Source organism: Algoriphagus vanfongensis DSM 17529 (assembly GCF_000429465.1).
Lineage (GTDB): Bacteria > Bacteroidota > Bacteroidia > Cytophagales > Cyclobacteriaceae > Algoriphagus > Algoriphagus vanfongensis.
The window spans coordinates 1-57,671 of record NZ_AUBX01000015.1; the positions used below are offsets into that span (position 1 = coordinate 1).

30 protein-coding genes are annotated in these 57,671 nt (G+C 44.5%); 16 read left to right on the forward strand and 14 right to left on the reverse strand.

Features of this window, described 5'->3' with window-relative positions; genetic code table 11:
- The coding region (locus G460_RS23185; protein ID WP_026955829.1) for a DUF7507 domain-containing protein at positions 1-22,752 on the reverse strand (22,752 nt) is incomplete at its 3' end.
- Positions 22,753-23,337: 585 nt separating this feature from the next.
- A complete protein-coding gene (locus tag G460_RS0113345; RefSeq protein WP_026955830.1) occupies positions 23,338-23,907 on the reverse strand; it encodes an outer membrane beta-barrel protein in 570 nt (189 codons plus the stop codon).
- Between the two features lie 290 nt (positions 23,908-24,197).
- On the opposite strand from G460_RS0113345, the gene G460_RS0113350 reads away from it, so the two are divergent.
- Entirely contained in the window at positions 24,198-26,633 is a 2,436-nt protein-coding gene (locus G460_RS0113350; protein WP_026955831.1) for a S9 family peptidase, read from the forward strand.
- 263 nt (positions 26,634-26,896) lie between these two features.
- Here the strand turns inward: G460_RS0113350 and G460_RS0113355 are convergent, their stop codons facing one another.
- Entirely contained in the window at positions 26,897-27,679 is a 783-nt protein-coding gene (locus G460_RS0113355; protein WP_026955832.1) for an undecaprenyl-diphosphate phosphatase, read from the reverse strand.
- Between the two features lie 275 nt (positions 27,680-27,954).
- Here G460_RS0113355 and G460_RS0113360 point away from each other — a divergent pair, with 275 nt between their 5' ends.
- Entirely contained in the window at positions 27,955-29,841 is a 1,887-nt protein-coding gene (locus tag G460_RS0113360; RefSeq protein ID WP_026955833.1) for a mucoidy inhibitor MuiA family protein, read from the forward strand.
- A 9-nt stretch (positions 29,842-29,850) separates the two neighbouring features.
- Positions 29,851-30,561, forward strand: coding sequence for a DUF4328 domain-containing protein (locus G460_RS0113365; protein WP_026955834.1), 711 nt, complete (start codon positions 29,851-29,853; stop codon positions 30,559-30,561).
- 64 nt (positions 30,562-30,625) lie between these two features.
- Here G460_RS0113365 and G460_RS0113370 read toward each other — a convergent pair whose 3' ends face one another.
- From G460_RS0113370 to G460_RS22680, 3 genes are read right to left on the reverse strand one after another with little or no spacing between them, the layout of a single operon-like run.
- Positions 30,626-31,147 carry a lipocalin/fatty acid-binding family protein gene (locus tag G460_RS0113370; protein ID WP_026955835.1) on the reverse strand — a complete coding sequence of 174 codons (522 nt, stop codon included), beginning with the start codon at positions 31,145-31,147 and terminating at the stop codon, positions 30,626-30,628.
- A 43-nt stretch (positions 31,148-31,190) separates the two neighbouring features.
- Positions 31,191-31,478, reverse strand: a complete 288-nt coding sequence (locus G460_RS0113375) for a winged helix-turn-helix domain-containing protein (RefSeq protein WP_026955836.1) — start codon at positions 31,476-31,478, stop codon at positions 31,191-31,193.
- Positions 31,465-32,040: a hypothetical protein gene (locus G460_RS22680; protein ID WP_026955837.1), complete on the reverse strand. Its 576-nt coding sequence runs from the start codon at positions 32,038-32,040 to the stop codon at positions 31,465-31,467. Before G460_RS22680 ends, G460_RS0113375 begins: the two co-directional genes overlap by 14 nt.
- A 114-nt stretch (positions 32,041-32,154) precedes the next feature.
- Between G460_RS22680 and G460_RS0113385 the strand changes: the two genes are divergently transcribed.
- Together G460_RS0113385 and G460_RS21870 are read left to right on the forward strand one after the other, a co-directional pair.
- Positions 32,155-32,790, forward strand: coding sequence for an energy transducer TonB (locus G460_RS0113385; protein ID WP_026955838.1), 636 nt, complete (start codon positions 32,155-32,157; stop codon positions 32,788-32,790).
- 152 nt (positions 32,791-32,942) lie between these two features.
- The gene (locus G460_RS21870; RefSeq protein WP_084421317.1) at positions 32,943-34,433 is read left to right on the forward strand and encodes a BCCT family transporter; all 1,491 of its coding nucleotides are present in this window, start codon (positions 32,943-32,945) and stop codon (positions 34,431-34,433) included.
- Positions 34,434-34,478: 45 nt separating this feature from the next.
- On the opposite strand, the gene betA is transcribed toward G460_RS21870, so the two are convergent.
- The 5 genes from betA to G460_RS0113415 form a co-directional block, all read right to left on the reverse strand.
- Entirely contained in the window at positions 34,479-36,134 is a 1,656-nt protein-coding gene (gene betA / locus G460_RS0113395) for a choline dehydrogenase (protein ID WP_026955839.1), read from the reverse strand.
- A gap of 60 nt (positions 36,135-36,194) precedes the next feature.
- Positions 36,195-37,445, reverse strand: a complete 1,251-nt coding sequence (locus G460_RS0113400) for an alkaline phosphatase family protein (protein ID WP_026955840.1) — start codon at positions 37,443-37,445, stop codon at positions 36,195-36,197.
- A gap of 70 nt (positions 37,446-37,515) precedes the next feature.
- Positions 37,516-39,306 carry a RagB/SusD family nutrient uptake outer membrane protein gene (locus G460_RS0113405; protein WP_026955841.1) on the reverse strand — a complete coding sequence of 597 codons (1,791 nt, stop codon included), beginning with the start codon at positions 39,304-39,306 and terminating at the stop codon, positions 37,516-37,518.
- Between the two features lie 17 nt (positions 39,307-39,323).
- Entirely contained in the window at positions 39,324-42,557 is a 3,234-nt protein-coding gene (locus G460_RS0113410) for a SusC/RagA family TonB-linked outer membrane protein (RefSeq protein WP_035464447.1), read from the reverse strand.
- A gap of 362 nt (positions 42,558-42,919) precedes the next feature.
- The gene (locus G460_RS0113415) at positions 42,920-43,816 is read right to left on the reverse strand and encodes a metallophosphoesterase family protein (protein ID WP_026955843.1); all 897 of its coding nucleotides are present in this window, start codon (positions 43,814-43,816) and stop codon (positions 42,920-42,922) included.
- A gap of 121 nt (positions 43,817-43,937) precedes the next feature.
- Here G460_RS0113415 and G460_RS0113420 point away from each other — a divergent pair, with 121 nt between their 5' ends.
- The 5 genes from G460_RS0113420 to G460_RS0113440 all read left to right on the forward strand — a co-directional run bounded on the left by G460_RS0113420 (position 43,938) and on the right by G460_RS0113440 (position 46,712).
- Positions 43,938-44,522 (forward strand): TetR family transcriptional regulator, encoded by a 585-nt coding sequence (locus G460_RS0113420; protein WP_026955844.1) that lies wholly within the window; start codon positions 43,938-43,940, stop codon positions 44,520-44,522.
- 93 nt (positions 44,523-44,615) lie between these two features.
- Entirely contained in the window at positions 44,616-45,068 is a 453-nt protein-coding gene (locus G460_RS0113425) for a hypothetical protein (protein WP_026955845.1), read from the forward strand.
- On the forward strand, positions 45,065-45,433 hold the full coding sequence (locus G460_RS0113430; RefSeq protein ID WP_026955846.1) for a VOC family protein: 369 nt from the start codon (positions 45,065-45,067) through the stop codon (positions 45,431-45,433). Before G460_RS0113425 ends, G460_RS0113430 begins: the two co-directional genes overlap by 4 nt.
- Positions 45,434-45,535: 102 nt before the next feature.
- On the forward strand, positions 45,536-46,144 hold the full coding sequence (locus G460_RS0113435; protein WP_026955847.1) for a hypothetical protein: 609 nt from the start codon (positions 45,536-45,538) through the stop codon (positions 46,142-46,144).
- Positions 46,145-46,244: 100 nt separating this feature from the next.
- Positions 46,245-46,712 (forward strand): copper resistance protein NlpE, encoded by a 468-nt coding sequence (locus G460_RS0113440; protein WP_026955848.1) that lies wholly within the window; start codon positions 46,245-46,247, stop codon positions 46,710-46,712.
- On the opposite strand, the gene G460_RS0113445 is transcribed toward G460_RS0113440, so the two are convergent.
- On the reverse strand, positions 46,713-47,645 hold the full coding sequence (locus G460_RS0113445; protein WP_026955849.1) for a hydrogen peroxide-inducible genes activator: 933 nt from the start codon (positions 47,643-47,645) through the stop codon (positions 46,713-46,715).
- A 178-nt stretch (positions 47,646-47,823) separates the two neighbouring features.
- On the opposite strand from G460_RS0113445, the gene G460_RS0113450 reads away from it, so the two are divergent.
- The 4 genes from G460_RS0113450 to G460_RS0113465 all read left to right on the forward strand — a co-directional run bounded on the left by G460_RS0113450 (position 47,824) and on the right by G460_RS0113465 (position 51,403).
- Positions 47,824-49,125 carry a Gfo/Idh/MocA family protein gene (locus tag G460_RS0113450; RefSeq protein ID WP_026955850.1) on the forward strand — a complete coding sequence of 434 codons (1,302 nt, stop codon included), beginning with the start codon at positions 47,824-47,826 and terminating at the stop codon, positions 49,123-49,125.
- Positions 49,106-50,332, forward strand: a complete 1,227-nt coding sequence (locus tag G460_RS0113455; RefSeq protein ID WP_084421318.1) for a redoxin domain-containing protein — start codon at positions 49,106-49,108, stop codon at positions 50,330-50,332. The genes G460_RS0113450 and G460_RS0113455 overlap by 20 nt, the downstream gene beginning before the upstream one ends.
- 64 nt (positions 50,333-50,396) lie before the next feature.
- Positions 50,397-50,843, forward strand: a complete 447-nt coding sequence (locus G460_RS21875; protein WP_051316047.1) for a MarR family winged helix-turn-helix transcriptional regulator — start codon at positions 50,397-50,399, stop codon at positions 50,841-50,843.
- Positions 50,844-50,854: 11 nt separating this feature from the next.
- Positions 50,855-51,403 carry a DUF7010 family protein gene (locus G460_RS0113465; protein ID WP_026955852.1) on the forward strand — a complete coding sequence of 183 codons (549 nt, stop codon included), beginning with the start codon at positions 50,855-50,857 and terminating at the stop codon, positions 51,401-51,403.
- On the opposite strand, the gene G460_RS0113470 is transcribed toward G460_RS0113465, so the two are convergent.
- Positions 51,396-52,373, reverse strand: a complete 978-nt coding sequence (locus G460_RS0113470; protein ID WP_026955853.1) for an NADPH:quinone oxidoreductase family protein — start codon at positions 52,371-52,373, stop codon at positions 51,396-51,398. The genes G460_RS0113465 and G460_RS0113470 overlap by 8 nt on opposite strands.
- A 99-nt stretch (positions 52,374-52,472) precedes the next feature.
- Between G460_RS0113470 and G460_RS0113475 the strand changes: the two genes are divergently transcribed.
- Together G460_RS0113475 and G460_RS0113480 are read left to right on the forward strand one after the other, a co-directional pair.
- Positions 52,473-53,864 (forward strand): dipeptidase, encoded by a 1,392-nt coding sequence (locus G460_RS0113475; protein ID WP_026955854.1) that lies wholly within the window; start codon positions 52,473-52,475, stop codon positions 53,862-53,864.
- 172 nt (positions 53,865-54,036) lie between these two features.
- A complete protein-coding gene (locus G460_RS0113480; RefSeq protein ID WP_026955855.1) occupies positions 54,037-56,199 on the forward strand; it encodes a protein-disulfide reductase DsbD family protein in 2,163 nt (720 codons plus the stop codon).
- Positions 56,200-56,213: 14 nt separating this feature from the next.
- Here the strand turns inward: G460_RS0113480 and G460_RS0113485 are convergent, their stop codons facing one another.
- Positions 56,214-57,485, reverse strand: coding sequence for an outer membrane beta-barrel protein (locus G460_RS0113485; RefSeq protein ID WP_026955856.1), 1,272 nt, complete (start codon positions 57,483-57,485; stop codon positions 56,214-56,216).
- Positions 57,486-57,671 lie beyond the last annotated feature (186 nt).

Below are 57,671 nucleotides of genomic sequence, written 5' to 3' on the forward strand. Positions count from 1 at the left end.
GACTTCTCCATTATCCACATCTTGTTGTGTCACGGTATAAGTCGTCGTCACTGTGGCTGTTTCATCAGGTGCCAAAGTGCCTACGTTCTCTGTCAGGCCAGTAAGCGGATCTTCAACTGTAACATCGGTCAAAGTTTCGTTTCCGGTGTTCGTCACCACAATGCTGTATGGAATCACATCTCCTGCTTCGGCATACGTTGCTACTTCAGCAACTTTGTCAACACTTAGGCTCGGAGCATCTATGCCCGGTACGATCACTGTATCTGTACCGCCTGTCTCGCCTCCGTCCGGATCAGTGCCTGTCGCCGTCGCAATGTTGGTGACTTCTCCATTGTCCACATCTTGTTGCGTCACGGTATAAGTCGTCGTCACTGTAGCTGTTTCATCAGGTGCCAAAGTGCCTACGTTCTCTGTCAGGCCAGTAAGCGGATCTTCAACTGTAACATCCGTGAGTGTTACGTTTCCGGTGTTTGTCACCACAATACTGTATGGAATCACGTCTCCTGCTTCGGCATACGTTGCTACTTCAGCGACTTTGTCAACTGATAATGCAGGGCTATAAATTGCATTTACCTGAACCTCATCCTCATCATCCACAGTATTTTCTATTGGGTCTGTCCCAATAACAGTGGCACTATTTACAATATTTCCATTATCTAGGTCTGCTTGCGTTACAGTATAGCTAGTGGAGGTAGTAAGAGTTTGATTTGGAGCCAGTGTACCAAAGTTTTCAGTATATCCCGTCAAAGGATCTTCCACCGTCACATCTGTGAGAGTCACATTGCCAGTATTGGTCACTACCAAGGTATATGGGATTACTTCGCCTACCTCTTCGTAAGTAGTGGCGCTAGTTGATTTTTCTATTGTGATATCAGGATTCTGAATAGCTTCTACTGTCGTTCCGTCTTCGCCATCAGTCTGTCCGCCATCTGGATCCGTACCGGTAGCAGAAGCCAAATTCGTAATGCTGCCATTGTCAAGATCGGCCTGAGTGACTGTATAATCAGTCGTCACGGTCAGACTTTCGCCCGGCTCCAGTGTTCCTTCATTGTTGGAGAAGCCGGTCAGATCATCATCCACGGTGACATTGCTGAGCGTCACATTACCTGTGTTGGTCACTACGATGGTGTATGGAATCACTTCGCCCACTTCGACATATTCTGTAGCATCGGTCGTTTTCACAACTGCCAATCCCGGCTCCTTAGTACCCTCTACCAATGCATCGTCCATATCTGTCACGGTGCGGTTGATCGGAGTTCTTCCGGTCGCTGTCACTGTGTTCACTACCTCGCCACTATCCACATCATCCTGAGTCACGGTGTAGTAAGTCGTATAAGTCTGAGATTCGCCCGGCGCCAAGGATGCTATGTCTTCTTCCATGTCGGTCAATGGATCTTCAACTGTCACATCCGTCAGAGTCACGTTGCCGCTATTGGTCACCACGATGCTGTAGCTCAGCACATCGCCTTCTGTATTGAAGTCTGTATCATTAGCTGTTTTCTCCACATTGATCTCTCCGCTTCTTCTGCCAAGCACCACTGCTAGGTCATTGTCGCGCAGCGTCAATCCTGCAGGTGTCTTCCCTTCTGCTGTTGCATTGTTGAGGATTCTTCCTGAATCCATCTGCTCCTGCGTCACGGTCAGAACAGTCGTTCTGTCCAAGCTTTGGCCCGGCTCCAAGGTAGGAATCACGGCATCCAATCCTGTCAATGGATCCACCACATGCACTTCAGTCAAAGTGACATTTCCGGTATTGGTCAAGGTTAGGGTATACGTGATCTCATCTCCTGCTTCATCATACAGATTCGGAGACGCAGTCTTAGTGATCTCCAGTCCTGCAGACCTTCTGGCCACCACGATCGCATCATCTGTATCACTTACTTCTGCTTCGTCTATATCATGTGCCGTGACAGAAGCAATGTTTCTGAAGAAGCCGTTGTCGACATCATCCTGGGTCACATCTCTGCTCAGAGAATAGGTAGCTGACTCACCTACCGACAGGGTGGCCAATGTGATAGGTGCATCTATCACCTGAGGATCTGTGATCTCCACATCATATAGTTCCAGATTGCCCACATTGCTCACGATGATTTCGTAAGTGATCGTCTCACCCGCCTGATCATAGGTCAGTGGTGTAGCCGTTTTCTGGATCTCAATGCCTGGTTCGCCGTCGGCAAAGACTCGTACATCGTCGTCGTCTTCCACGATGGAATTGTCCGGTGCCATACCTTCCACCATGACTGTATTCAGTACACTTCCGTTTTCCAGATCCTGCTGAACAATCTCATAAGAAGTGGTATAGGTCAGTGATTCACCCGGTGCCATCGTGCCGATATTTTCAGAATAGCCAGTCAATGGATCTTCCAAGGCCACTCCAGTCAGCGTCACATTGCCGGTATTGGTCACGACCAAAGTAAAATCAATCAAGTCTCCAGCCTCATCGTAGATTCTTGGCGAAGCTGTTTTTCTCACTTCTATCGCTCCCGCCTGCAGTGCAAGTACTGTCACGTCGTCTTCTGCACTGACCGTCTCTTCTTCCGGAGTAAGCCCTTCTACAGTAGCTGTGTTATCTACTTCTCCTGCATCAATATGAGTCTGATCGATCGTAAAGCTTTCTGTCAGAGTTATTACTTCGGAAGGTGCCAGTGAACCGACATTTTCAGCCAAACCGGTCAATGGATCCTGAACGATCACCTCATCCAAAGTCACGTTGCCGGTATTGGTCACTACCAAGGTATAGGTGATGACATCTCCCGGTGTATCATAGCCTGTCACATCAGAAGACTTATCGATGTCAATCTCGCCTCTTTGATCTGCGGTAAGCATCACTTCATCCTCATCGACTACTTCATCGCTATTAGGATCAAGTCCGGTTGCCGTCGCGGTATTGCTCAGGCTACCTGCATCCACATCAGCTTGTGTCACCGTATAGCTGGTCGTGATAGTGGCTGCTTCATTTGGTGCCAATGTGCCTGTGCCCACAGTCTCATCGAGTCCAGTCAATGGATCCTCAATAGTCACGTCAGTCAAAGTCACATTCCCCGTGTTGGTCACTACCAAAGTATAGTTGATCACAGCTCCCGCTTCATCATAGGTGCTTTGATCCGCAGTTTTCACCAATGCTATTGCTGGATTTTGTGTGGCAACTACATCGGTACCGTCTCCACCGTCTGTTTCTCCACCATCCGGATCCGTGCCCGTCGCTGTCGCATAGTTGCTGATCGTACCATTGTCCACATCTTCCTGGGTCACCGTATAGGTCGTGATGATCGTGGCGCTTTCACCCGGTGCCAAGGTGCCCACATCCTCCATTAGGTCTGTCAATGGATCTTCTACCGTCACATCGGTCAGGGTCACATTACCTGTGTTGGTCACCACTATTCCATACTTGATCTCTTCACCTTCTTCCGTGTAGGTAGTCGCATTGGTAGCTTTTATCACTTCCAAAGAAGGATTTTTAATGCCATCCACTTCCGCTCCGTCTCCTCCGTCTGTAGGATCGCCGTCAGGGTCAGTACCTGTCGCTGTCGCATAGTTGCTAATGGAGCCATTGTCAACATCAGCCTGTGTCACAGTATAATAGGTGGTCACAGTATAGGTATCACCAGGAGCCATGATCCCAAAGTTTCTGGTCAAACCGGTCAGATCATCCATGCCGTTCAAATTGGTCAAGGTGACATTCCCTGAATTGGTCAGGATAATGGTGTATGGAATTACGTCCCCTGCTTCATCGTACTCATCCACGTTGGCTTCCTTGGTCACTGTCAGACCTGGGGTCTGCGTACCAGGCGTAACCGTACTGTCTGTGCCGTCGGTCTCTCCTCCGTCTGGATCAGTGCCTGTCGCTGTCGCGATGTTGGTAACTTCTCCATCATCCACATCCGCCTGAGTCACAGTATAAGTCGTCGTCACTGTGGCGGTCTCTCCCGGTGCCAAAGTGCCTACATTCTCAGTCAGACCTGTAAGCGGATCTTCAACCGTCACATCTGTGAGAGTCACATTGCCAGTATTGGTCACTACCAAGGTGTATGCGAGTACATCTCCTGCTTCTACATAAGTTATCGAAGTCGTTGTTTTCTCAATGGTCAAAGAAGGATTTTTGATACCATCTATTATCAATTCATCGTCATCTTCTACTTCACCTCCATCAGGGGTTTGGCCGGTCACCGAAGCGACGTTTTCTAAGGAGCCCCTATCGACATCCGCTTGTGTCACAGTATAGCTTACTGATATAGTTGCGGTTTCAGCTGGTGCCAAGGTTCCGAAATCCCTACTTGAACCAGTTTTCGGATCGACTACGACTACATCATCGAGCGAGACATTTCCATCGTTAGTCACTACCACCATGTACTCGATTACATCTCCTGCTTCGTCGAAGGTGTCTACATCTGCAGATTTTTCAAGTACAATGGATGGCTCTTGAATTGCTTCGATTTGTACTGTATCGATATCTACCAGATTCACATTTTGAGGAGTTGTACCTCTAGTGCCGGCTATATTTTCATAGAAACCATTATCAAGATCCTCTTGGGTTATCACATGAGAAGTGGTATAGCTTACTGTTTGAGAAGGAGCCATAGTAGGCACTACCTCATCCAATCCGGTATATGGATCCTTCACAATTACATTGGTCAAGGTCACATTGCCAGTGTTGGTCACTGTGATGGTGTAATTGGCAGTCTGCCCCACCTCATCGTATGTGCTGATATCCGATTCTTTTTCTATGTCTATTTCACCATTCAGTATGGCGGTCACTTCCTCATCATCCATGGCCTCCACGGTTCTATCAGCTGGAGTGATTCCTGTTACCGTGGCTATATTTTCAAAAGCCGCTGCGTCTACATCCGCTTGGGTAATGGTGTAAGTGGTGGTTAGAGTTGCGCTTTCTCCAGGTGCCAATGCACCCACATTTTCATTGAGCGAGGTCTGAGCATCTACCACTGTCACATCCGTCAGGGTCACATTACCAGTATTGGTCACTACGAGGGTATATGGGATCACATCGTCAGCTGCATCGTAGGTGGAGACATCCGCAGTTTTTTGGATATCTATCGAACCATTTCTCAAGGCTACGACAATTGCACCATCGGTGACATTCAAGTCTCTTCCTTTTGGAGTGATAGCTGTAGCTGTGGCGATATTTCTTACAAAACCAGCATCTACATCAGCTTGCTCGATTGCGTAGACCTCGGTGAATGTTTTGCTGGCACCCGGAGCCAAGTCACCCACGGCCACATCCATTCCAGTAAGTGGATCAGAAACCTCCACATTATTCAAGGTGACATTTCCTCTGTTGCGAATGACAATGGTATAAGTGATCTCGTCACCTGCTTCTCTATACAATCTCGGACTTGGTGTTTTATCGATACTCAATAGTCCAGCTGTCAAAGCAGTTACTTTTTCTTCATCTTGATCAGTGACTACTTTATCATTGGATGCAGTACCTTCCACAGTCGCCACATTCGAAATACTTCCATTATCCACATCCGCCTGAGTGACAGTGTAAGTGGTATTACGGATTGCGATTCCTTCTGGAGCCAGTGTACCCACATTTTCGGAATAACCTGTAAGCTCATCAGTAATGATGACATCGTCTATAGTGAGATTACCCACATTAGTCACTGTCAAGGTATAAGTGATCACCTGTCCTGCTCGCTCGTATATTTTTGGCGAAGCTGTTTTTTGGATCTCAATGCCAGGAGTACCTCTACGGAACACGGTAACATCGTCAGTATCAGTCAATCCTTCTTCTACTGAAGTATTTGCAGTGACAGTGGCGGTGTTGATGATTCTACCTCCATCCACATCTGCTTGAGTGGTGGTGTAGGTCGGGGTAAACGTTGCCGACTCTCCCGGAACCAAAGGACCAAAATCTTCATCCAGAGAAAGCATTTCATCCTCTAGATTCAAGTCCGTCAAAGTAAGGTTACCGGTATTGGTCACCACCAAAGTATAGGTAATCACCTCATCCGGTGCATCGAATATTCTTGGAGTTGCTGCTTTGGTCAGCTCAATGGAGCCACTCTGCAATGCGGTCACTTCTACAGCATCTTCATCCGTCACATCCGGACCTGTCGGCGGAGTGCCTGTGACATTTGCATCATTTATCACAGAGCCGCTATCCACATCAGACTGAACTACGGTGTATGAGGTGGTAAAGGTCACTGCCTCTTCTGGTGCAAGAGACGGAATACTCTCATTCATACCAGTCAATGGGTCTGTTACCAATACATCCGCCAAAGTAACATTTCCTGTGTTGGTGACCGTGAGCGTGTAGGTGATCACATCACCGGCCTCATCGTAGGTGGAAACATCTGCGACTTTTTCCAAGAGAATAGCTGGACTTTGCTCGGCTATCACCGTCACATCATCTTCATCCGAGACTGTTGCAGGATTCGGAGAATTACCAGTAACGCTCGCAGTATTGTCGATTTGTCCATTGTCCACGTCTGCCTGCGTTACAGTATAGCGACTGGTCAAGGTATAGCTCTGACCTGGTGCCATGGATGGATAGCTTTCATCCAAGCTTACCAATGGATCCGTCACATTCACATCAGTCAAGGTGACATTTCCTGTGTTGGTAATCACTACTGTATATCGGATCAAGTCTCCTGCTTCATCGTAAGTGGATACATTGGCAGTTTTAGTCAGCTCGATTTCACCCTGCTGAATAGCATCGACGGTCACATCATCACTATCTTCTACTACTTCATCCTTTGGATCCAAAGCCGTCACACTAGCGGTATTATCGATTTGTCCGTTATCCACATCTGCCTGAGTGACCGTGTACGGGAAGTCTTTAGAAAGACTTGTTCCCGGAGCCAAAGTATTAATCGGCTCATCTGCTCCAGTCAGTGGATCCGTCACTTCCAGCGTATTCAGCGTTACATTTCCGGTATTGGTGATAGTTACCGTATAGATGATTACTTCACCCGCAGTAGAATAGGTGGATTTGTCTGCCTCTTTCACCAAATCTATAGCTGGCGTTTGAGTTGCTTCTACCACTACCGTATCATCATCCTCCACGATTTCCCCAGCAGGTGTCTCACCAGTAGTACTAGCTGTATTTTCTACCTGACCTACATCTATATCGCTTTGATCCACAGCATACACAGCGGTGTAGGTTCTGCTTTCTCCAGGAGTCAATGTCTGAATAGTTTCCGTCAATCCTGTCAACGGATCTGAGACTTCGACATTCGTCAAGGTGACGTTTCCAGTATTTTCCACCACAATGGTATAGGTGATTTCATCATCGACAGCTGCATATGTACCCACATCAGCAGACTTGGTGAGAGTGATTTCACCATTTTGGATAGCTGTGACCAGTTCATCATCCGTATCATTCACGGTGAGATTCGCTGGGGTGGTGCCCGTCACTGAAGCAGTATTTGGTAGTTCTCCGTTGTCCAGATCTTCCTGAGTAATGGTATACACAGTAGTGAAAGTCTGAACTTCATCAGGAGTCAAAGTAGGAATAGTAGTACTATAACCTGTCAGCGGATCCGTTACTTCCACATCTGTCAAAGTTACATTGCCAGTATTAGTCACTGTGAGTGTATAGGTGACCAGGTCATTTACCGCTTCATACGTTTCTACATCAGCCACTTTCGTCAGCTCAATATCTGCTGATCTTCTAGAGAGTACTACTGCATTATCTGTATCTGTGACAGTCCTACCTGGCGGTGTAATTCCTGTAGCGGTAGCCTGATTGACAATCAATCCAGCATCCACATTTGCTTGGGTAGCAGTATAAGAAACTGTATACGTCTCGGAAGTGCCCGGTGCCAATGTAAGCGCAGCACCATTGTCAAATCCAGTTAATGGATCCGTCACTTCCACATCTGTCAAGGTCACATTTCCAGTGTTCGTCACAGTCAAAGTATATTCAATTACCTCGCCCGCTTCACTGAATGTCCTTTGCAGAGGAGCTTTATCGATAGAAATAGAACCTGATCTTCTGGACAATACTCTCGCATCATCAGAGTCAGTTACTGTATTTCCAGAAGGAGTTTGCCCTGTAGCAGTGGCTGTATTCAATACCAATGCGGCATCCACATCATCCTGATCCACTGTGTAGGAAGTCACTGTAGACACCTGCTCTCCAGGAGCCATCTCCCCTATATCCCAAGTCAAACCAGTCAATGGATCGGTCACTTCTACATCCGTCAAGGTCACATTCCCTTCGTTGGTCACCGTGATCGTGTAAGTAAGTTCATCTCCTGACTCATCAAAGCTCAATTGATTAGCTTTTTTATCGATTCCAATTGCGCCGGACCTTAACCCTTGCACGCGCGCATTGTCCGTATCTTCTACCAGATCGCTATCTGGATCAGCACCGACCACTGTTGCCGTATTGGCAATGAAGCCTTGATCCAAGTCATCTTGCGTTGCGGTATAAGTCACCGTGATGGAAGTACTTTCGGCTGGTGCCAAAGCGCCCACATTTTCATCGGTACCTGTAAGCGGATCTATTATAGTCACATTATTCAAAGTGACATTTCCAATATTCGTCACGCTAAGCGTATAAGTGATCACTTCTCCGGCTTCATCAAATGTCAGAGGAGAAGCAGTTTTGGTCAGCTCTATGGCCGGCTCACCAATCACAAATATTCTTGCATTGTCAGTATCTTCTACCGTCTCATCGTTTGGAGTGACTCCCGTAGCTGTGGCTGTATTGACCAGGTTTTTATTGTCTACATCGGTTTGAGTCAAGGTGTAGGTGGTTGTGAAAGTTTCACTTTCACCCGGTGCCAAAGTCCCCACAGACTCATCGAAGGCTGTCAATGGATCAGTCACTTCTACATCCGTCAAGGTCACATTTCCGATATTAGTCACCACAATAGTATAGGTGATCACCTCACCGGCCGCATCGTAGAACTTAGGATTAGAAGTTTTGGTCACTTCGATTGCACCGTTTTGAACAGCTACGATTTGTTCATTATCGGTATCTTCCACCACTTCATCGTATGGAGTGGCACCTATAGCTGTAGCAATATTGGTCACAGATCCTGCATCCACTTCTGCCTGACTCACAGTGTAAGTAGTCTGGAATTGCTGGGTTTCATCTGGCAACAATACCGAAACGGTCTCCGTCAATCCAGTCAAAGGATCTGTTACTTCCACATCGGTCAGTGTCACATTCCCAACATTGGTTACTTCCAATGTATAAGTGATCACCTGATCAGCAGCCGTGTAGATTTTTGGAGAGGCAGATTTAGTAATTTCTATTCCACCGATCTGATTGGCTTTGGAGATGACCTCATCCTCATCGCTGACTTCTACATCATTTGGATCAACACCTACTACTGTAGCGGTATTGAGGATTTCTCCACTGTCCATATCTGCCTGAGTGACTGTGTAGGAAGTCTGTCCAGACTTGGATTCATTTGGAGCAAAAGATCCTGCATTGTAAGTCAATCCAGTCAGAGGGTCCGTAACAGTCACATCTGTCAGCGTCACATTCCCGGTGTTCGTCACCGTAAGCGTATAGAAAATCACATTTCCAGCCTGATCGTAGGTAGTCTGTGTGGTTTCTTTGACTAGCTCAATAGAGGACAACTGAATGGCATCTAGGGTCAAGTCATCCTGATCGGTAACCTGAGTATTTTGAGGAGTGTTACCCGTTACCGTAGCCTGATTGTAAATCGAACCATTGTTGATATCAGACTGAGTGACGGTGTAGTTTTCTCTGACATCGGTAGATTCTCCCGGAGCCAAAGTACCTACGTTGACGGCGAGCTCAGTGAGTGGATCAGTTACCGAAACATCCGTAAGCGTCACGTTTCCAGTGTTAGTCACAGTCAAGGTATATCTGATCACATCACCAGGAGCATCATAGTCAGATACATTGGCAGACTTCTCTATCGTGATTTCAGGATCAAGGATTGCTGTGATCGTTTCATCATCCGAATCCTCTGCTCTACTGTTATCCGGAGCTACACCGGACACTTCAGCCACATTATCCACTTTACCAGCGTCTACATTTGCCTGAGTGATAGTGTAAGTAGGCGTGAGCGTGCTGGATTCACCTGGAGCAAGACTTCCAATATTTCTAGTCAAGCCAGTTTTTGGATCTTTTAGTGTCACCTCATCCAGTGTCACATTTCCAGTATTTTCCACTACCAAGGTATACGTAATGACTTCGCCTGGAGTAGCGTAGGTTTTAGGATTGGCAGATTTGGTGATGCTAATGTCTGGATTTTGAAGCCCTAAAACAGTAACATCATCGGAGTCTGCAACCTGTCCACCATCTGGAGTATACCCATTGGCGTCTACCAGATTATAGACAAATCCATTGTCCATATCATCTTGTGTGACTGCATAAGCTTCAGTGAAGGTTTTGGATTCACCTGGCTGTAGGGTGAGGATAAATGCACTCAAACCAGTATTGTTGTCCACACCATATACTCTAGACAGGGTCACATTCCCTGTATTGGTCACTACGATGGTATAAGTGATGATTTCTCCTGCCTCAGAGAAGGTAGGCTTATCAGCAGATTTCACCACTTCCAATTCTCCATTTTGGATCGCCATCACGGTAGCAGAATCATCATCCTCTTCCGCTTCACCTTTAGGAGTGATCCCTGAACCTGTGGCTGTGTTTTCCACCAGACCAGCATTGAGATCAGCCTGATTGACTGTATATACTTCTGTGAATGTCACACTTTCACCTGGTGCCAATTCCTCCACATCCTCAGCCATACCGGTCAATGGATCAAGAACTTCGACATCGGATAAGGTGACATTGCCGGTATTTTCTACAACAATCGTATAAGTGATCTGGTCACCGACTTCGTCATAAGTAGCAACATCCGAAGTCTTGGAAACTGCAATTTCTCCGTTCTGAATGGCTTTGACCAACTCATCATCAGAGTCTCGTACAGTAAGATTTGCCGGAGTAGTACCTGCTACCGAGGCTGTGTTTGGAAGCTCTCCATTATCCACATCTTCTTGTGTGATGACATAGGAGGTACTGAATTCCTCACTTTCACTAGGAGCTAGGGTTGGGATGGTAGTAGTGAATTCTGTCAGTGGGTCAGTCACCTCTACATTGGTCAAGGTGACATTTCCGATATTAGATACCACCAATGTATAAGTGATCACATCGCCTGCTTCATTGTAAGTCTGCACATCAGCATCCTTGGTGATGGAAACAGCTGCAGATCTTCTGGATAGCACGATGGCATTATCACTGTCTGAAACGGTGTTTTCAGCAGGCGTCAGACCAGTGGCAGTGGCCACATTGAGAATCGCTCCTCGGTCTACATCAGCTTGAGTCACGGTATAGGACACGGTGTAAGTTTCGGAAGCATCAGGATCCATGCTTTCAATAGTGGTATCAAAACCAGTCAGTGGATCACTCACTACCACATCCGTCAGGGTGACATTTCCTGTATTGGTGACTTCCAGACTATATTCAATAATTTCACCCTGCTCTGAATAGAAGCGCTGCAATGGTGATTTGTCCAAGCTGATAGCACCTGATCTTCGGGCCAACACGAATGCATTGTCACTATCTGATACTATTTTATCTGATGGAGTAGTACCCTCCACAGATGCCGTATTAGTCACTCCTCCTGCATTGAGATCATCTTGATCGGCTGTATAGCTTGTTACAGTGGAAACACTTGCGCCAGGGGCCATTTCACCGATGTCCCAAGTCAGTCCAGTCAATGGGTCAGTCACTTCCACATCGGTCAAGGTCACATTACCCTCATTGGTGACGGTAATAGTATAGGTCAATTCCTCCCCTGCTTCATCAAAGGTCTGCTGATTGGCAGTCTTGTCAATACCAATAGCACCGGCTCTCAAACCCTGCACTTTGGCATCATCTGTATCTTCTATGATATCGTCATCAGGATCTATACCTGTAGCAGTGGCGATGTTGGTCACAAATCCTTGATCCAAATCATCTTGGGTAACGTCATAGGTGACTGTGACTGTTTTGCTTTCTTCGGGAGCTAAAGAACCTACGTTTTCATCCGTATCTGTAAGAGGATCGGTAATCGTAACATCCGTTAGCGTTTCATTTCCAATATTGGTCACCACCAAGGTATAGGTGATCACCTCACCTGCCGCATCGAATGTCAGCGGGGAGGCAGTTTTTTCCAACTCTATCGCTGGACTTCCGATGACATAAATTCGTGCATTGTCTGTATCAGAAACTTCATCTTCTGAAGGTGTACTTCCTGTAGACGTAGCTGTGTTTACCAAATTGGTATTATCCACATCCTGCTGCGAAAGAATATAAGTGGTCGTAAAGGTTACACTTTCACCTGGGGTCATTTCTCCGACTAGTTCATCAAAATTGGTCAGCGGATCTTCCACTTCCACATCCGAAAGCGTCACATTTCCAGTATTGGTGACCACAAGGGTATAGGTGATTTGCTGGCCAGCGGCGTTGAAGAATTTAGGTGAAGAAGTTTTTACAATTTCGATCGATGCACTTTGCAATGCAGTCACTAATTCATCATCAGATTCGGTGACATCCACACCCTGAGTAGTCTGCCCTATCGCAGTAGCTGTATTTGGGATAGATCCGGAATCGACATCTGCCTGCGTAGTCGTGTAGGTGGTCGTATACACCTCTACATCTCCTGGGGCGAAAGTATCAATTGTCTCGTCCAGCCCAGTAAGTGGATCAGTCACATTTACATTTACCAAGGTCAGGTTGCCTGAGTTTTCTACCTCGATGGTATAGGTGATTACCGTATTTGGTGAGTCAAACTCACTTGGGTCGGCTGTTTTGGTAAGCGTAATGTCTCCATTTTGAAGCGCTTGAATCAACGCGTTATCGGTATCATTTACCTGCTCCTCATTAGGATCCAAACCAGCAGTAATCGCGGTATTAGACACGCTACCATTGTCTAGATCATCTTGAGTAATTGTATAATTACTGGTATAAGTCGCACTTTCATTTGGTGCCAAAGTACCCACACTCTCATCAAGACCAGTCAATGGATCTTCTACAGTGACCTCGGTCAAGGTTACATTTCCTGTATTGGTCACTATGATCGTGTAGATGATCACCTCATCGACTGTTTCGTATGTGGAATGATCAGGAGATTTGCTCAGCTCTATGGAAGGTGTCTGAATCGCCTCAACGATTTCATCGTCACTATCATCCACAGAAGGTATTCCGCTGGAAGTCGGAGGAGTGGCTATGACAGAGGCAGTGTTGCTGACAGAACCCGCATCCACATCGTCCTGATTCACGGTATAGGTGGTGGTGAATACTTCAGAAGCTCCAGGAGCAAAATCTGTAAACTGCTCATTCATCCCTGTCAGCGGATCAGTCACTTCTACATCTGTCAAGGTGACGTTACCGGTATTAGTCACGGTCACCTGATAGGATATCACATCACCATTCTCAGTATAGTTTGGAGTGATCGCTGTTTTCTCTATCGTGATAGCTGGACTTTCAATTGCCGGTACGGTGACTTCATTGGTGATATTGGTGACATCTTCGCTATTGGTGTCCTGACCGGTTGCAGTTGCCTGGTTGGTGTAGCTTCCTGCATCTATATCTTCCTGCACCACTTCATGCTCCGCTGTGACTGTAGCACTTTGCTGAGGCGCCAAGGTAGCAATTGGGCTTCCGCTGGTAACTACAGCTTTTGGATCAGTTACCACAATATTGGTCAAGGTGATATTACCGGTATTTCTCACGATGATGTCATAATTGATTACATCACCTACAGATGAATAACTGCTGGTAGTGGATCGCTTCAATGTGATCAAGGAAGGATTCTGAATGGCCGGAACTGTCACCTCATTGGTAATAGCATCCACATTGCCATTGTTGGTGTCTTTGCCTTGGGCAGAAGCCTGATTGCTATAGAATCCTGCATCCAAGTCGGCCTGAGTCACTACGTGCTCCGCAGTGATCGTAGCTGTATTGCCAGGTGCCAACGTGACAACAGGATTACCGGAAGTAATGACAGCTTTTGGCTCAGTGATAGTAATATCACTCAAGGTCACATTTCCAGTATTCTCTACTACGATTGTGTATTCGATTACATCCCCTACTTCATCGTAATCCGCAGTAGAAGTAGCTTTGACCGCTGTCATAGATGGACTTTGAACAGCATTAAGCCTGACTTGATTAGTAGTAGTGGAAATTGGAACTCCTGTTTTCAGAGCTCCATTTGCAGAAGCCTGGTTGGTGTAGGAGCCGGCATCTAGATCAGCTTGTGTGACTGTATGCACTGCTGTGACTGTGGCTGTGGTCCCAGCAACTATGATTGGAACTGGATTTTCGCTTGTAATTTCTGCTTTCGGGTCGTTGACCTCCATATTATAGAAGGAGACGTTACCCGTATTATTTATCAGAATTTCATAATTGATCACTTCGCCCACAAAGGAGTAGGTAGATTGAGGGGAAGATTTGGAGGAAGAAATAAATGGATTCTGTACACTGGTAATTCGCTCGAGATCCTCATCACTTACTGTATTCCCATTGAAATCCAGCCCTTCTGCAACGGCCGTATTATCGATTTTAGAATTGTCCACATCATCCTGAGTGACTGTGTATGTCACCTCATAGGTCACTTGATCTCCAGGTGAGAAAGTGGCTACATTTTCGGTCAACCCAGTCAAAGGGTCAGTCACCTCCATATCAAAGACGGTGATATTGCCTGTGTTTGTCACCACAATGGTATAATCCAGCACTTCCCCAGCATTGATGTAGCTATTTTGTGCTACTGATTTATCAATAGTGATTTGCGGATTTTGCGCGCCATTGAGATTTTCAGTGTCAGCATCCTGAACTGTATTTCCTAAAAGGTCCTGCCCGGTAGCATCAGCAGTATTTTCTATCTCACCTCGGTCCACATCTTCTTGCGTGACCGTATAGCTTTCTTGGTATTCCCTACTTTCTCCCGGCGCCAACTCATCGATGGTGGTGCTTAGTAAAGTTTTAGAATCTGAAACTGTAATATCATAGACAGTGACATTTCCTATGTTTTCTACCGTAATATCATAGTGAAGAACTTCACCCACTGCTGTATAGCCACTTTCTTGAACAGACTTGGTGACTTCCAAGCGTGGATTTTGAACTGCAGGAACGATCTCATCTCCCACTGCATCTGCCAGACTGCCTCCTGCTGGAGTACCAGTAGCTGTAGCGATATTCTGGAATTCTCCTACGTTCACATCATTTTGATCCGTGGTATATTTTGCCACATAGATCCATGTTTCGCCCACATCCAAGTTACCGTCAGCGTCTACGTCTCCACTACGATAAGTAGGCCCCTCAGCTACAAACGGATCTGACAAGCTCACATCTGCTATAGTGACATTTCCGGTATTCTTCAGCTCAATGGAATAATTTAAAATATCATCGGGGCTGTTATAACTATTCGGTGTAGTCGTACTTGTTTTGGTCAGAGTCCATTCAGGATTTTGGATGGCATCGGTAGTCTCTCCATCACTTAGATCTGGAATACTGCCTCCTGCCGGATTGCCTTTGGCTGTGGCTGTATTAGTAAATGATCCATTGTCGATATCCTGCTGAGTAATGACGTGGGTCGCCGTATAGGTCCAAGTTTCTCCCACATCCAAAACATTATCATTGTTTTGATCGCCAGCCAGATAATTTGGTCCAGTAGTAGCATTCGGGTCTTGTAGGTTGACATTGCTGATAGACACATTCCCTGTATTGGCTAGGGTGATGCTGTAGTTCAAAACTTCTCCAACCGAGCTATAGGTACTTGGATTATTGATACCTCTCTTATCCAAAGTCCAGCTAGGAGTCTGGATAGCCAACACGCTTTCGTCGCCATTAGCCTCGATAGGTCCACCACCAGCTTGCTGACCGCGTGCGGTCACTGTATTGTCAAATCTTCCTCTGTCAACATCAGCTTGTGTAGTCGTATAGGTAGCTTCGTAAGTCCAGATTTCTCCCACACTCAAAACTCCATCCTCCAACTCATCTCCACTGATATAGTCTGGTCCGGTAGCTGCCTTCGGATCATTTACCAGCAGGTCTGCGATCGTAATATTTCCAGAGTTTTCTACAGTGATCAAATAATTAATTTCAACCCCAGGCTCATCAAATTCGGTGATATCTGCCACTTTGGTCACGGTCAACTCAGGCATTCTATTGGCAGGAATGTTCACCGCACCACCCGCTGTCACAAGTGATCCATTGTAATCCTTGCCTACTGCGCCAGCTGTATTCAAAATATTGCCACGATCCAGGTCATTTTGAGTGATCGTATGAGTGAATGTAAATGTCGCCGACTCTGTAGGAGCTAGTTCAGGAATTTCATCCACGAATCCCAAAAACGGATCTGTCACTTCAGTATCAAAAACAGTCAGATTTCCTGTGTTGGTGACGACCACGGTATAATGCAGTACCTCTCCCGTACTAGAATAGGTACTCTCTTCCACATATTTGGTTAAAAGCAATTTGGGATTTCTAGCTCCTGTCAGCTCTTCACTTGCCTGCGCATCGACTGGATTGTCATAATAATCTTCCCCAGCAGCTGTAACTGTGTTGGTGATCGTGCCTACATCCAAATCTTCTTGTGTCGCTGTATAATATTCAGTGATAGTGACAATTTCTCCTGGAGAAAGGGTCGCCACTTCTTGCGTATATCCTGTCAGTGGATCTTCAATCTCCGTGTCGAAAATGGTGACGTTGCCAGAGTTTCTGACCAAAATGTTGTATTGAATGACGTCTCCTTCAGACTTATATCCACCTTGAACAGCTTCTTTTTCAGCAGTAAGCTGAGGAGTTTGGACACCATTGATACGTTCAGTAGCTGTGTCTGTGAGTGTTTCGTTTTCGGTATTTTGTCCCGTGGCCGTGGCTGTATTAGTGATAAAGCCTTTGTCCACATCTTCTTGAGTGACGGTATAAGTTTCGTTGAAAGTCTGGCTCTCCTTGGATTCTAAATTTATTGTTGTACTCAAACCAGTCAACGGATCCGTCACCAGTACATCGGTCAATGCATCATTGCCACGATTAGTCACCACTATCGTATAGTTCAGCACTTGTCCAGCTGCGCTATAGCCATTTTGCTGGACGTCTTTCTCAATATCCAGGTGACTATAGGTGCCTCCTCCAGCAATTGCACTGTCAGAATCATCTATGTCATTGCCATCTGGGTCTTTTCCGGAGGCTTCGGCGACGTTGACAAAAGTACCTTGTGCCACATCATCTGCTGTGACCGTGTGGGTGGTGGTGACGGTCACCGTTTCTCCAGGAGCCAGGTCCCCTACATTCTCATCCAATCCGGTGCTAGGATCTGTGACTTGGACATCCGTGATCGTCACATTGCCTGTATTAGTCACGATGATCTGATATTCCAGCACTTCACCTTCTACCAGTTCGCCTGATGTATGGGTTTTATTGACAGTGAGTTCTGGATTTTTAGATCCATTAATGATTTCTGTATCCTCATCGTCTACATCATTCCCACCTGTATTGGTCCCGCTAGCTGTAGCTGTATTTTCAATAGTGCCATTATCTACATCCTCTTGGGTCACCGTATAGGTAGTGGTATAGGTTACTACCTGCCCCGGCTGCAGTGTCCCAATATCTTCGGTCATCCCAGTCAATGGATCATTTACTGACGCATCATTTATAGTGGAATTACCCGTATTGGCTACCAAAATGGTATACGTCAAAACATCACCTGCTTCAAAATACCCTGATTCCTGAACATTTTTGATGACTGTCAGCTCGTCTGACTCAGCTCCATTGGTGGTCTGTGAATCTGTATCAGTGACTTCCTCTTCATTAGGATCAGTACCTGTTACAGAGACATCATTGGTCACGGAGCCGTTATCCACATCATCGACTGTCACTGTATAGCTCGTAGTGTACACGATGGTTTCTCCAGGAGCCACACTTGGAATAGTCTCCGACAAGCCTGTCAGCGGATCTACTACTTCGACGTCAGTCAAAGTTACATTACCGGTATTGGTGACAGTAATAGTGTATTCTAGGACATCACCTGCCTCGACATATCCATCACTAGTCAAGGCTTTATTGACATCGATGGAAGGTTTTTGGTCTGCTTCTGACTCTGTGGCATCGGAGTCCTCGACATCCTCCCCGTTTGGATCCTTCCCAGTGGCAGTCGCAGTGTTGGTAATCGAGCCACTGTCCAAATCTTCTTGTGTGACAGTAATTGATCCTGAATAGGTGAGTTCTTCACCTGGTTCAAGAGTAAGACCATTTTCATCTAAATCGATCAAATCATCCGTAACAGCCACGTCAATCAAGCTCAAATTCCCTGAATTGCGGACAGTAATGGTATAATTCAATACTATTCCCGTATCGTCATAGCTGACTTTGTCCACGGATTTATCCAAAGAAATTTCCGGGTTTTGAATAGCGTCTATGGTATTGGAATCTGTGGCATCTGGAAGATCCAGCTCTCCTGCAGGAGTACCGCTAGATGTGACGTCGTTTGTCACAGACCCATTATTTATATCCTCCTGGGTAATCGTGTATTGAGCTGTGTAAACCCAAATTTCATCGGGATCCAGTTTGCCATTGGAATTGGTATCTCCAGATACATAGTCTGGCTCGCCTGTGAGAGGATCAGTCAGAGCGATATCGGATATGGATACATTTCCTGTGTTTTCTACTTCAAAAGTATACGTAATGACTTCCCCGGCATTGGTATAGGTTTCACTAGAAGGTGTTTTAGTAATTTCCCAATCTGGCATTTGATTGGCAGGTACAATCTCACTATCTGCTATATCAGGCAGATTGCCTCCTAAAGAGATGCCATTGGCTCCAGCTGTATTTTCATGACTTCCATTGTCCAGATCTTCCTGGGTGACAATATAACTGGCGGTAAATGTCCAGGTCTCCCCGACATCCAATAGCTGGTCACTGTCTGTATCTCCTGAAGAATAAACTGGCGGATTGGTCGCTCCAGTATCAAAGACATCCACACTTTTAATAGATACATTCCCTGTATTGGCAATTACTATTTCATAGGTGATCTCTTCACCAGCTTCGGTATATTCTTTAGGATTGTTTGTAGCGGTCTTTTCGATAGTCCAACTTGGAAGCTGGATAGCTGGGACAGTCACCTCGTCAGTTTCATCACTTAAAGTTCCAGCCGCAGGATCACCTGTGGCCGTAACTTCATTGGTATAGCTGCCATTGTCAATATCGTCTTGTGTAACGATGTATGTCGCACTGTATGTCCAGGACTCACCTACATCCAAAACTCCATCCTCATCTAGGTCTCCCGACTCATAAGTAGGTCCAGATGAGGCGGTAGGATCATCCACAGATGGGTTATTGATGGTGATATTTCCAGTATTTTCCAGAATAATCGTGTAGCTCAACTCTTCTCCTACGGTAGTGTAATCCGTATTGGCGACAGATTTTGTCACTTCCATTTTAGGAGTTTGGGAGGCTTTGATTATCTCTGAATCACTTAGACTAAATGTCACACCGCCTGGGGTAGTAGCTGTCGCCGTAGCTGTGTTTTCTAATGTACCCCGGTCGACATCTTCTTGAGTGACGGTATAGGTAAGATCGAAGGAAATCGTCTGTCCAGGTTGGAATTCTGCAAACACATCAGATGTACCAACCTTAGGGTCAGTCACTACCACATCAGAAAGCGTAACATTACCCGTATTCACTATGACCAACGTGTAGTGTAACTCATCCCCAGCTTCATCATAACCTGACTCCGCCACGGTTTTGCTGATAGAGAATTTAGGGTTTTGGGAACCTACTATAGACGCATCATCTGTCGCATCTTCCAGATCGCCACCTGCAGGATCGCCAGAGGCCGTTACTTCATTGGTAAATTCACCGGCGTTCAAGTCATCCTGATCGATGATGTGAGTGGCCGTGAAGACCCAAGTTTCTCCAACGTCTAAAGTATTGTTGCCATCGTCTCCAGACACATATGTAGGACCTGAAGTAGCCTGAGGGTCACTGACCACTACATTACTAATAGAGACATTGCCTGTATTAGAAAGTACAATATCATAAGTCAATTCGTCACCAATCTCGCCATATCCACCTTCATTTACAGATTTGGATATGCTCCATTTTGGTGTTTGTGTAGCAGGAACAGACTCATTGTCATCAACTTCCTCTAATATGCCTCCAGCAGGATCGCCAGTGGCACCCGCTATGTTTTCAAAAGAACCAGCGTCAATATCTTCCTGAGTGACGGTATATTCAGCAGTATAGGTCCATGTCTCTCCTACATCCAATCGTTGGTCACCATTTGTATCACCCGACTTATAGGTAGGTCCGGCAGTGGCTTGAGGATCTGTTACCACTACATTTTCGATGGTCACGTTCCCTGTGTTTTCCACCACTATAGTGTAGGTGATCTTGTCTCCAGGTTTGCTATAGGTAGCAGTATTACTTGTTTTGGAAATAGTCCAATCAGGAGTTTGCACGGAAGGGACAGTCTCTCCATCTGAGGCAGGATCCAGAATTCCCCCTGCAGGGTCTCCGTTCACTGTCGCATTGTTTGTAAAGGATCCTGCATCTACATCCTCTTGTGTGACCGTATAGCTGGCGGTGAAGACCCAAGTTTCATCCGGGTCCAATTCAGAATCTCCGTCAGTATCACCCGACACATAGGCTGGAGCAGAAGTAGCCTGAGGGTCCGTAACCAACACATTGCGGATGGACACATTTCCTGTATTTTCTACTTCAATTGAATAAGTAATTTGGTCTCCGGCATTGACATACTCGGATTCATTGGCTGTTTTGGTCAATGTCCACGAAGGTTCCTGGATAGCTGATACTGAATTCTGACCTGAAGTATCCTCAATAGAACCTGTTGTTAGATCGCCAGATGCGGTAGCTTCGTTGGAATAAGTTCCATTGTCCAAATCATCTTGACTAATTGTGTGAGATGCAGTAAATACCCATATTTCTCCCACTTCCAATATCCCATCTCCGTCATCACCAGAGGAGTAAACAGGAGCAGAATCGGCTCCAGGGTCGGATACTATGGGGTTCAGAATGGAAACATTTCCTGTGTTTTCAACTGAAATCGTGTAAGTAATTACATCACCTACTGCGTCAAAATCAGTCTGCCCTGCAGTCTTTGTCAAAGTCCAAGCCGGATTCATGGTCGCATTGACAGTCTCGGTATCTGAAGCATCTTCGAGGTTTCCAGCTGTGGGATTTCCTGAGGCAGAAGCAGTGTTGGTCACGCTTCCGTTGTCAATATCCTCTTGAGTGACTTCGTAGCTTGCTGTGTAAGTCCAGCTTTCACCGACTTCCAAAATAGTATCCCCATCGTCTCCTGAGTTATACGTTGGACCTGAAGTGGCCAAATCATCAGAGATCTCTACATCGGATATTGAGACATTTCCGGTGTTGACTATAATGATTGTAAAGTCAACTTCATCGCCTGGATTTCCATAAGTGCTAGTGCTGCTTTTGGTCAATGTCCAACTTGGATTGGAAACAGGACTCGTTATTTCACTGGCTGAATTATTTGATGAATCAGGATCATTTTCATTGCTCGAAGTGATGGAGGTTTGATTTTCGTAGTTAGCTCCACTGACTGGCTCCAGTACCTGGGCGGAAATGGCCAATGTAGCGGATGAACCTGATGCCAGATCTCCTACCGTCCAATTGCCAGAGCCAGAATCGAAATTTCCCTGAGAAGGATTGTCTGAAAGGTATTCATAGCCACTTGGTAGCTGATCAGACACGGTAATTCCGGTAGCCGGAGAAGGCCCATTATTTGAAACCGTAATTGTAAAAGTCACCTCTGATCCTACCTCTGGTGCTCCATTATTGACTGATTTTGCTATTGATAAGTCAGCCTGTGGAACAGGATTTAAGGTAACTGAACTCTGATTATTGGAATTATTCCCATCATATTGGTCACTGGATACAGTTGCTGTATTTTCATAATCGCCGGTTCCATTGACTAAGGCCGTGATTTCTATACTTTCAGTTTGATCAACTCCCAAGGAACCCACTGTCCAATTCCCTGATCCTGGATCATAGCTCCCCCCACTATTATCACTGATATATGTGTAGCCGCTTCTCAACTGATCTTTGACTATGACATTTTGTGTTTCATAGGGACCTATATTTCCCACTTCTAGGGTAAAGACAACCTGGCTACCTGCCTCGGGTGAATTAGAGGAGGCTGTTTTATCGACCGATAAATCCGAAATGAAAACGGGAGTTACGGAAATACTGTCAGAATTATCATCCCCGTTTTCATCATCCTCTGCCGATGTAGCATTGACGGTAAAATCATAATCATCAGTATCTATGACCTGAGCTGTAATACTCAAGGAGGTAGATTCAGCGGGATCTAAGTCGCCTACTGTCCAACTACCGGTAAGTGAATTATACGCACCAGCTGAATTGTCAGACTGATAGACATATCCAGAGGGAAGCAAAGCCGCGACATTGATTCCTGTAGCCAGGTCAGGTCCATCATTCAACAGATTGACTGTAAACGTAACAGTACTTTCTATGAAAGGATTAGAATTGCTAACCGAAAGATCAATGGTCAAATCAGGCAAGAAAGCATCTTTATGAACACCTGATGCGAGTGGACTTGAAGAATTGGCTGACTTTAGATCAAAAAATTCCTTGAAACTACTAGCCCGACCCTTACCAATAGAAGCGGTACTGATTCCTCCTATAGTTTCAAAAGAAGAGCCTCTTTCTATAATAGGGTTTAAGTCATTCCACCTTCCTCCAGAAAAGCCAAACAATTGTGTAGTAGTAGCAACAAAGAAAAAAAAGACTGCTACCCCTTTAAAATAGTTCATATGCCAAAGTAAATATCTACCAAACAGAAAATTTTGATCCCTTAATTCCCTCAATTCAAGCTTAAAATGTGATTTGGTAGCCAGAGTCGAGGAGTATATCTCTAATCAAGTTGAATATCGGTCATATTTTATTTTGAAGCAAATTCAAAATATTATTATACCTATATTTTATTACACAATTAATTAACAAGAAAGGGTTTGTATTATAGTTTAAAGGTATTTTCAGTAAAACACCGTTTCAAAAAATCACGATAGCCAGATGGGAATATCGACCCATATTTCCGAATAAATTCTTACAGTTCTATGGGCCAATATCGGTACATATCCCGCACTAAACCCTTTTCTTTGCAAGAGTCTTCTGTGTATCATGAAAAGTCATCGCACAAGTGAACTAAAGCTATATGCCTTCAGATTGATAGCTAGGAAAAATGCTCTATCAGGAAAAGCACAAAAAATACTTAAACAACTAGCTCATATATTGACAAGTCATTTTCGATAAATCAGTAAGAAAGACGATTTGATCAAAAGCGCTCAAGACAAAGTACAGAATCGCCAAAAAATTAAGGTTGGTGGACTTCAATAAATTCAAAATCTCAGCCCAGCAGTTATAAATAGTCCATTCGTTTTTCCCAAATCAATGTCATCAATATCTGACTGAACATTCGTCAAGGACCACTGGTAGGAGAGGTCCACATAGAAAATAGCAATGTCAGCCCCCGCACCAGCAAAAACTCCCCATTGAGGAGACTCGATATCATCCTTGTCCAAATAATCACTACTCGTGCCCATTACCACATAAGAAGATCCACCACCAAATACTCGGAGTCCGAAAGAAGAATCAGCATTTCCCAAAATATTGAGACCTACTGCTACGGGAATGCGCAGGCCATGATAAGAAGCATCTGTTTCGGGAGTATTGTCAGCAGTTGTAAATTCAAACGCCGATTTCTGATAGAAAACCCCAGGTTCGAAATACAACTTCTCACCAAAAGCAATGCTTGCTCCAGCCTGCCACCCCAATTGACCAGTGGCATCTGCACCTTCACCAGTTACATTGGTAAAATTGATCCCCACCCCAGGTTTAAACTGAGACTGGGCATTCACACCCATACTTAAAAGCAGCAATACTAAAACGGCAATTCCAAATCTTTTCATGGCACCAAGGGTTAAAATTAATGGATAGGAAATAGCAAAAAATCGAGTTTTGCCTTTCTAATTTATCATATTTTCTTTTAATATTTAAATTAGAACTATCAATAAATAAGCTGGTACCATCAAATAATCAAATCCTTACAAGTAGTAGAATCTTTACTGCATCAGGTATCACTAAGTCGATTCAACCATCAAAAAAATCAATTGATCAATCCTATCTACCACTGAATAATATTTTTTGAATAGTGGGCAAAGTCCTACTTAACTTCACAAGTAAACAACCCAAATAGATAATGAACCTTCAAAGAAAACTACACCAGCTTCTGGCCGTGGCTTTGATAGGATTGGCCACTCCGGCCTTTTCGCAAGTCACCTACCAGACACCTCCTCAGGCGATCACCGACCTGGTCAATGCCCCCAGCACTCCTTCAGTATCTTTTTCGAAAGACGGAGAATGGATGATGCTCTTGGAAAGAGCCGACAATCCTTCGATAGAGGAACTTTCTCAGCCCGAGCTGAGAATTGCCGGACTTCGGATCAATCCTGCTACTTCAGGTCCCAGCAGATCCAGAGGAGTAGAAAACATCAAAATCCGCAAAACGAAAAGTGGGGAAGAAATCCAGATTACAGGTCTTCCAGAAAAAGCTTCAATGGGAAGTTTTTCGCTTTCTAGAGATGAAAAGCATCTTGCCTTTACCAATACAGAGTCCAATGGAATAAGCCTATGGGTGGTCGACATGACTACTTTCACTGCCAAAAAACTATCCGATGCCATTCTCAATGATGTCATGGGAAATGTCCTGATTTGGACCCCGGACAATCAACTTTTGGTCAAGACAAACAACGCATCCAAAGGTGCGATGCCACAGGCCCCATCTGCTCCAGCAGGCCCCGTAGTACAGGAGACTACTGGCAATGCCGCTCCATCTCGTACCTACCAAGATTTGCTAAGCAATCCATACGATGAGACGCTGTTTGCTTATTTCATGGATACGCAGCTGCACTTGATCTCTCTGGATGGCACCAGCAAGCCAGTAGGTCCAAAGGCTATGATCAAGTCATTTGATCTGTCGCCTGATGGATCTTATATCTTGGTCGATATTATCAAAAAGCCATTTTCTTACTTGGTACCGGCATCACGATTCCCTTACGATGTAGAGATTTGGTCTAGCACAGGCCAAAAGGTAAAAACTCTTGCACAGATTCCATTGGATGAAGAAAGACCTACTGGATTTGACGCGACAGTCACTGGTCCTAGAAGCATCAACTGGAGAGCCGACAAGCCTGCAGTTTTGTATTGGGTAGAAGCTCAAGATGGAGGCGATGGCAAAGTGGAAATGGAAGAAAGAGAAATCGTCTATACGCTTGCAGCCCCTTTCTCAGGCCAAAAACAGCAATTGGCCACCACTTCCCTACGATTTGGAGGTATCTCTTGGTCCACAGATGATTTTGCTATTTTGAATGAAAGATGGTTTGGTGCAAGAAGAGAAATCCGATCCGTCATCGACCCGTCCAATCCAAGCGCTGGCAAAAAGACCATCATCGATCGCTCCTATGATGATATCTACAATGATCCGGGAGATCCGATGTACACAGAAAATGAGTACGGCAGAAATGTATTGATCAGAAAAGGAGATGTGATCTTTATGACTTCCGAAGGTGGTAGCCCAGAAGGAAGCATGCCATTTCTTTCGACTTTTGACACCAAAACCAAGGAGCAGGAAATCCTTTGGAGATCACAAGCGCCATACTACGAAAGAGCTGTCAAGCTCTTGAGCGAAGATGGAAGTGAGTTTATTACAATCAAGGAAAGTACAGATATTCAGCCTAACTATTGGCTGGTCAATAGTAAAAAGAGAATCGCTCCTCAGCAGATCACCAATTTTACCCATCCATTTGAGTCGATCAAAAATATCAACAAGCAACTGGTGAAGTACAAAAGAAACGATGGCTTGGACCTTTCTGCAGTGATCTATACTCCTGAAGGGTATGATCCCAAAGCCGACGGGCCGCTTCCTGTCTTGATGTGGGCTTACCCGAGAGAATACAAATCTGCAGAAATCGCCGCACAGGTAAGAGGCTCCAAGTACAGATTTACCCGCTTGAGCTGGGGATCTCCGATCTACTGGGTGACGCAGGGCTATGCGATCATGGACCAGACCGAAATGCCAATCGTAGGCGAAGGAGACAAAGAACCAAATGACTTCTTCATCGAGCAATTGGTAGCCAATGCAGAAGCAGCCATCGATCATATCGTGGAATTAGGCATCGGGGACAGAAATAGAATCGCGGTAGGTGGCCACTCGTATGGCGCATTTATGACAGCTAATTTGCTTTCTCACACGGACCTCTTCGCAGCCGGTATTGCGAGAAGTGGTGCATACAACCGTACATTGACTCCGTTTGGATTCCAGTACGAGCAGAGAACTTATTGGCAGGCACCTGAGGTATATTTCAATATGTCTCCTTTCTCTTTTGCGCACAAAGTGAAAACTCCAATCCTTCTTATACATGGTGAGGCGGATAACAATTCCGGTACCTTCCCGATCCAGTCGGAGCGTTATTACAATGCTCTAAAAGGTCATGGAGCTACAGCGAGATTGGTATTTTTACCAAATGAAAGTCATGGTTATGCAGCCGAAGAGTCTATTTTGCACACGTTGTACGAGATGGATAGCTGGCTAGATAAGTATGTGAAAAACAAGAATAAAATCGAGCCTTCGAAGTAAGAGGTTCAAAAAGCAAAAGCCCTTCTAGACAATGATCTGGAAGGGCTTTTTTGTTAAATCGTTTTTTCAAAACTAATACAGAATTGTAAAATTCATTTTACACCTTTTGCCTATCTGCAAACACACCAGGTTAAAATAAAATCGGTAAAATAGAAGTCTCGAGGACTGGTTAAGACTGCTTCGGCCTTCTGTCTTCTTTCCTCCGTCCCTTATTAACAAAGGAAATTTGAACTGTGTTGAAAAACACGGATAAACATATCAAATTATCCCAAATCCGTACCCCACATGAAGATCAAGAACAAAATTCCGATCACGATTCTATACCAACCGAAAGCCGTAAAACCGTTTTTGGAGACAAACTTCAGGAACAATTTTACAGCGATCCAAGCTGAAATAAAGGCAACCAATGATCCCACGGCCAGCATCATGATCTGAGCTTGGGTAAATGCCAAATCTGATTTGATCAAGTCATAGCCACCTGCTGCCATCATGGTAGGTACAGCTAAAAGGAATGAAAACTCAGTCGCTTGCTTTTTGTCCAAACCATTGAAAACACCACCGATGATGGTAGCCGCAGCGCGGGAGGTCCCTGGCACCATCGACAGACACTGAAAGAGCCCGATGAAAAAGGCATTCTTGTAAGAGATATCCTCCACATCAGCGATTTCCGCCTCTTTATTGACTACTTTTTTGTCAATCAAAATCAAGATCACACCACCGATAATAAGTGAAATGGACACTACGATCGGATTGAAAAGATATCCCTTGATAATGTCATAAGCCAAAAGGCCAACTATCGCTGTCGGGACAAAAGCTGAGAAAAGCTTGTAGTAAATCTGAAGACCCCTGAAAAAACGCTTGATATACATCAGGGCAATCGCCAAAATCGCTCCCAACTGGATAAAAACCTCAAATGTCTTGACGAATTCATCATCGTGAATTCCCATGGCTGCTGAAGCCAAAATCATATGACCCGTGGAAGAGACAGGCAAAAATTCGGTTAGCCCTTCTACGATGGCTATGATAATCGATTGAAATAATGTCATGCTTGGTGATTAGGATTACTGACTACACCTATTCTCAATTCCAGCCAGCTCGCCTTTGATAATACGTTCGGAAGTCCGATGACGAAAGACCGAAGACTTCAAATTTTGAACCTCCAAGCCAAATTTTGGGCATTTTGCTGGATTGATATAGGGTTTCAAGTTTTTAAATTATGTGCAAAAATAAGAAAGCCACTTTCTAGGACTAGTTAATTTTTATAAAGGTCTTTCAAGATCTGAGGATTTTTCATTTCTTTCTACAAACTAACGTCATCATTATGAAAAATTACATTTTTGGTTTAGTCTCTTTTTTGGCGAGCTTTTCTAGTTTTTCTCAAGATCTACCAGAGCAAAAAACCCAATCAAAAATTCAGGAAATCACCCTCTTTTTAAATGGCGCGCAGGTTTTTGAAAAAGCCGAAACCAATATTCCTACCGGAGAGTCCACAGTAGTGATCAAAGGACTATCACCCTACCTCGAGGAGAAAAGCATTCAAGTGAAAGCCATGGGGAATTTCACGATACAGGCCGTCAACAAGCGCATGGACTACCTCACAGAGGACGCAATGAGCGAATCGACAGAGAAGATTCAAAATCAAATCTATGCTTTGGAAAAGGAAGTGCAGAAAGACGAATTGAGGCTCTCAGTTTTGGCAGAAAAAATCAGTCTCCTGGATGCAAACAAGAAATTGGGAGGCAGTCAGAGCCCCACCTCGGCTGAGTTTAGACAGACATTGGAGCTTTATGATACGGAGCTGATGAAGATCAAAACCGAGCAGATGACTATTCAGGATAAAATCGCAAAAAGCTCTACTGAAATCAGAAAGTTGGAAAATCAGATCAATGCCATCAGAGAGAGTACCAGAGACTCCAAAGCTGAAATTCGCATCCGAATCAAGGCTCAGAGTGCCGGAAAGGCACAATTCGAATTCAATTATTTGGTCGCGAATGCAGGCTGGTTTCCCAAATACGATGTCCGAGTCAAAGACGTCAACAGTCCCATGACCATCAATTACAAAGCGGAAGTTTTCCAAAACACAGGCGTCGATTGGAAGGATGTCAAGCTTCGTTTTTCCAATGGAAACCCCAATCAAAGCGGCGTAGCTCCTGATTTGGATAAGTGGAACCTGAACTATGCGAGATTGACGGTTTTCGAGCCAAGAAACTCCCAACCATTCAATGGAACTGTCAGTGGGGTGGTGGTGAGTGAAACAGATGGGGCACCCATTCCTGGAGTTTCAGTTTTAGTCAAAGGAACCTCTATCGGAACAGTGACCGACGTGGACGGAAGATATAGCATTACAATCCCTTCCAATGGAAATACCTTGGCCTATTCATTTATTGGATACGAACTTCAAGAAACGCCTATCAGAGGAAGATCTTCCATTAATATTTCACTTTTGGAAGATATGCAATCGCTCAATGAAATTGTGGTGACGGGTTATGGAGCAACAAATAAGAGGGCAATGGGCAATATTGAAGATGCACTTCAAGGAAAAGTTGCAGGTGTACAAATCTCAGAGGCTCCAATGCTTCAAACTACAGTCCAAGAAAACCAGACCACAGTCGAAATAGAAGTCACTGAACCCTACTCCATCAAAACCAATGGTGAGCGGACTTTGGTGGACCTAAAAGCCTATGAAATCCCTGCCAAGTACCAATACAAAGCGATACCGAAACTTGACAATGATGCATTTCTGATTGCTCAAATTAGCGATTGGAACCAGTATTCTTTGCTCGAGGGAGAAAGCAACTTGTACTTCGAAGATGGTTTTGTGGGTAGATCAATCTTGAATGCTGCTTCTCTGGAAGATACGCTATCTGTTTCCATGGGCCGAGATCGAAGCATCGTCATTCAGCGTCAAAAAGTGGATGAATTTGCCAAAAAAAGAACCATCGGCTCCAATATCACAGAAAACCGAGGCTATGAAATCACGGTTCGAAACAATAAGTCCCAAGCTGTAGAACTTCAGATCCTGGATCAGATTCCTGTTTCGGTCAACTCTTCCATCACTGTAGAGGCAGGAGATCTCTCAGGAGGAAAACTTAATGAAGAAACTGGAATCATTACCTGGAATATCACGATTCCTCCAGGTTCCCAGCAAAAACTAATTTTTCAATACGAGGTGAAATACCCGAAAAATGAAAAGGTAATTTTAGACTAAACCCAATACATGAAAAAATTTCGAAACAATGCAGGTCGGGCCAAGTGGACCAAGACCTTTCTGATTCTGTGCGTCCTATTCAGTGCTGCATCCGCCATTTCTCATTATTCCCAATTACGTCTGATCCAATCCTGGATGGCCGGGGATGAGGTTTATATATTGGATGCCGAAGTGAACGACACCATCCAAGGGATAGTTGGAATATCGGGTTTAATCTGCCTTTTAGTTATGCTAGGATTTTTTATTGCCTGGTTTCGACGTGGCTATTTCAACCTGCATCAAAAAGTAAATCACCTCAATCATTCTGAAGGATGGGCGGCAGGAGCTTGGTTTGTCCCATTTCTCAATTTGTATCGGCCCTATCAGATTATGAAAGAAATGGTCGAGGAAAGTTCTTTCTACCTCAAAACAAAAGGCATCAAAGTCCCCAGCGATTTTGGAGGACTCGTGTTGACGTGGTGGATTCTAAATATCCTTACCAATTTCATCGGTCGAATCCTATGGAAAATGCCTGATGAAACTTTGGAACAACTGGAAGAATACACACAATTTGCGATAGGAGGAAGTCTTATTGATATTGTCTTCTATGGGATTAGTTTCAAGCTCGTTGCGAATTATTCCGCGAGAGAAGAATTGATGATGGATGCGGAAAACAATGAAATCAATCCTCCAGAAAATCCAGAACCGCTATTGCCAGAGCCAGATTTGGCTTTGTCATAGTTTCAAAGCTAGATATTCTATCAGATAAAAATGAATAGCCCCCGGTTTAAACCGGGGCTATTCATTAATCTACCTTATCAAGCGTCATCTCAAAAAACTGAAACCAGTTTTCACCCATATTGTATTCCCCCACTTCATACCATTGCCCGGCATCATTGAGGCGGATCACGTAGCGCACCTGATCATTTGGATACCAATACAATACCCCATCTATCAGTTCCGATTTGAAGCTCCCCTTCTGTCCACTTTGGAGGAAGGAAGTAAAGTCAAAATCCCCTGCTTGCGACGTGGGTGAAATCATCGCCAGCGCATGATGGATCACTTTGCCATCTGAGATCCCCTGACCTTTGATCATCAAATGCGTACCAGACAGCTGAAAAGATACCTCTTCCGTCTGCTCAAATTCATATTTCTGCTGATCCCGACTCATCATCCAGCCCGTCCCTTTCCATTTTCCTTCCAAAAAAGCCAATGGCTTCATCGCTTCCTGAGACTCGGGACTTAACTCATAATTCTGACCCTGAACCGTGCCCCATAACCCTGTCATACAAAAGACAAAGAGATAAATTTGACTTAAATTTTTCATAGTGTAAATAGGTTTATTTTATAAACTTAATTGTGAAAATTTTTTATGTGATATAGTTTTTAAGATTTTCGACATAAGACTCAAAAGCCTTCACCCCAAACTTGGTGATTTTGCAGGTCGTCACCGGCCTTTTACCCCTGAAAGACTTCTCTATTTCGATGTAGCCGGCTTTTTCCAGTTTGTCCAACTGTACCGAAAGGTTGCCTGCAGTAGCTTCGGTCTTCTCTTTGATAAAGGTAAAATCAGCCTCTTCTACACTCAGCAGCAAGGACATGACTGCCAACCTCAACTGAGAATGCAACAAAGGATCTAAGGGTTTAAACTCGCTCACGGTACTTCTTTTTCAAATAATATCCAGGCACAAGATAACCCAAAACCATCGCAATCCCGGCCAATAAATACTGCTCGGATACCGGTAATAAAAAAGCAATCACAGCGGCTACCAAAAGCAAGACACCTCCCGCCTTGACAATATTGACTCGTATCAAAGCCCCCATGACAAACATCCCAATACCTGCCAGAATCAAGATAATTGGATTTTGATAAAAGCCAATGGTAGGCATAAAAGCTAGCGTAATGACAATGCCTACAAATACGATGACCCACAACTGACTCACTATCTGAGAAATATGTGACTTGACCTGTGACCGGGATGCTAGCTGATAGCCTTTCCAAAAACTCAACAAGACAGCGGGAATGACAAGCACCCAGACTAAATACGGCCTTTCAAAAGCCAACTTAGCCAACAGATAATGTCCCAAATTGCAAATCGCAATCACCCAGCCCCAGAGGAGTAGCTGAAATCCACCGTCCCCGGCAGTTTCCCTTTTTGCCTTGCCGATCATCTCCGTGATAATGCGTAAGGACTCTTCGTTTGTTAATGATTTTTCCATTATGAGTTCGTTTACAAATGCTTAACGAAGCAAATATAAATAGGTTTATTTTATAAACTATTTTATTTCAATTATTTTCATCTTGAAATTCAAAACAATCCCTATCTTAAATGGATGAAAACTTTCACCATCGTACTCTTTTTTCTCTTGCTCAGCGGTCAGATTTTTCCTCAAAGTCCAGCAGCTTATCAGACAGAATATCCTTCGCAGATCTCCGCTATCCTGGCAGAAAATATCCAATATCCCCGTGAGGCAAGAGTAAATATGGAAGACGGGCTCATACTTCTAGGCATCAAAATAGACGAAAGCGGATCAATAGACAGTATTTCTATTCTCGAGCAAGCCGACGAAGCCTTGATGATTGAGGTATTTGAATCATTGTCGACCTTGAAAGAAAAGTGGCATCCGGATTTTTTGGAAGGAAGAGAAACCAACAAAACCTACTTGATGAGCTTCTTATTTCATGTAGAAAAAGGAAATAGTCCGCCCACCACTCAACCGAAAGATATCCCCATCAAATATTTGGAAAAGCAAAAGCCAGAAAAGGCTCTTGACTCTGTCATGGAACTGCTTCAACAAAATCCCTATGACCCTGATCTGATAGCAATCCGAGCAGAGGCTTTTCGACAATTGGGAGAGCAGGAAAAATTTCAAAAAGACTACCTTCAAGCCAAATATCTGCGCAAAGAAATATTGGCTCAGATAAGCGTGATGGCCTTCGGTGTACCGAGATCCAAACTCACCTATTGAGTCGCTACAAATACGGCTGAAAAAATGCGGTTTTATGTGCCTTTTAAAGCTTCTTTTTCCTTTCCTAAAGGTCAAAAAAGCCTTAAATTAGCCAAAAAAACGCCTTTATTATCGAAAGTTCAAAAAGCACCCCCACTCCCTTTCTGAAAAGTATTCAGCCCTGGGTTTTCTTTCCCTCGGCAGGTCTTATTCTCACCTTTGTCACCCTTACTTTAATCTTCCAAGAATCCGTCGGCAGCCTGTTTGCCTCGATCCAAACTTGGATCTCCAGAGACTTTGGATGGCTCTATGTCATCGCTGTCAATGTGGTACTGATTTTCTGCATTTACCTCGGCTTTGGTCGGTTCAAAACTATCCGTCTCGGCGGGCCTGATGCTAGGCCGGAGTTTAGCACTTGGGCATGGCTCAGCATGCTCTTCAATGCAGGGATCGGATTAGTTTTGATGTTTTATGCAGTGGCGGAGCCGATCAGCCACTTTTCCAATCCTCCCATCGGTGAAGCCGGCACATTGCAGGCAGCCAAAAATGCACTCAACCTATCCTATCTCCACTGGGGCCTTCACGGCTGGGGTGTCTACGCCTTGATGGGATTGGCTATTGCATTTTTCACTTATAATCGTGGTTTGCCTTTGGGCGTCCGATGGATTTTATATCCTCTATTGGGTGACAAGCTCAAAGGGCCCATCGGACATCTAATTGATACCATGGCAGTAGTAGCTACTCTTTTCGGGCTGGCTACCACACTTGGCCTAGGCATTCAACATATCAATTCAGGGATGAATTACCTCTTCGGAATCAAGGATAGTCCAGAGATTCAGGTCATTCTGATCGGAATCATCACCGTCTGTGCCACGATTTCGGTGGTGTCAGGACTGCATAATGGCATTCAAATCCTCAGCAAAATCGCCTCTATCATGGCCATCTTGCTCATGATTTTTATGCTGATCGTCGGTCCTACGCTATTCATCATTGGCTCCACAGTGCAGAGCACGGGCTTTTACCTTCAGAGTTTGATCGGCACTTCTACCTGGATGGAAATTTTCCAAGGCACCCACTGGATGGATAGTTGGACTTTCTTCTATTGGGGATGGTGGTTTGCATGGGCTCCTTTTGTGGGCTTGTTTATTGCGAGAATTTCCAAAGGCCGGACTATCAGAGAATTTATCCTCGGGGTACTCCTCGGCCCGACCGCTGCCAGTATCATCTGGATTTCCATTTTTGGAAGCACCGCATTTCACATCGAATTGTTTGGACCGGGAGGCATCAGTGAAGCTGTGCAAGAAAATATCAACACAGGTCTCTATTCCCTACTTCAGATGTTTCCGTTGCCTTATCTCAGTATCCTATTCGTGGTCTTGGCCGGAGTCATTTTCTTCGTAACATCCTCAGACAGTGGCTCTTTGGTCATTGACTTTATCACCAGTGGAGGCCGTGACGATACTCCGGTGAAACTCAGGATTTTCTGGGCGCTGATCGAGGGTGCTGTCGCCGCTGTACTCGTATTAGGCGGAGGCTTGATCGCATTGCAAACAGGGTCATTGGTTACCGGTCTACCTGTCTGTGTCGTGATGCTTTTGGTCTGCTACTCTGTCAACAAGGCTTTGAAAAAGTATCAAGAAGACAAAAAAGAAAGCCACGAATAAGTATTCGTGGCTTTTGTATCAAACTGGCGCTTTAGAAACTCGTTTTTAAAGCGCTTTTGTTTTTTGTTCTATCTTAAAATAAGGCACATTTTCCGCAGGCAAAGGTTCATTTCCCAATATCAAATCAGCGGCTTTTTCTGCCACCATCATCACTGGAGAATAAATATTTCCATTGGTGACGTATGGAAAAACTGAAGCGTCGACAACCCGGAGATTTTCTACCCCATGGACTTTCAGCGTTTTAGGATCTACGACATCCATGGGACCGACACCCATGCGACATGTGGCACAGGGATGGTACGCGCTTTCCCCTTCTTTGGCGACAAAATCCAAGATTTCCTCATCTGTCTGCACATCCTTACCGGGAGACAATTCTTCACCTCTCAAGTCACCCATTGCTTGGGTTTCGATGATTTTACGCGAAAGACGAATCGCTTCTACCCATTCCTTCTTCTCATTTTCGGTCGAAAGGTAATTGAACAAAATGCTGGGAGCTTCACTCGGATCAGCTGATTTGATTTTGACACGACCTCTCACATCTGTATTCATCGGACCCACGTGCAACTGAAATCCATGTCCTTCCTTGGGAGCCGAACCGTCATATCGAATAGCAATAGGTAGAAAATGGAATTGCAGATTGGGATATTCAACTTCCTCATTGCTGCGGATAAATCCTCCCGCCTCAAAATGATTGGATGCTCCCACTCCCTTTTTCCTAAATAGCCAATCGAACCCGATTTTTGGCGCTCTCCATGGACTGAGTGACGGGTACATACTGACTGGTTTTTTACAAGCCCACTGCACATATACTTCCAGGTGATCTTGAAGATCCTCACCTACACCAGGCAAATCATGAACGACTGGGATACCCAAACTTTGCAAATGCTCGGCATTCCCCACCCCAGAAAGCTGAAGCAATTGGGGAGAGTTGATCGCACCACCACAGGAAATAATCTCTTTCCCGTAGACCTGCTTGACTTTTCCTCCTTGCTTGTATTCTACTCCCACGGCTTTCTTTCCTTCGAAAAGAATGCGCAATACAGTCGCCTGAGTTTCTACATGCAGATTTTTTCGCTGATCCTTGACCGGATGAATGTATGCTCTGGCAGCATTGAGTCTTCTGGACTTGTAAATCGTCTGATCAAACTTGCCAAATCCCTCCTGCTGGTAGCCATTCACATCCTCTGTCAAAGGATATCCTGCCTCTTGGACAGACTCAAAGAATGCGTCAAACAGCGGATTTTCACACTGTGGTGTGGTCAGTTTCAAGTGACCTTCATCCCCTCGATACGCATCTCCACCGATAAGGCGATCTTCGACCCGCTTGAAATAAGGAAGACAATGGGCATAATCCCAATCTTCCATTCCATCGTCTTGAGACCATTTTTCATAATCCAAGGCATTGCCACGAATCCAAATCATCCCATTGATACAAGATGAACCGCCGAGCACCTTGCCACGTGGCTGCGCAATGCGCCGATTGTGCATGTGCGGCTCAGGGTCTGAAGAATAGCCCCAGTTGTAGTTTGTTCCTGTCAGCAAATAAGTCAAGGCCGCAGGCATGTGGATCCGGAAATCCAACTTGTAATCCGGCCGCCCAGCTTCAAGCACCAAGACTTCATTGGCTGGATTTTCACTTAGTCTATTGGTGAGTACGGCTCCAGCCGACCCTCCACCAACAATGATATAATCGTACTTCATCAATCTTCTGTATTTCTCTATCTAAGAAAGAACAGGCCTCCTTGCATAGGTCGGTCTTTCTTATTCTGTCTCTTCTAAAATCCAATAATTCAAATAGCCCGAAGGAGTTTCCAGCACTACCTTGTAGAAATCTGACTTCATACCTTCTGTAGAGAAAGTAAAGCTTCCGGATTTCAAATCCACCTCACCTACAGCCTCATATGCATCGGTACCCCCGGTCTTGAAATTATTGGTGGTACTGACCCAAACTTTACCTTGGTTCTCTTGAGAAAGTGGCTTCCAAGTCAGCTCGATCGTGTTTTCTTTTTTGACAGCCCTTAGCTGACTGGCATCTACCGCTCCGATAAATGGCACCCCGTCCAGCTCCATGGCTTTTTCTTTGGAAATTTCCAGTCCCAAGAAATTGGCGATCGAAGGGAAAATATCGACTGTCTGACCTCTTTCGGCAAAATGCGCATTGAGTTGATCGGAATTGGTGGCGATCCAGACACTTCTTTCGCGCTCACTCTGTCCTCCATGTCCATACCCACTGTCCTGTCTTCCATGGTCTGTGGTGATCACGATCAGCCAATCTTCATTGAATTTGGCTTCGCGCTCCTGAATAGCATCCCAAACTCTTCCTAGCTGCACATCGGACTTTTCTACCGCGTCGACAAACTGCGGGCTATTGCCAAACTTGTGGGACATGTCATCTGTAAACTCCAAGTACATCCATGATAGGTCCGGCGCATGCTCCTGTATCGTCTGAGCTGCATTTTTGGATACTGCCTCGTCGATGTTGAAGATAAAAATGCGCTCTTCATCGTGTGGATAAGCGACTGTATCCAGCTCCATTCCATCGTAATGGTAGTCAAAAGTCAAATTTCCTGTCTGAGTCAGACCCGCTCCTGCCAGTTTGGTCCTGTTGTCCAGCCACGTAGAAAAGATTCCAATTGTCTTCTCCGGAAACTGCTCTTTGAATACCTTGAAAATAGTCGGGTAGTGATAGTTAGGATCTTTGATCCCATTTCCCCAGACATTGTGCTTGTTTGCCCACACTCCTGTCAAGACAGAATTGTATCCTACAGCTGAAATAGTGGGAGTCTGACTGTAGCCATCTTTTTCTCCTCCCATAGTAGCTCTCATGAGACCACCCTCTGCGATGATTTTATCGAGATTGGGAGTGGCCACAGAGTCAATGACATCATCGGGAATACCATCTACGATGACGAAAAGCACTTTTTTGTCAGATTGCTCTTCCTGTTTCTCTGGAGATGAGCATGCCTGGAAAAGCAACAAGCCGAGGCAAGTTGCCAATATTGATTTTATCATTGGATTGCTTGTGTAGAACTGATGAAAGCCCGGAATCAATCTCCGGGCTCAAATTGGTATTTAATTTAACTTAATCCCAGCCAAAGATCTGAGTCAGATTAGGATTTAGGGTCACTTGTTGGATAGGTACTGGACGGTAGTAGTACTTGGGTTCTTCGAAATTCCGAGCTTTGGTCTCAGTGACCATCATGCCACCATTTTCCCCGTTTTCAAGGAACACACCCACATTATCATCGATTGTACCTGCTTTGTAGTAGATCAAATCTACGCCCAGGCTATTTTGCTCTTTGTCTTCACCTACAGGAATATCGCTGTCTTTGCTGATTAGGATAAGATCTTCAATTCCATCTCCGGTCATATCATATTTACCCAATCCTGGGAAATACATGCCTTGTGGAATCGCTTCCAAAAGTTTCCCGGCATTCCAGCGCATCAAGTCATCGTAGCGATAGCCTTCCATCGCCATTTCGATTCTTCTTTCTCTTCGGACCTCTAAGACTACTCCCTGGTTGGCACCAGAGACCTGAGGGTATTTAGATGCCAAAAACTGATCAGGATTGGCGTTTGCTTCAGCCATGATCATATCCGGCATACCTGCTCTAGCTCTCAACACATTGATCGTCATGTCAATGTCTGATTGGCTCAGCGTGTTTAGTTCGGCCTTGGCTTCAGCCAGAGTCAAAAGAACCTCAGCATATCGGTAGACAGCAAAATCTACACTGGCCACATCGATATTGTCCACCGTGTTTTTATAGCCCTTGAGCTGGTGATATCCTGTAAAGTTCTTGTTCAGTGACTGGATATACGGAGTAGTATCCGGCTCTCTGACCCATCCAGGATAGACGACGGTCTGCGAAAGTCTCGGGTCTCTATTCTGAAACTCCTCTACAAAGGTCATCTCCAAATGTCCATCCATGTCGGTATAGCGAGAGCCATCTTTCATCAAATAACTCAAAACAAGATCTCTGGAAGGGGACTGCTCATAGTCTCCAAAAATACCGGTATTGTTATCACTACTTCTGTCTTTATTGACATCATAGGCATTGTTGAGGATTACTTCTGGATTGCCTACTAGGTTGGTGCTGTTGAAGAGCGAACCATAATCCCGCTCAGGATTGCCGGTCGTATAGATGGAGAACATATTGGCCTCCATGATATCAGAAGCTTGCTCTACGGCCATTTGCAAGAACGAATCCGCAGATGCTTCTAGGCCAAGTTCAGAGTGGTATTTTCTGTATGTCCCTTCATAAAGCGCTACTCTCGCAAAGAAAGCTTTGACAGCATAGAGATCCGGAGTACCTTCTGGTACAGATTCACGGACGTGATCTGCCGCATATTGTAAATCTTCTATCACATTTGCCATCACCATTTCTCTCGGATCACGGGCTTTGTATAGCTCCTCATCCCCTGGGTTCATGGTCTTGTCATACCATGGGACATCTGAGTACCGCTGCACCATATCCACATAGAAATACGCTCTGTAATATCTGGCCAATCCTACGTAATGGGCAGTCACCTCATCGCTGGTCTCTGCTTTCTCGTAGTTGTCTAGGAAGTAGTTGATATTTCTGAGTCTTCCCCAGTCCCATCCTCCGGTGATTGTTTGGGAAGAGGGACTACCAGTCATGATATTTTTGATCTCTACAGCTGCTGTAGTAGCCATATTGTCGCTGCTCTGATCTCCTAAGAAACTACCTCTTCCCGGCATAGAAAGTAAGCCATTCACATAGAGCTCCAGATCCTGCTCTGTTTTGAAAAACTCCTCAGGAGCCACTGATGTCTGAGGATATCGGTCCATGAAGTCATCCTGACAAGAGGACAGGCAAAACAATGAAGCAATTAGTATAATATATTTTTTCATGATGTTTCCTTTCTTGATTATAGATCGATGTTTACCCCAAATGACATTTTTCTCTGGAATGGATAAGCCCATCCATAGCCGTCATTGATCGCTTCAGGATCTACAAATTTCTTGATAGACGAGAAGGTGAATAGGTTTTCTCCAGATACAAAAAGTCTGACTCTATCTACGCTGATTCGGTCTGTGACTGCTTTCGGGAAGGTATAGCCCAGTGTGATATTTTTGATTCTCAAATACGCTCCGCTGAGCAAGTATTTGGTCTGTGGAATATCTAGGCCTGCTCCGTAGTTGTTGTCCGCCAACCAAGACTGAAGAACCGGATATTCTGAGTCAAGATTTGCCTCGGCCAACCCTGCATCGATGTATGACTGGGAGTGCTGTGCCATCAAGGCATCGCTATCCGCCTGACCTCTGTAGAAGTCAAGGTTCCAAGGGTAAACATTGGCATAGGGCTGCTGGTAAGGTCCCCAAAACAGGTAATGATGTGGGTAATAGTCTCTTTTGCCGACACCCTGAAGGAAAACAGACAAATCAAAACCACTATAGGACACATCGATGTTTGCTCCATATCTGTATCTGGCAGAACTATTTCCGATGACCTGCATATCCTTGGGATCATCTGTGCTCAAGCCTTGCTCGATCTTCCCATCATCATTTAGATCCACATACTTTGGCCAGCCAGGTACGATGTCCAGAGCTCCCCAAGGCACGATTGCTGATTGATCCAATTGGGCAATTTCGTCTTCGGAAGTAAACATTCCGTCATTGACCAAGCCCCATAGCTCACCGATTTCCTGACCTACCCGATAGTTGGAGAATAGGTTCTGCTCATTCTGGAACTTGGTGATGTGAGATCTAGAATCTGAAAGTACGACCTTCATTCCAAAGTTGACCGGATTGGACATGCTGCCGTAGCTATCTCGATAGCCCAAAGTCAACTCAAAGCCTTTGGTTCGGAGATCAGCTGCATTTTGCTTCGGAGGGCTAGTACCTAGTACTCCTGGAAGCTCTACAGGGTCTGTCAACATTCCTTTGGTATCTCGTACGAAGTAATCAAAGGAACCCGTAATTCGATCTGCCAGCATTCCGAAATCCAATCCAAAATTGGAAGTCACTACCTGCTCCCAGGTATAGTAATTGGGATCTACTGCCAATGAAGGAGAAGAAGTGATAATCGTCTGTCTATTGCCATCGATCAGATAGTTGGAAAGACCTGTAGGAAGTGCTTGGATATAGCCGAAGTCACTTACATTTTGATTTCCCAGACTTCCGTAAGACGCTCTCAACTTGAAAGTCGACACAGTATTTGCCAGCCCTGAGAAGAAATCTTCATCCATCATCAACCAAGATCCGGCAATGGATGGGAAAAAGCCCCATCGGCTCGTAGAAGGAAATCTGGATGAGCCGTCATAGCGTCCGTTCAGTTCGAGGATATACTTGTTTTTGAAAGAATAATTAGCTCTCCCAAATACACTTCGTGTAGCGTAGGAACTGTAAGACGGGGTGATGAATGCATCACCGGTAGTCAGACCGATATATGGTAAAGAAGATGAAATCAACACTCTTCTTTCAGATTGAATAGTGCTGTATGTATAGCTTTGCTGATTGTATCCTGCCAGCACACCGAATGTATGATCACCCAAGGTCTTTTCGTATCTGCCATACAGGTCCAAAATGATATCAGAAAGATCTCCATTTCTCTCTACAACCGATCCATCTCCACCTTCTGTCCGAATATCCTCAGGGCCATAGCCAATATTGTAGTTTCTTTGATCCCAGTGATATTTCCACTGCTCTCTTTTGAAACTGGCGTTGGCGTTGACAGTCAAAGCACCGTCCATGAAAGTTCCAGTCGTGCGGAGGATGTTATGAAGACCAAACATATTTTCTTCATTTCTACCACCGTCTGTCAGACGACCGGCCAATCTACCTGCATCGGTATTGGCCCAAGTGCCATCTGGGTTGACCGCCACATCTGTAGGCTGGAGATAATAGATATCCGTGATGCTATTAGTCGGATCTGCACGCTTGGTTTGATAGATGTTCAGGTTGTTATCCACATTCAACCAAGGAAGCGGATTAGCTGTCACTCTCGAACGCAAAGAGTATCTATCCCAATAATCATCTGCCAGTTTATTCAAGCCATTTTCATTGGTATAGTCTCCGGAGATATAGTAGGTCACTGGTACCTTGCCTCCGCTACTTCCACTCAAAGCCAAGCTGTGGTTTTGAGAAAAAGCGGATGGGTTGAAAAAGTAATCGTACCAGTTATTATCCCCCATGTAGGCCCATAGGTTTGGATTGTTTGGATCCAGTCTCGTATCCTCTACAGATGGATTTTCTGATCTTTCTCTAGCCCACTGATAGTGCGCATCCGAATAGTTGACATAGTCCCATGGTGTATTGTCAGTCGAAGTCTCCAATACTCTGGAATAGATGTATGGATCAGTCACTGGCTCTACCAACACGGTAGGTTTGCCCCAAGAGAAGTAATTATTATAGGTGATTCTTTGCTGGCCTTCCTGACCTTTTTTGGTAGTGATCAAAATCACCCCAAATGCTGCTCTCGCTCCATAAATCGCCGCTGATGCCGCATCTCTCAACACTGAGTAGGACTCGATGTCAGAAGGATTCAAGCGAAGCAAATCACTATCACTTCCTGCCACTCCATCGATGACGATCAGTGGACCACCTCCATTGATAGAGGTAAAGCCACGAATATTGATATTAGGGACAGAACCCGGACGACCTCCCTGATAGGTAATGTTCAGACCGGGACTCATTCCTTGGAGACCTTGTACCAAGTTGGCGATAGGACGATCTATGATATCCTCCCCACTGACCTGATCTACAGCTCCCGTGACATTGATTTTCTTCTGAGTGCCATAGCCAACTACAACTACTTGCTCCAGAAGCGTATCCTCTTCTTTCAATGTGACATCGATGACAGACTGCCCATCGACTGTGCGCTCTATCGTCTGATATCCGATAAAAGAGAATAACAATACCGGATTATCTGCGCGTGTCACGAGGGTGTATTCCCCATCCAATCCGGTGATCACGCCATTCTGAGTACCTTTTTCCAATACAGAAACGCCAGGCATCCCCATGCCTGAAGCATCCACTACATTTCCTTTTACTTGGGATTGTGCAAGGGACTGATTCACTACAGTCACCAGGAGCAATGCCAAACATCCCATCCACCTTATCAGTGCGTGGCGAGAAGGAATTTTTCGTAAATCTTGTTTCATAAATTATACTATTGAGTTGATTCTAATCCCAAATTTTATTTCAAATCCGACCAGTTTTCACCAGTTTATAAGCATGAGTTTATTGAATATTCATTCAATATTAAATATTGCATTTTACTTTTCAAAGGAATTAAATTTCAACTACTCATATCTTAACGAATAATTAATACTGAGTAAGGAAATTTTACGTAGGAGAAAAAGTCCGATAATAAAGCCTCCGAATCGCCCTATCGGCTGCATCAAAAAATGTCCAGATGCCTGTAGATAAAAGGATATTTGGGAAGATGGTGACGAATAAAAATTTGTCAAAAACAAAAAAAGCAGCCTATCTAGCTGCTTTGGGAGATTTCAATAAAAGAGTCTTAAACCAAAGGAAAATACTCATTTTCCACTTTGCCATCATCATAGAGCTTGAGAATCGCATATCCTGGAGGGGTCTCCAAATAATATTGCTTTCCGGCAGACTCTTCATCCCCATCTCCCCACCAAAAACCACTCAAAGATCCGTTGCAGAAATAATGTACGTCATTGTACCATGTACGATCCAACAAATGCTGATGACCACTGAGGCATACGCGAACTTTATCTTTATGAGCATAAAACAATTGTTTGAGCTCCTTGTGATCCTTGTGCTGTCCACCTACAAGAGCATTGGTAATAGAAGTGATCGGGAAATGTGACATCACCAAGGTAGGCGTATTGGCAGGTAAACTATACAAATCATCTTCCAGCCAAGCCATCTGCTCTTCTCCCAGGCTGATTCCCTCATGATTGCCGTCGAGAATGATGAAATGCCACTTGCCCTGATCAAAGCTGTAATAGGGGGCCGGGATCCCTAGGCGCTCTACGACATAAGGCTTGCCAAACATTGGTTCCTTTTCTTTATTGGGCACATCCCACCATGGATCATGATTGCCGATGCAGCTATAGACGTCACTCTCTTGGATTTCTTCACGAAAAAGATCCCAAACTTTCCATTGCTCCAGTACCCGCTCTTTGCTCACTCCTTCGTAGGAAGCATCATGAATGCTATCCCCACCGTTGAGATAAAAATCAGGTCGGTGTTTTTTGACCAGCTTCAGCCAATCTACCGCCCTGCTAGGTACATCTTCCTCCGGTCTGATATGCACATCTGTGATATGGGCTACTGTTAGGTGATTTTTCTTTTCCTTCTCCTCTGAGGCAAGGGCAAGGCCCTGCGGTACTACCGCTCCAGCAGATACCAAGCCTGCTTGAGCAATAAATTTTCTTCTATTCATCGATCAGAATTTGAACCTTTAAAGTTGAATGATCATTCAATATTATGTATTGTAATTTTTTAATCAAAAGAACATCGATTAAATAGAAAGTTGATTAACTTAGTTTTATCATATTATTAGCATGAGTACCAGAGTTTCCATAGATAGGAAAAAAGAAATCATCGAGGGCTTTTATGAGCTCTCCAAAGTCAATGGGATAGAAAATACATCCATTGCAAAAATCGGAAAGCACCTGGGAATGCCCCCCAGTCTGATCATGCATTACTTTCCGACCCGCGACATCCTGATATCCAATTTGATATCATTTATCCTCAAAAGAATGCTTCGGATATACACTCCGATCATCAAGGAGCTCAGAGTGCAGAATTATACCGATCCGGTGACCTTTGTGGACAGGTTGTTTTCCAGAGATTGGAACTTGCTGATCGACGATGGAGTATTCTACGGGTGTTTTAGTTTGATCTTTAGAAATGAGACCATCAAGCGGGAGTTTCGTAACCTGCATCTCAAGTTGAGGGAAAATCTAAAAGAGATTCTTGATCAGGATGAGAAGCTCAACCAAAAAGACACCGCGTTGCTTTCTGAGCAAATTTTTGTGGTAGTTGAGGGAGCATATTATTACCTCTCGATGATCGAAGACGAGGAAATGTACGAAGACAAGGTACAAATTTTCAAAAATCAGGTTTATCAGCTTTTGAAACCCTAGCTGGGTCTAGACTCATAAATCCAGCAGTTCTTCGCTCCAGACAGGTACCACATCGAAATTTTTGCTAATTTCAGCTAATCAGATTTCGATAGCATGAAAAATATTTTTGACCCCCAAGTCAATGAAGAGCTCAAGGCTAGAATCAACCAATTGACTCCTGATACTCAGGGAAAATGGGGAAAAATGACGGTGGATCAGATGCTGGCTCACTGCTCTGTCGCTTACGAGATGGCCTATACAGACAAGCATCCCAAGCCCAATGCCATCTTACGATTCTTCCTGAAAGCTTTCGTGAAAAATGGCGTGGTCAATGAAAAGCCCTATCCTAAAAATGCCCGGACTGCTCCTGTCTTTATCATCGCTGACCGAAGAAATTTTGAAAAGGAAAAAGAACAACTTCTTGCCTATGTCCAGCAGACTCATGAGCTCGGTCGTGCACATTTTGAGGGGAAAGAGTCCCTTTCCTTTGGACCAATGACTGCGCAGGAGTGGAATAATCAGTTTTACAAGCACTTGGACCATCACCTGACCCAGTTCGGAGTATGATCCAGCCAGGCAAGTCCATTCGCACTTTTGTGGGAGCCAAAGATTTCAAGGAAAGCTGTCGCTTTTATGAGATGCTGGAGTTCGAACTACACCATCATGGAGAGGGTTTTGCCTATGTGGCTATCAGCCCCGGAATAGGATTTTATCTCCAGGACTACTATACTCAAGAGTGGTGTGAAAACAGCATGGTGTTTCTGGAAGTAGAAGACTTGGAAGCCTACCTCCAAAAAATCAAAAGCCTAGAGCTACCGACCCATTTCCCGGGAGTCAAAGTATCCGAAATCCGCCATGATAGCTGGGGAGATGAGTTTTTCATCCATGATCCTGCCGGGGTACTGTGGCATATTGGGAAGTTTAAAAGCTAAGGATTAAGCACTTACAAAAATAAATTATCTGTTTTTTCTCCTAAACTCTCAGGTTTTGTTGGTTTAAATCCCTAATTTTTAGTGAACTAAACTCAAAAAACCATGAAAAAACTAATTGCCATAGCTGTCATTTTTGCGACTACCTCGGCGATGACCTTTGCCCAAGACTGCGAAGGAATCTGCCAGTTCAATCAATTCATGTCCAAAAACCTCAAGTACGGTCAGGAAATTCGAGCTGACAAAATTCAAGGCCCCGTGACTTTTTCATTGAACATTGACGAGCAGGGTCAACTCAAAAACAAACCGGAACTCATCGCAGGCAACGAACTGCTGGCAGAGGAAGTTTTTGCCACGTTGAATCTGATGGATCAGGAAAACACCATCCAGCATTTGGGATCTGAATATTATGGCAAAGAGTTTTTGATGACTGTTGAATTTAAACTGTCTACTGCCAAAGAGACGGGATTCTATGTGCCTCAAGAGTCTGATCGTCAATACTTGGACAAACTCAACAAAAAGATAGATGCCAATCCATATTTCCCGAAGTATTACCGAGAGCGAGCTGAATTCTATGAAGTAAAAGGCAAAAAATTGCTCGCAGAATTGGATCAAGAAAAAGCTGAACTACTCAAAGAAAAAGAGATCACCTCTATCGTCGTAGTTGGCTACCTCGCTGATCCACGCCGCAAATCTTTGAATAGCGAAGACTGAGCGTCACCCCTACTATAATCGAAGCACCTGGAATACTTTCTAGGTACTTTTTTTGGTCTATTCGAGCTAGGATTCCTAAGTTTATCCCACTAAAGAATAAATGATGCATTTGAGAGTTTCCACCTTCGCTTTTCTTTCCCTTCTTTTCTTTGCTTGCGCTGAAAAGCCCGCTCAAACTGAAGAGCAAACTTTAGATCAATTTCCCGAAACAATAGAAGTTCCGCTCAGTAGCGGAGACAACTCTATGAACTCATTGGACTGGGCTGGCACCTACTTGGGTACCTTACCCTGTGCAGATTGTGAGGGAATCGAAACAAAACTGGTACTCAATCAAGATGGCAGCTATCATTATACCACGCACTATTTCGGTCTCAATGACGCTTTGGAGCACGAATATCTTGGTAAATTCACCTGGGATGAATCAGGATCTGTCATTACACTTCATGGTGTAGATGGTATTCCGGGCAAATACAAAGTGGGCGAAAATCGGATTTGGCACCTGGATATGGATGGCAATCAAATCACCGGAGCACTGGCTGACCAATATATTTTGACCAAGCAGGATTGATCACTTAAAACGCACAATTTTGCCGTGAGCTTTGGAAGTCATCTCTGCAGGAATGGCGGCAGTGATTTCATTGAAGAGTAACTCGACTAGCTTTTGCTTCAGATAGCTTCTGTTCAAGATAATGCTGACTTCCCTCGTAGGAGCATCCCCTCCAAAAGGCCGTAGTCTGGTCTTTTCTTCCTCCGAAAGCTCCATCGTGGCCAGTTCCGGCAGCAAAGTCAAGCCCTGATAGCGGTTGACCATATTTTTCAGCCCTTCCAATGATCCACTTTCGTAGTGAAAATTTTGAGGTCCGCTGGTACTTTGATCACAAAAATTGATTACTTGATCCCGGAAGCAATGTCCCTGCTGCATCACCCATAGGTCTTCGGCCTTGATCTGGTTGGCATAGATCTCCTTGTACTGGAGCAGCGGGTGATTTTTGGAGAGGTAAGCATAGAATTTCTCATAAAACATGGGCTTCTCTAATATGCCAGGCTCCATGACAGGAGTCACGATGATCCCCAGATCCAATTCATCATTTTTCAACCTTCTGATCACTTCTTCGGTGACCATCTCCTGAACCTCTAACTTGACATTGGGATACTTCTCCAGAAAGACCCTGACAAATCGATGCAAAAGATACGGCGCCAAGGTCGGGATGATACCCAACTTGATGACACCTGATATATCTCCCTTGAGATGGGCCACCAATTCCAGTATCCCCTTGCTTTCTGACACGACCCTTTTGGCTTGAGCGATGATCTGAACTCCTATTTCGGTAGGAATTACCGGCATTTTGCTTCTGTCAAAAAGTATCACCCCCAACTCCCGCTCCAGCTTACTCAGCTGGGCACTCAGGGTAGGCTGAGTGACAAAGCATGACTCAGCGGCCTGTCCAAAGTGGCGATGTTTGTCTACTGCAATGAGGTATTCTAGTTGTTGGATAGTCATATATCTGAAGCTTTCTCTGCTAATTTAGAAAAAGCTAGGTGAGTTTAAGCCCTCTCTGTTTTTCGGGGCGGTGCATTTCATCCAATTTTTTAGCCAACGCCATCCTTTGGATTTCCCTTTCCTAAAGATTTCCAGTATTTTATGTCTTTAATCAATCAAACCCAAAATCCTTTCCCCCATGTCAAAATCAAATTTTTCAAGAAGGAAATTTATTGCAAGCAGCCTTCTTACCGGAGCAGGCCTCAGCCTTGGCCCACAACTTTCTTTTGCCAACACAAAAAACCAGGCTTCTCTTTCTACAGTCAAAATGGGCTTCATCGGAGTAGGGAGACAAGCTATGGGACTTCTCAATCGCTTCATGTCTTTGCCTCAAGTAGAAGTCATCGCAGCTGCCGATGTCTACGATATCAAGTTGCAGCGCTTTGTCCAGCGAACTCACAAAAACTACGCAGACCGCGGAGCAAAAGCTCCAGAAATAAAGACTTATGAAGACTACCAAGAATTGCTTGCCAATCCTGAGATAGACGCAGTCGTGATTGCTACGCCAGATCATTGGCATGCCAAAATCGCCATCGACGCTTGCAAAGCAAAAAAGGATATTTATCTGGAAAAGCCTTTGACTTTTACGGTTTTCGAGGGACAAGAACTGGTAAAAGCTGTTCGAGAAAACTCCATTATCTTGGCAGTAGGAAGCATGCAGCGGTCTGCTGTGAATTTCCAAACAGCCGTGACCCATGTACAAAAGGGAAATCTAGGCAAACTGACCCAAGTGCTCGCCCATGTGGGAGACAATCCTTTCCCCAAACCCTACGATCTTCCCAAAGAATCAATTCCAGCCGGACTGAATTGGGAAAAATGGACAGGCCCAATCTCGGACATCCCCTATAATCCAGAACTAAATCCTCCCATCAGTCTTCAGCCTGAACAAAATGAAAAAGTCTGGGGAGCTTGGCGATGGTATGAGGAGACGGGCGGTGGACTCATGACCGATTGGGGTGCTCATATGATCGATGTAGCCCAATGGGGCATGGGCATGGATAGACAAGGCCCCGTAGCTGTCATTCCTCCAGCAGGGGATAAGCCATTGATTTACCGCTATTCAAATGGATTGGAATTGTGGATTACTCCCTTTGATGAGGGCAGGCAAGGTGTGAAATTCATCGGAGAAAAAGGTTGGATCAAGGTTTCCAGAGGAAATTATGACACATCCATTCCAGAACTGGCACTGGAAGACAAACCAGAAAACTTTGTTTACGATCAGCACTACGTTGATTTCATCGAATCCATCCATCGAAGAAAAGATCCAATCGTCCCGGTGGAAATAGGCCACAGCTCCTGCACCACTTGCACTATCGGCAACATCGCCCACAAGCTCAATCGGCCTCTCCAATGGGATCCGGCAGCACAGAACTTTGGAAATGATTACGAGGCCAATACTCATCTACACTACACGTATCAACATGGAATCTCTCTTCTTTAAAATAAAAACCGCATCCTACAGTGCAGGTATTGTCTTCGTCCTCGTGGCATCCTTTTCCTGCCAATCAAAAACCGAATCAGTCTTAGTCGATGATCAGCAGAAAAACGACTTTACGATTTTTGACCCAGACCCTCAGTCGGTAGCCGAAAAGCCAATCGCCAAGTTGCAGATTGGAGATCCTGCGCCGCCATTTAACTTACCTGGCATAGACGGGAAGTTTCACTCCCTTGATGACTATGCAGAAGCAGAAGTCTTGGTCATCAATTTCACCTGTAATCATTGCCCTACAGCCCAGGCTTATGAGGATAGGTTTATCCAAGCTGTATCTGACTACCAAGATCAGGCTGTGGCCTTTGTAGCCATCTCTGCCAATAGCCCCATTGCAATCCTCCCTGAGGAGCTGGGCTATACGGATCTGAGTGACAGTTTTCAAGAAATGATCATTCGTGCAGAAAACAAAACCTATAATTTCCCTTACCTCTATGATGGCGATACCCATGAGTTTTCCACAGCTTATGGCCCGACTGCTACCCCCCATGTTTTTGTATTCGACAAGGCACGCAAGCTCACCTACTCGGGGCGCATCGACGCTTCAGAAAAGCCGGGTACAGGACAAGGAGAGGATCTCCGAAAAGCGATTGATGCAACTTTGGCAGGACAGGTACTCCCTGCCGATCAGGCTCAGACACCGGCTTTTGGCTGCTCTATGAAATGGGCCTGGAAAAATGAATACACAGAAAAAGTCAACAAAGAATGGAGTGAAAAGCCTGTCACTCTAGAAAAGTTATCCACAGAGGGCTTGGCTAAACTACTTAAAAATGAGACAGATGAACTGCTACTAGTCAATTTCTGGGCGACTTGGTGCGGACCATGTATCATTGAATATCCTGAATTTGTCACCATGCAGCGAATGTATGGAGAGCGTGATTTCCAATTTGTCTCAGTCTCTATGGATGCTCCAGATCAAGATCAAAAAGCTCTCAAATATCTGAAAGGCAAAGCTTCAGCTTTGCCCAATTACATCATGGATACGGATGATAAATATGCCGTCATAGACGTTGTGGGAAGCGATTGGGATGGAAGTCTCCCGATCACCCTCCTGATAGAGCCTGGAGGAAATATCCATTACAATAAAAACGGAATCATGTCCCCCCTTCTTTTGAAGCAAAAAATTGTAGATCATCCATTGATTGGAAGATACTATTGACTTGTGAGATTGAGTGATAAAAGATAATTTTACACTATTCAATTTGAAACAAGATTCTAAGCTCATGGCGCGATTGACAGATCTATCTTTACTCCTCTACACCAACTCCCGACTTATGATTCAGGCAATCCAGTCGCGATTAAATGAATTTGATCTCACCTATCCCCAATACCTCACTTTGGCAGTACTCTGGGAGGAAGACGGACTCTATGTCAATCAGATCGGTCAGAAGCTTGCCTTGGACTCAGGAACACTTACACCCTTGATCAAAAAGCTAGAGGCCAGCAACTATGTCAAAAGAATCCGAAGCGAAGAAGATGAACGCAAAGTCAAGGTAGAACTGACCTATCAGGGCAAGTCCTTGCAATCCTCCGTCACCCAAGCCCTCAATCGATTGGAGGTAGATTTTGACGGGGAAGAAACCATTGAGATCGGCACATTCACGACGGCCATGGAGCTCTTGCAGGGAAAAATCAAGGCTTTTCAAGAAGGAGAAAAATACAATCACTAAGTATATTCTAGATGCAAAGAACACTGGATGAACAGCGCCTCGAATTTTCCAATCAAAAATTTCTCGCCACACCGCTTGCCGGCCTGATCGTCTGGACAATTATCGGTATTGTCGGGGCATTTTTTTCAGACTTTATAGCTGTTTGGAGCATTTTCATAGGAACAGGAAGTATTGTATACCTAGGTCTTTTTCTATCTAAATACACAGGAGAGAATTTCCTTGACAAGACCAAGCCTAAAAACGAGTTCGATGGACTGTTTTTTTTCACCGTGGCTCAGGCTGTTTTAGTATATGCGATTGCTATCCCTTTCTTTTTGCAAGACTATACGTCCCTTCCGCTGTCTGTTGGGATCCTGACAGGTTTGATGTGGCTGCCATTTTCTTGGATTATCAGACATTGGGTCGGAATTTTCCATACAGTCAGTCGTACTATTTTGGTTTTGGCTCTTTGGTACCTATTGCCCGCATACCGATTCGTCGCCATCCCATTTGCCATAGTTGGGATCTATATTTTGACGCTAGTGATTTTAAAAAATAGAAAACGAAAAACGCTTAATTAAGCACTACCACTGCTTTTCCGACCAATTTCCTATCCATCATCGCTCGCAAAGCTTTGGGAGCTTCTTTTAAGGAATACTTCGAAACAACTGGTTTTTGAATTTTCCCTTCGGAAATCCAATTCATTAATTGATTCAAATTCTCACGGTTTTTATCAGCTTCCTTTCTGGAAAAATTTCCCCAAAAAACTCCTACGATTGAACAGCCTTTTAGCAAAGGCAAATTCATGGGCATCTTTGGGATTTCTCCCTGCGCAAAACCCACCACCAAATATCTTCCTCCCCAAGCCATTCCTCTCAAAGCCTGTTCAGTGTAAGAACCTCCAACAGGATCCAAGACCACATCTACGCCTTCTCCATCGGTCAACTCTTTGATTCGGGTTTTTAGATCCTCCTCAGTATAGTCTATAGTCAAATCCGCACCTTTTGCTTTGGCCGCTGCTAACTTATCCACAGAGGACGCTGCCGCTATTACTTTGGCTCCCATCAATTTCCCAAGTTCCACAGCTGCCAAACCGATCCCTCCACCAGCTCCCAATACCAGCAAAGTCTCTCCACTTTTCAATCCTCCACGATCCTTCAAGGCATACAATGAAGTCGCATAAGTATACAAAGTTGCAGCAGCCGTTTCGGCTGGAATATCCTTGGGCAAAGCAAATACCCTGTCTTCATCCACCAAAGCCTTTTCGGCCATTCCTCCCCATCCGCTGAGTCCCAAAACATAATCACCTACCTGAAAATCGGAAACTTCCTTTCCACATACGATGACTTTCCCAACCAGTTCCCCTCCCGGAGAAAAAGGCAATTCTGGCTTGAACTGATATTTGTCCTGAATGATCAAGGTATCCGGAAAATTCACTCCACAAGCCTCTACCATCACTAGAACTTGCTTGGGACCTGGTATGGGAGTAGGAATTTCACAAAGATGAAGAGTTTCTGGCATTCCGAATTTTGCACAAATCAAGGCTTGCATACTGAATGGGTTTGGTGTCAGAGAAAAGTGGTTTGAAAGTAGGCATTTCCTCCCGAAAGCGATAATTTTGAAGCCTTTAAACCAATTGAATACAAACCCATGGCAGTAAACGATTTTATCCAATCCAACAAAGACAGGTTTCTAAATGAACTGATCGATCTTTTGAAAATCCCTTCTGTGAGTGCAGATCCGAAATTCAAAGACGATGTGTTCAAAGCTGCGGATTTTGTCAAAGAGAGTCTGATCAAAGCAGGTGCTGATGTCGCAGAAATCTGCCCAACGGCTGGATATCCGATTGTTTATGGAGAAAAAATCGTGGACCCAAGCCTTCCGACCGTTTTGGTGTATGGCCACTATGATGTGCAGCCGGCAGATCCTTACGAATTGTGGGATTCGCCTCCGTTTGAGCCGGTCATCAAGAAAACCAAAATCCATCCAGAAGGAGCGATTTTCGCCCGTGGATCTGCAGATGACAAGGGGCAATTTTACATGCATGTGAAAGCTTTCGAAGCAATGATGGCTTCTGGCGAACTTCCTTGCAACGTGAAATTCATGATCGAAGGCGAAGAGGAAGTGGGTTCTGACAACTTGGACAAATTTGTCATCGAAAATAAAGAGAAGCTGAAATCTGATGTGATTTTGATTTCAGACACACACATGATTTCCATGAAAGATCCTTCCATCACCGTTGGGCTGAGAGGAATGGCCTATATGGAAGTCGAGGTAACTGGACCAAACCGCGATCTTCATTCGGGAACTTACGGAGGAGCTGTTGCCAACCCGATCAATGTACTTTGCAAGATGATTGCTTCTCTGAAAGACGAGAATGAGCATATCACTATCCCAGGTTTCTACGACAAAGTTCAGGAATTAACCGCTGAGCAAAGAGGCAGATTGAATGAAGCTCCTTTTGATCTAAAGGAATATGAGGAAAAGCTCGACGTGGATACTGTTTTTGGAGAAAAAGGATATACCACCATCGAGCGTGTAGGCATCCGACCGACTCTGGATGTCAATGGCATTTGGGGTGGATACATCGGAGAAGGCGCCAAAACTGTTCTTCCTTCCAAAGCTTATGCGAAAATCTCCATGAGATTGGTTCCGGATCAGGACTGGCATGAAATCGCACAATTGTTTGAGGCTCATTTCAAGTCAATCGCTCCTGCAGGTGTAAAAGTGAAAGTGAAAAGCCATCATGGTGGTTCTCCTGCGGTAGTTTCTGACACGTCAGTTGGATACAAAGCAGCAGAAGCGGCGATGGAAGAAACTTTCGGCAAAAAGCCTATCCCTACTCGTGAAGGAGGATCAATTCCAATCGTTGCTTTGTTCCAAAAAGAATTGGGCTCTGACCCGATTTTGTATGGATTTGGATTGGATACTGATGCGCTACACTCACCAAATGAGCACTATGGCGTTCAAAATTACTTGATGGGTATCGAAACCATTGCGGCCTTCTTCCGTCATTTCAAGGCATTGAGTGATCAATCTTAAAATTTATCCCTAAACAACTCCCCCTCCCGACAACTGTCGAGGATCAAAAGGGGGATAGGGGGATTGAAAAAACCATTTGGGTATGAAAAGACTTTTTCAATACCCAATGTGACCAAAAATACAGAACCATTTGCCCAATTAAATCTCTTGTGATTTAATTCCCTATGAGTTTATGAGCTTTAAATTCCTCCAAAAAATCGGCTTTTTCAGTCTGCTAATGCTACTGGTGAGCTTTTCGGCTTTTTCTCAGATCATCAAACCACCGGTTTGGACGAGTAGAATAGAGCCTGCAAATCCAACTGTAGGTCAGGAAGTGACTTTGATTTTGGAAGCGGAAATTCCTGCGGGCTGGTATGTGTATGGGACAAGCTTTGACCCAGATCTAGGACCTTTGCTGACGGAATTGAAACTCGAGCAATCAGGAGATTATCAACCCATTGGAATCCTAGAGGAAGTCGGAGCGAAAACGAAATACGATGATACATGGGAAGGTGATATTACCTATTTCATGAAAAAGGGAGTCTTCCAACAAAAATTGATTCTCAAATCCACCTCAGGCCAATTGAAAGGCACCTTGGAATACCAAATGTGTACAGATCTGACTGGGCAGTGCATCAATTATGAGGAAGATATCCTTTTGGATTTCACGGCTCAGCCGGACCCTTCTAGTTCGGCTGCTTTTCCAGAAGCAGCTGGGGAGAAAAAGCCAATCAGTCCTGATTCTGATCCTCTACAGTCGTCGGGAGCAGGACAAGAAAAAAGCCCTTTTACAAGTGTTGAGCCGGGGGATGCAGAGATTTCTCCAGCTTCTGGAGAAGCACGAGAACAAAGTGCTTCCGGAGAATCAGCCGAGAAATTAGATTCTGAAAATTCAAAATTTGAACTGACAGATACAGAGGACTCCAGCCTTTTGGGATTTATGGTTTTGGCATTTTTGGCGGGATTGGCAGCTTTATTGACTCCATGCGTATTTCCTATGATCCCGATGACCGTGAGCTTTTTCACTGGAAGAGCTAGTTCTAAAGCTAGCGGAATCAGAAATGCATTTATCTATGGGTTTTCCATCATCGCTATCTATACCATAGCAGGCACTGCGGTTGCGGCAATTCAGGGGCCTGAGTTTGCCAACTGGCTGGCCACACACTGGATTCCCAACTTATTCTTCTTCGGTATTTTCATCTTCTTTGCCCTTGCGTTCTTAGGCTTATTCGAGATCAATTTGCCTTCCTCTTTTGTCAACAAAGTGGATGCAAAAGCTGAAAAAGGAGGTTTGATGGGGATATTCTTTATGGCCTTCACTTTGGTTTTGGTCTCTTTCTCCTGCACTGGTCCGATTGTAGGCTCTATCCTGATCTCTTCTGCTGGTGGCGAACTTCTCAAGCCTATCCTGGGAATGTTCTCTTTCTCTTTGGCCTTTGCGATTCCATTTACACTTTTCGCCATCTTCCCTGAGTGGATGAATAAACTTCCAAAATCCGGTGGCTGGTTGAATTCCGTCAAGGTAGTTTTAGGATTCTTGGAACTGGCATTGGCATTCAAATTCTTGTCTATTGCCGACTTGGTATATCACTGGGGTATCTTGGATCGAGACATTTTCTTGGTGATCTGGATTGTGATTTTCTCTGCACTGGGACTTTATCTCCTTGGAAAAATCCGACTTCCTCATGATTCCAAAGTGGAAAGCATTGGCGTTCCGAGATTGCTGCTGGCTCTGATCACTTTTATGTTTGTGGTTTATATGATCCCGGGTCTCTGGGGTGCGCCACTCAAGTATCTCAGCGGCTACTTGCCTCCACTGACTACGCAGAATTTCAAGCTTGGTGAAAACAGCTCTGAAGCCGAAGGAACTTATATTCTGGACGAACCTGTGAAGTATGCAGACATCTTGGAAATCCCTCATGGCATCAAAGGCTATTTCGACTACGATCAGGCGATGCGCGCTGCTAAAAAAGCCAATAAGCCGCTTTTGATAGACTTTACCGGGCACGGCTGCGTCAATTGCCGGAAGATGGAGGAAAATGTATGGGTGGATCCTGGAGTTTTAAGGAGACTGAAAGAAGACTACGTCATGGTCGCTTTATACATTGACGAAAGAACAGAGCTTCCGGAAAGCGAGTGGTACACGTCGAACTACGATGGCAAAGTCAAAAAAACCATCGGCAAGCAAAATGCCGATTTCCAGATCACCGAGTTTGAAAACAATGCCCAACCCTACTATGTGATCCTGGATCACAATGGCGAACTAGTAGCTTCTCCTCGAGCCTACGACACCGATATCCAGGCCTTTATCGACTTTTTGGATGGAGCGAAAGAGGAGTTTGAAGGGAGAATATAGATTTTAATCAAGCATTAAAATCTATATCCAACCAAAAAGAAATATCTGTTGTCAACGTGACTTAAGGAGATAATTTTCGAAAATCCATTTCCATTTTCATACCTAAGTTCAAATGAAAGCTTTTCTCTTTTTAACCCTGTCCCTACAATAAATCCGGTTTCAATTTTTCGAGGATCGTCGATTGCCTCACCTTCATATACCTTCTCATCAGCATAGAAAATGGATTCCCTTCTGATATAATTTGTTTTACTTACTGCGAAACCATTAGAAATACCTCCATTGACAAAGAAAAAAAGTTTGCCAACAGGGTATTTATATCTAATAAGGTTATTTAATCTGATGTAAGAGGCACCAATATTGGTTGTGGTATAAGAAGATTCATTTTCATCAACGATTGATTCATATTCTCCACTCACTTCATAGCTGGCATATTGAAGCTCATTATAAACTGAAAGCTTTCCTTGGTTTCTAGGTAAAACTAAATCCAGAAACAGTCCAAATGTCGGATTTACAGAAGAATTAAATCCCCCTTGCACCAGATGTGGATACCCGGTGCTTGTGAATTTTACTGTTGTATAGGAGGCCCCGGCCAACAAACCTATTTCGGCATGACCTTTTTCAATTTCTTTATCAAAAGTCAGCTCGGTTGCCCCCGTGCATTTGTAATAAGCTTCAAATAGATCTGAAAGAGAACTCTTCTTATAGGACACCCTACTCAACCTATCCCTAATAGATTCACAATCATTTAAATAAAGCGTCAACTGACCTACATACTTTTTACTTTCTATGATTTTAGGATTACCATTGTCTGTTTTGACATACTTCTTATAAAGCAATAGTTCAAAACCAGATTCGCCATCAATGTAAAAATAATCTCTCCCTTGGGGATGCCTATAATAGTAAAGGCTTTTGGGACCTTTCACCAAGGTTTGTAAAAAAGTCGTGTCCCGTCCCAATTGAGTTGAAGGAGACTCAGTTAGGTTTTCCAATTGAATAGGGGAAACTTCGATATCAACAATACCACTCACATATATTTCACCTCCTACTTTAAACTCCGAAATGTCATGGAATGTGAAAACTCTTGGGTTTTCACCCAATTGAGTAACAAAATTTATTTTATCTGGATTTTTCTCCCAATTCCGATAATCTATAAACCCTGATAGTGTATCGGCATCGGTTTTTATAACATAACCTGGAAGATAATTTTCTTGAGAAAATGAACTCTGAAAAATTAAAAGTGATAAAACAAGTAATCCAATTTTTCTAAAGGAAATAATTTCTTTCATAGTGAAAAAGCGTGAATCTGGAATTATTCTCCCCTTCATCTTCGGAAGAAAAGGGTGCGCGAATAAAAGGAATAATTTGACTCAAAGTATTCACTATTTTGAGTGTTTTTATTCTAAAGAAATTTCGCTTTCAAGCATTTGATTAACCAAAAAAACCAATCATTTCAGAAATGACTAACTATCAAA

Excerpts from the sequence above, each read along its gene's own strand:
- G460_RS0113350 (WP_026955831.1), top strand. The coding sequence starts at position 24,198 with ATGAACCTTCAAAGAAAACTACACCAGCTTCTGGCCGTGGCTTTGATA.
- G460_RS0113420 (WP_026955844.1), top strand. The coding sequence starts at position 43,938 with ATGAGTACCAGAGTTTCCATAGATAGGAAAAAAGAAATCATCGAGGGC.
- G460_RS0113405 (WP_026955841.1), bottom strand. The coding sequence starts at position 39,306 with ATGAAAAAATATATTATACTAATTGCTTCATTGTTTTGCCTGTCCTCT.
- G460_RS0113480 (WP_026955855.1), top strand. The coding sequence starts at position 54,037 with ATGAGCTTTAAATTCCTCCAAAAAATCGGCTTTTTCAGTCTGCTAATG.
- G460_RS0113355 (WP_026955832.1), bottom strand. The coding sequence starts at position 27,679 with ATGACATTATTTCAATCGATTATCATAGCCATCGTAGAAGGGCTAACC.
- G460_RS21875 (WP_051316047.1), top strand. The coding sequence starts at position 50,397 with ATGGCGCGATTGACAGATCTATCTTTACTCCTCTACACCAACTCCCGA.
- G460_RS0113415 (WP_026955843.1), bottom strand. The coding sequence starts at position 43,816 with ATGAATAGAAGAAAATTTATTGCTCAAGCAGGCTTGGTATCTGCTGGA.
- G460_RS0113370 (WP_026955835.1), bottom strand. The coding sequence starts at position 31,147 with ATGAAAAATTTAAGTCAAATTTATCTCTTTGTCTTTTGTATGACAGGG.
- G460_RS0113440 (WP_026955848.1), top strand. The coding sequence starts at position 46,245 with ATGATGCATTTGAGAGTTTCCACCTTCGCTTTTCTTTCCCTTCTTTTC.
- betA (WP_026955839.1), bottom strand. The coding sequence starts at position 36,134 with ATGAAGTACGATTATATCATTGTTGGTGGAGGGTCGGCTGGAGCCGTA.
- G460_RS0113475 (WP_026955854.1), top strand. The coding sequence starts at position 52,473 with ATGGCAGTAAACGATTTTATCCAATCCAACAAAGACAGGTTTCTAAAT.
- G460_RS0113385 (WP_026955838.1), top strand. The coding sequence starts at position 32,155 with ATGAAAACTTTCACCATCGTACTCTTTTTTCTCTTGCTCAGCGGTCAG.
- G460_RS22680 (WP_026955837.1), bottom strand. The coding sequence starts at position 32,040 with ATGGAAAAATCATTAACAAACGAAGAGTCCTTACGCATTATCACGGAG.
- G460_RS0113485 (WP_026955856.1), bottom strand. The coding sequence starts at position 57,485 with ATGAAAGAAATTATTTCCTTTAGAAAAATTGGATTACTTGTTTTATCA.
- G460_RS0113365 (WP_026955834.1), top strand. The coding sequence starts at position 29,851 with ATGAAAAAATTTCGAAACAATGCAGGTCGGGCCAAGTGGACCAAGACC.
- G460_RS0113445 (WP_026955849.1), bottom strand. The coding sequence starts at position 47,645 with ATGACTATCCAACAACTAGAATACCTCATTGCAGTAGACAAACATCGC.
- G460_RS0113465 (WP_026955852.1), top strand. The coding sequence starts at position 50,855 with ATGCAAAGAACACTGGATGAACAGCGCCTCGAATTTTCCAATCAAAAA.
- G460_RS0113425 (WP_026955845.1), top strand. The coding sequence starts at position 44,616 with ATGAAAAATATTTTTGACCCCCAAGTCAATGAAGAGCTCAAGGCTAGA.
- G460_RS0113455 (WP_084421318.1), top strand. The coding sequence starts at position 49,106 with ATGGAATCTCTCTTCTTTAAAATAAAAACCGCATCCTACAGTGCAGGT.
- G460_RS0113410 (WP_035464447.1), bottom strand. The coding sequence starts at position 42,557 with ATGAAACAAGATTTACGAAAAATTCCTTCTCGCCACGCACTGATAAGG.
- G460_RS0113430 (WP_026955846.1), top strand. The coding sequence starts at position 45,065 with ATGATCCAGCCAGGCAAGTCCATTCGCACTTTTGTGGGAGCCAAAGAT.
- G460_RS0113435 (WP_026955847.1), top strand. The coding sequence starts at position 45,536 with ATGAAAAAACTAATTGCCATAGCTGTCATTTTTGCGACTACCTCGGCG.
- G460_RS0113470 (WP_026955853.1), bottom strand. The coding sequence starts at position 52,373 with ATGCAAGCCTTGATTTGTGCAAAATTCGGAATGCCAGAAACTCTTCAT.
- G460_RS0113450 (WP_026955850.1), top strand. The coding sequence starts at position 47,824 with ATGTCAAAATCAAATTTTTCAAGAAGGAAATTTATTGCAAGCAGCCTT.
- G460_RS0113400 (WP_026955840.1), bottom strand. The coding sequence starts at position 37,445 with ATGATAAAATCAATATTGGCAACTTGCCTCGGCTTGTTGCTTTTCCAG.
- G460_RS0113360 (WP_026955833.1), top strand. The coding sequence starts at position 27,955 with ATGAAAAATTACATTTTTGGTTTAGTCTCTTTTTTGGCGAGCTTTTCT.
- G460_RS0113345 (WP_026955830.1), bottom strand. The coding sequence starts at position 23,907 with ATGAAAAGATTTGGAATTGCCGTTTTAGTATTGCTGCTTTTAAGTATG.